General features: G+C 69.5%; 49 protein-coding genes (2 of these 49 running past the window's edge). 20 read left to right on the top strand and 29 right to left on the bottom strand.

The window, feature by feature from the left end:
* Positions 1-111, bottom strand: partial view of an amino acid permease gene (locus ACGFJ2_RS00765; RefSeq protein ID WP_393463365.1) — the 5' end (the start) only. The gene continues 1356 nt to the left of window position 1, outside the view; 111 of the gene's 1467 nt are visible here — the first part of the coding sequence; its start codon is at positions 109-111; the stop codon falls past the left edge of the window.
* Between the two features lie 59 nt (positions 112-170).
* Positions 171-2051 (bottom strand): 1-deoxy-D-xylulose-5-phosphate synthase, encoded by a 1881-nt coding sequence (gene dxs, locus ACGFJ2_RS00760; protein WP_357941487.1) that lies wholly within the window; start codon positions 2049-2051, stop codon positions 171-173.
* Between the two features lie 157 nt (positions 2052-2208).
* On the opposite strand from dxs, the gene ACGFJ2_RS00755 reads away from it, so the two are divergent.
* Together ACGFJ2_RS00755 and ACGFJ2_RS00750 are read left to right on the top strand one after the other, a co-directional pair.
* The gene (locus tag ACGFJ2_RS00755; RefSeq protein WP_357940950.1) at positions 2209-3045 is read left to right on the top strand and encodes a neutral zinc metallopeptidase; all 837 of its coding nucleotides are present in this window, start codon (positions 2209-2211) and stop codon (positions 3043-3045) included.
* 129 nt (positions 3046-3174) lie between these two features.
* Positions 3175-3954: a neutral zinc metallopeptidase gene (locus ACGFJ2_RS00750; RefSeq protein WP_357940948.1), complete on the top strand. Its 780-nt coding sequence runs from the start codon at positions 3175-3177 to the stop codon at positions 3952-3954.
* On the opposite strand, the gene ACGFJ2_RS00745 is transcribed toward ACGFJ2_RS00750, so the two are convergent.
* The 7 genes from ACGFJ2_RS00745 to ACGFJ2_RS00715 form a co-directional block, all read right to left on the bottom strand.
* Positions 3951-5156, bottom strand: a complete 1206-nt coding sequence (locus ACGFJ2_RS00745; protein ID WP_357940946.1) for an ROK family transcriptional regulator — start codon at positions 5154-5156, stop codon at positions 3951-3953. The genes ACGFJ2_RS00750 and ACGFJ2_RS00745 overlap by 4 nt on opposite strands.
* A 35-nt stretch (positions 5157-5191) precedes the next feature.
* A complete protein-coding gene (locus ACGFJ2_RS00740) occupies positions 5192-6454 on the bottom strand; it encodes an ABC transporter permease (RefSeq protein ID WP_357940944.1) in 1263 nt (420 codons plus the stop codon).
* Positions 6451-7203: an ATP-binding cassette domain-containing protein gene (locus tag ACGFJ2_RS00735; RefSeq protein ID WP_357940942.1), complete on the bottom strand. Its 753-nt coding sequence runs from the start codon at positions 7201-7203 to the stop codon at positions 6451-6453. Before ACGFJ2_RS00735 ends, ACGFJ2_RS00740 begins: the two co-directional genes overlap by 4 nt.
* 73 nt (positions 7204-7276) lie before the next feature.
* Complete coding sequence (locus tag ACGFJ2_RS00730) at positions 7277-8392, bottom strand: substrate-binding domain-containing protein (RefSeq protein WP_357642521.1); 1116 nt, start codon at positions 8390-8392, stop codon at positions 7277-7279.
* A gap of 250 nt (positions 8393-8642) precedes the next feature.
* Positions 8643-9758, bottom strand: coding sequence for a hypothetical protein (locus ACGFJ2_RS00725; RefSeq protein WP_393463362.1), 1116 nt, complete (start codon positions 9756-9758; stop codon positions 8643-8645).
* Entirely contained in the window at positions 9755-10273 is a 519-nt protein-coding gene (locus ACGFJ2_RS00720) for a SigE family RNA polymerase sigma factor (protein WP_393463360.1), read from the bottom strand. Before ACGFJ2_RS00720 ends, ACGFJ2_RS00725 begins: the two co-directional genes overlap by 4 nt.
* A 148-nt stretch (positions 10274-10421) precedes the next feature.
* The gene (locus ACGFJ2_RS00715) at positions 10422-13241 is read right to left on the bottom strand and encodes an AAA family ATPase (protein ID WP_393465251.1); all 2820 of its coding nucleotides are present in this window, start codon (positions 13239-13241) and stop codon (positions 10422-10424) included.
* A gap of 341 nt (positions 13242-13582) precedes the next feature.
* On the opposite strand from ACGFJ2_RS00715, the gene ACGFJ2_RS00710 reads away from it, so the two are divergent.
* Positions 13583-15937, top strand: a complete 2355-nt coding sequence (locus tag ACGFJ2_RS00710; protein ID WP_393463358.1) for a hypothetical protein — start codon at positions 13583-13585, stop codon at positions 15935-15937.
* Positions 15938-16085: 148 nt separating this feature from the next.
* Positions 16086-16598: a hypothetical protein gene (locus tag ACGFJ2_RS00705; RefSeq protein WP_357940934.1), complete on the top strand. Its 513-nt coding sequence runs from the start codon at positions 16086-16088 to the stop codon at positions 16596-16598.
* A 102-nt stretch (positions 16599-16700) separates the two neighbouring features.
* Here ACGFJ2_RS00705 and ACGFJ2_RS00700 read toward each other — a convergent pair whose 3' ends face one another.
* A complete protein-coding gene (locus tag ACGFJ2_RS00700; RefSeq protein ID WP_357940932.1) occupies positions 16701-17390 on the bottom strand; it encodes a sulfite exporter TauE/SafE family protein in 690 nt (229 codons plus the stop codon).
* A 136-nt stretch (positions 17391-17526) separates the two neighbouring features.
* Here ACGFJ2_RS00700 and ACGFJ2_RS00695 point away from each other — a divergent pair, with 136 nt between their 5' ends.
* Together ACGFJ2_RS00695 and ACGFJ2_RS00690 are read left to right on the top strand one after the other, a co-directional pair.
* Positions 17527-17862, top strand: a complete 336-nt coding sequence (locus ACGFJ2_RS00695) for a hypothetical protein (RefSeq protein WP_357940930.1) — start codon at positions 17527-17529, stop codon at positions 17860-17862.
* Positions 17828-18157 (top strand): type II toxin-antitoxin system PemK/MazF family toxin, encoded by a 330-nt coding sequence (locus ACGFJ2_RS00690; RefSeq protein ID WP_357940928.1) that lies wholly within the window; start codon positions 17828-17830, stop codon positions 18155-18157. Before ACGFJ2_RS00695 ends, ACGFJ2_RS00690 begins: the two co-directional genes overlap by 35 nt.
* 86 nt (positions 18158-18243) lie before the next feature.
* On the opposite strand, the gene ACGFJ2_RS00685 is transcribed toward ACGFJ2_RS00690, so the two are convergent.
* A complete protein-coding gene (locus tag ACGFJ2_RS00685) occupies positions 18244-18879 on the bottom strand; it encodes a TetR/AcrR family transcriptional regulator C-terminal domain-containing protein (protein ID WP_357940926.1) in 636 nt (211 codons plus the stop codon).
* A gap of 70 nt (positions 18880-18949) precedes the next feature.
* Between ACGFJ2_RS00685 and ACGFJ2_RS00680 the strand changes: the two genes are divergently transcribed.
* Both ACGFJ2_RS00680 and ACGFJ2_RS00675 read left to right on the top strand, forming a co-directional pair.
* A complete protein-coding gene (locus ACGFJ2_RS00680) occupies positions 18950-19873 on the top strand; it encodes an ATP-binding cassette domain-containing protein (protein ID WP_393463355.1) in 924 nt (307 codons plus the stop codon).
* Between the two features lie 78 nt (positions 19874-19951).
* Entirely contained in the window at positions 19952-20788 is an 837-nt protein-coding gene (locus ACGFJ2_RS00675; RefSeq protein ID WP_393463353.1) for an ABC transporter permease, read from the top strand.
* A gap of 401 nt (positions 20789-21189) precedes the next feature.
* Here ACGFJ2_RS00675 and acnA read toward each other — a convergent pair whose 3' ends face one another.
* Both acnA and ACGFJ2_RS00665 read right to left on the bottom strand, forming a co-directional pair.
* Positions 21190-23937: an aconitate hydratase AcnA gene (gene acnA, locus ACGFJ2_RS00670; RefSeq protein WP_393463351.1), complete on the bottom strand. Its 2748-nt coding sequence runs from the start codon at positions 23935-23937 to the stop codon at positions 21190-21192.
* A gap of 146 nt (positions 23938-24083) precedes the next feature.
* A complete protein-coding gene (locus ACGFJ2_RS00665; RefSeq protein ID WP_357940918.1) occupies positions 24084-24812 on the bottom strand; it encodes a metal-dependent hydrolase in 729 nt (242 codons plus the stop codon).
* Between the two features lie 353 nt (positions 24813-25165).
* Between ACGFJ2_RS00665 and ACGFJ2_RS00660 the strand changes: the two genes are divergently transcribed.
* From ACGFJ2_RS00660 to ACGFJ2_RS00640, 5 genes are all read left to right on the top strand, one after another.
* Positions 25166-25897, top strand: coding sequence for a PadR family transcriptional regulator (locus ACGFJ2_RS00660; RefSeq protein WP_357940916.1), 732 nt, complete (start codon positions 25166-25168; stop codon positions 25895-25897).
* 3 nt (positions 25898-25900) lie between these two features.
* Positions 25901-26434, top strand: a complete 534-nt coding sequence (locus ACGFJ2_RS00655) for a DUF1707 domain-containing protein (RefSeq protein WP_357940914.1) — start codon at positions 25901-25903, stop codon at positions 26432-26434.
* A gap of 81 nt (positions 26435-26515) precedes the next feature.
* A complete protein-coding gene (locus ACGFJ2_RS00650; RefSeq protein WP_393463348.1) occupies positions 26516-27400 on the top strand; it encodes an alpha/beta fold hydrolase in 885 nt (294 codons plus the stop codon).
* A 58-nt stretch (positions 27401-27458) separates the two neighbouring features.
* Complete coding sequence (locus tag ACGFJ2_RS00645; RefSeq protein ID WP_393463346.1) at positions 27459-28862, top strand: MFS transporter; 1404 nt, start codon at positions 27459-27461, stop codon at positions 28860-28862.
* Between the two features lie 64 nt (positions 28863-28926).
* Positions 28927-30057: a hypothetical protein gene (locus tag ACGFJ2_RS00640; protein ID WP_393463344.1), complete on the top strand. Its 1131-nt coding sequence runs from the start codon at positions 28927-28929 to the stop codon at positions 30055-30057.
* 213 nt (positions 30058-30270) lie between these two features.
* On the opposite strand, the gene ACGFJ2_RS00635 is transcribed toward ACGFJ2_RS00640, so the two are convergent.
* Genes ACGFJ2_RS00635 through ACGFJ2_RS00625 form a run of 3 tightly spaced genes read right to left on the bottom strand, consistent with a single transcriptional unit; the run spans position 30271 to position 32707 of the window.
* Positions 30271-31188, bottom strand: coding sequence for a TolB family protein (locus ACGFJ2_RS00635; RefSeq protein WP_393463342.1), 918 nt, complete (start codon positions 31186-31188; stop codon positions 30271-30273).
* Positions 31185-31655: a heme-degrading domain-containing protein gene (locus ACGFJ2_RS00630; protein ID WP_393463340.1), complete on the bottom strand. Its 471-nt coding sequence runs from the start codon at positions 31653-31655 to the stop codon at positions 31185-31187. The genes ACGFJ2_RS00635 and ACGFJ2_RS00630 overlap by 4 nt, the downstream gene beginning before the upstream one ends.
* Positions 31656-31672: 17 nt before the next feature.
* Positions 31673-32707: a Gfo/Idh/MocA family protein gene (locus tag ACGFJ2_RS00625; protein WP_393463338.1), complete on the bottom strand. Its 1035-nt coding sequence runs from the start codon at positions 32705-32707 to the stop codon at positions 31673-31675.
* 128 nt (positions 32708-32835) lie between these two features.
* Here ACGFJ2_RS00625 and ACGFJ2_RS00620 point away from each other — a divergent pair, with 128 nt between their 5' ends.
* Complete coding sequence (locus tag ACGFJ2_RS00620; protein ID WP_393463336.1) at positions 32836-34098, top strand: MFS transporter; 1263 nt, start codon at positions 32836-32838, stop codon at positions 34096-34098.
* 45 nt (positions 34099-34143) lie between these two features.
* Here ACGFJ2_RS00620 and ACGFJ2_RS00615 read toward each other — a convergent pair whose 3' ends face one another.
* The 12 genes from ACGFJ2_RS00615 to ACGFJ2_RS00560 all read right to left on the bottom strand — a co-directional run bounded on the left by ACGFJ2_RS00615 (position 34144) and on the right by ACGFJ2_RS00560 (position 52300).
* Positions 34144-35211, bottom strand: coding sequence for a LacI family DNA-binding transcriptional regulator (locus ACGFJ2_RS00615; protein ID WP_393463334.1), 1068 nt, complete (start codon positions 35209-35211; stop codon positions 34144-34146).
* Between the two features lie 139 nt (positions 35212-35350).
* Positions 35351-35782: a hypothetical protein gene (locus ACGFJ2_RS00610; RefSeq protein ID WP_393463332.1), complete on the bottom strand. Its 432-nt coding sequence runs from the start codon at positions 35780-35782 to the stop codon at positions 35351-35353.
* A 91-nt stretch (positions 35783-35873) separates the two neighbouring features.
* Positions 35874-36716: a serine protease gene (locus ACGFJ2_RS00605; protein WP_357940878.1), complete on the bottom strand. Its 843-nt coding sequence runs from the start codon at positions 36714-36716 to the stop codon at positions 35874-35876.
* Between the two features lie 223 nt (positions 36717-36939).
* On the bottom strand, positions 36940-37749 hold the full coding sequence (locus ACGFJ2_RS00600; RefSeq protein ID WP_393463330.1) for a class I SAM-dependent methyltransferase: 810 nt from the start codon (positions 37747-37749) through the stop codon (positions 36940-36942).
* Between the two features lie 19 nt (positions 37750-37768).
* Entirely contained in the window at positions 37769-38212 is a 444-nt protein-coding gene (locus tag ACGFJ2_RS00595; RefSeq protein WP_358438386.1) for an acyl-CoA thioesterase, read from the bottom strand.
* Entirely contained in the window at positions 38209-44028 is a 5820-nt protein-coding gene (locus tag ACGFJ2_RS00590) for an SDR family NAD(P)-dependent oxidoreductase (protein WP_393463328.1), read from the bottom strand. The genes ACGFJ2_RS00595 and ACGFJ2_RS00590 overlap by 4 nt, the downstream gene beginning before the upstream one ends.
* A gap of 8 nt (positions 44029-44036) precedes the next feature.
* The gene (locus tag ACGFJ2_RS00585) at positions 44037-45287 is read right to left on the bottom strand and encodes an NAD(P)/FAD-dependent oxidoreductase (RefSeq protein WP_393463326.1); all 1251 of its coding nucleotides are present in this window, start codon (positions 45285-45287) and stop codon (positions 44037-44039) included.
* 126 nt (positions 45288-45413) lie between these two features.
* Positions 45414-45929, bottom strand: coding sequence for a G/U mismatch-specific DNA glycosylase (gene mug, locus ACGFJ2_RS00580; protein WP_393463324.1), 516 nt, complete (start codon positions 45927-45929; stop codon positions 45414-45416).
* 10 nt (positions 45930-45939) lie between these two features.
* On the bottom strand, positions 45940-47328 hold the full coding sequence (locus tag ACGFJ2_RS00575; RefSeq protein WP_357940866.1) for a sugar porter family MFS transporter: 1389 nt from the start codon (positions 47326-47328) through the stop codon (positions 45940-45942).
* Positions 47329-47396: 68 nt separating this feature from the next.
* Positions 47397-49892, bottom strand: coding sequence for a polynucleotide kinase-phosphatase (locus ACGFJ2_RS00570; protein ID WP_393463322.1), 2496 nt, complete (start codon positions 49890-49892; stop codon positions 47397-47399).
* Positions 49889-51340: a 3' terminal RNA ribose 2'-O-methyltransferase Hen1 gene (locus ACGFJ2_RS00565; RefSeq protein ID WP_393463320.1), complete on the bottom strand. Its 1452-nt coding sequence runs from the start codon at positions 51338-51340 to the stop codon at positions 49889-49891. The genes ACGFJ2_RS00570 and ACGFJ2_RS00565 overlap by 4 nt, the downstream gene beginning before the upstream one ends.
* A gap of 45 nt (positions 51341-51385) precedes the next feature.
* The gene (locus ACGFJ2_RS00560) at positions 51386-52300 is read right to left on the bottom strand and encodes an LLM class F420-dependent oxidoreductase (protein ID WP_393463318.1); all 915 of its coding nucleotides are present in this window, start codon (positions 52298-52300) and stop codon (positions 51386-51388) included.
* A gap of 133 nt (positions 52301-52433) precedes the next feature.
* Here ACGFJ2_RS00560 and ACGFJ2_RS00555 point away from each other — a divergent pair, with 133 nt between their 5' ends.
* From ACGFJ2_RS00555 to ACGFJ2_RS00545, 3 genes are read left to right on the top strand one after another with little or no spacing between them, the layout of a single operon-like run.
* Positions 52434-53552 (top strand): histidine kinase, encoded by a 1119-nt coding sequence (locus ACGFJ2_RS00555; RefSeq protein ID WP_357940858.1) that lies wholly within the window; start codon positions 52434-52436, stop codon positions 53550-53552.
* Positions 53549-54658, top strand: a complete 1110-nt coding sequence (locus ACGFJ2_RS00550) for a sensor histidine kinase (RefSeq protein ID WP_393463316.1) — start codon at positions 53549-53551, stop codon at positions 54656-54658. The genes ACGFJ2_RS00555 and ACGFJ2_RS00550 overlap by 4 nt, the downstream gene beginning before the upstream one ends.
* Positions 54655-55254 (top strand): response regulator transcription factor, encoded by a 600-nt coding sequence (locus ACGFJ2_RS00545; RefSeq protein WP_357940854.1) that lies wholly within the window; start codon positions 54655-54657, stop codon positions 55252-55254. The genes ACGFJ2_RS00550 and ACGFJ2_RS00545 overlap by 4 nt, the downstream gene beginning before the upstream one ends.
* 20 nt (positions 55255-55274) lie before the next feature.
* Here ACGFJ2_RS00545 and ACGFJ2_RS00540 read toward each other — a convergent pair whose 3' ends face one another.
* Entirely contained in the window at positions 55275-55544 is a 270-nt protein-coding gene (locus tag ACGFJ2_RS00540) for a hypothetical protein (RefSeq protein ID WP_357940852.1), read from the bottom strand.
* A 345-nt stretch (positions 55545-55889) separates the two neighbouring features.
* Here ACGFJ2_RS00540 and ACGFJ2_RS00535 point away from each other — a divergent pair, with 345 nt between their 5' ends.
* The 3 genes from ACGFJ2_RS00535 to ACGFJ2_RS00525 form a co-directional block, all read left to right on the top strand.
* Positions 55890-56768, top strand: coding sequence for a helix-turn-helix transcriptional regulator (locus ACGFJ2_RS00535; RefSeq protein WP_358175180.1), 879 nt, complete (start codon positions 55890-55892; stop codon positions 56766-56768).
* Complete coding sequence (locus ACGFJ2_RS00530) at positions 56768-56953, top strand: DUF397 domain-containing protein (protein ID WP_357940848.1); 186 nt, start codon at positions 56768-56770, stop codon at positions 56951-56953. The genes ACGFJ2_RS00535 and ACGFJ2_RS00530 overlap by 1 nt, the downstream gene beginning before the upstream one ends.
* A 187-nt stretch (positions 56954-57140) precedes the next feature.
* Positions 57141-57671, top strand: partial view of a hypothetical protein gene (locus ACGFJ2_RS00525; RefSeq protein ID WP_393463313.1) — the 5' portion only. The gene runs 192 nt beyond the window's last position; 531 of the gene's 723 nt are visible here — the first part of the coding sequence; the start codon lies at positions 57141-57143; its stop codon lies beyond the right edge, outside the window.

Below are 57671 nucleotides of genomic sequence, written 5' to 3'. Positions count from 1 at the left end.
GATGCCGAAGACGGTGAGGTCGACGGCGGTCAGTCGCTTTCGCAGCCGATGCTCGGGGGCTTCGGTGTCGAGGATCGACTGCTCGACGCTCTTGGTGCGAAAGATGTCCACACTCAGCGTCTTCCCAAACCCCCGGTTGATCATCCCTACACGGGCTGTGACCAGGGCGATCAGCGTGGCGCGGACTGGCTCTCGATGGGGCTGCTCCGCTTGGCGATCGCCTCGGTGATCTCGCGCGCCAGGTCCTGGCCGGTCAGCCCGACCTGGCCGAGGATCGCGGCCCGCTTGGCATGGTCGAGGAAGCGCTGCGGGATGCCGTAGCCGCGTACGGGCACATCCACGTCGGCGTCGCGCAGCAGGCGGGACACCGCGTCGCCGACGCCGCCCACGCGGCCGTTGTCCTCGACGACCGCGACCAGCTTGTGGGCGCTCGCGGCGGCCACGAGCGCCTCGTCGAGCGGCTTGACCCAGCGCGGGTCGACCACGGTCGCCGAGATGCCCTGCGCGTCGAGCAGGAGGGCGGCGTCCATGCAGATCCGCGCCATCGGGCCGACGCCCACCAGCAGCACGTCGGGCTCGCCCGCGCGCAGCACGTCCATCGTGCCCAGCTTGCCGACGGCCTCGATCGGCTCGGCGACCGGGCCCTTGGGGAAGCGCAGCACGGTCGGGCCGTCGGAGACCTCCACGGCCTCGCCGAGCAGCTCGGTCAGCCGCTCGCCGTCGCGCGGCACGGCGATCTTCAGGCCGGGGACGACCTGCAGGATCGACAGGTCCCACATGCCGTTGTGGCTGGCGCCGTCGTCGCCGGTGACGCCCGCCCGGTCGAGCACCACGGTGACGGGCAGCCGGTGCAGGGCCACGTCCATGAGCAGCTGGTCGAAGGCCCGGTTGAGGAAGGTCGCGTAGACGGCCACGACCGGGTGCATGCCGCCCAGCGCCAGCCCGGCCGCGCTGGTCAGGGCGTGCTGCTCGGCGATGCCGACGTCGTAGATGCGCTCGGGGTATGCCTCGGCGAAGGCGGCCAGGCCGGTCGGGTGGAGCATCGCGGCGGTGATGGCGACCAGGTCCTCGCGGTCCTTGCCGAGCCTGACCAGCTCCTCGCTGAACACGTTGGTCCAGATGCGGCCCTTGGGCTTCTCCGCGCCGGTGGCCCGGTCGAAGGCGCCGGGCGAGTGGAACTGGTCCTCGTCGTGGTTCTCGGCCGGTGAGTAGCCGCGGCCCTTCTGGGTGAGGGCGTGCACGATGACCGGGCCGCGGAAGTCGCGGGCCTTGCGCAGCGCCGCCTCCATGGCCTGCTCGTCGTGGCCGTCGATCGGCCCGACGTATTTCAGGCCGAGGTCCTCGAACATGACCTGCGGGGCCAGGACGTCCTTGACGCCCTTCTTGATGCCGTGGAGCGCGTCGTAGAGCACGGGAACGTTCCCGATCTTGTCTTTGACGTACTCGAGCATGTCCTCGTAGCGGCGGTTGACCCGCAGCGAGGACAGGTGGGAGGCCAGGCCGCCGATCGTCGGCGAGTAGGAGCGGCCGTTGTCGTTGACGACGATGACCAGCCGCAGGTCCTTGCCCGCCGCGATGTTGTTGAGCGCCTCCCAGGCCATGCCGCCGGTCAGCGCGCCGTCACCGATCACCGCGATGGCCGTGCGGTCGTGCTCGCCGCGCAGCTTGAACGCCTTGGCCAGGCCGTCGGCGTAGGACAGCGCGGTGGAGGCGTGGGAGTTCTCGACGAAGTCGTGCTCGGACTCGGCCTGGCTCGGGTAGCCGGACAGGCCGCCCTCCTGCTTCAGCGCGCCGAAGCCCGCGGCCCGGCCGGTGAGCAATTTATGAACATACGACTGATGCCCGGTGTCCCAGACGATCGGGTCGTTCGGCGAGTCGAAGACGCGGTGCAGGGCGATGGTGAGCTCCACCACACCGAGGTTGGGGCCGAGATGGCCGCCGAAGCGGGCGCAGCAGTCGACGAGCAGGTCACGGATCTCCGCCGCTAGCTGCGGCAGCTCCTCTGCATCCAGGCGTTTGACGTCGTGTGGTCCCTTTACCGAGCCCAGCAACCCGCTCACGGATGCGATCCCCTCTGCTCCTGTGCGCTAACCCGATCGAGTCTAGTTCGTGCCTGCCTTGCTGACTCCATCGAGCTCCATAGAGTCAAATCCACCCACATATGTCCGATCTTGACCTAGTCTTTCCTTCACTATGAACACTCTCCCCATGAAGAAGCTGTCGTCCCTTGTGGCCACAGGCGCGGTTATCGCGCTGGCCGGCGCGGGAACGGCGACAGCCGATGTCAAGCCTGTTTCCGCAGGTCAGCAGGTCGTCCAGCCAGCCGCTCAGCAGGCGGCGCCCCCTCGCGGCAAGGCCGCCGCGACGGCCAGCCCGCTGTACCGGACGGGACGGCTCGCCGGCTCCAACTGTTCGCCCGGCAACCTGCCCAAGGGCAGCACGACGGCTTACAAGCGCTTCCTCTCGACCGTGACGAACTGCCTGAACCGCTCCTGGGCCACCCAGTTCCGCAAGGCCGGCCTCTCCTTCAGCAAGCCGCGGCTGCGCATCATCACCAAGAAGGTCCGCACGCCTTGCGGCCCGTGGAGCGCGGGTGCCGACGGCATCTACTGCTCGACCGACCGCACGATGTACATGCTGATCACCAAGACTCAGCTGCGCCAGCCGTTCGCGCTGGGCATCACCCGGCTGATGGCCCACGAGTACGGCCACCACGTGCAGAACATGTCGGGCATATGGAACTACTACTGGGCCGCCAGGAACGCCAGCGGCAGGTCCGGCCAGCTCGCGCTCTCGCGCCGGTCGGAGCTGCAGGCGGAGTGCTTCTCCTCGGTCTTCATGCGCACGGTCGAGGGCACGCTGCCCGTCGACTCGGGTGAGTGGGACTACACCGTCAACTGGTTCCGTAAGAACGGCGCCAAGGGCTGGCCGCAGAACGACCACGGCCGGGGCCCGTCGCAGGCGTACTGGATGAACCGCGGCTACGGCTCGGCGTCCCCCGGCTCCTGCAACACCTGGGCCGCGTCGGCGCGTACCGTCGCCTAGTTCTTTCTCCCGTAGTTCTTTCTCCCGCTCTGATGCGGCCGCGCCCTACGGCGCGGCCGCATTGCGCTTTCCGGACAAAGCACAGGTCTCGCGAACAGGGCCCGACCTAGTGGTCTAGTATCCGCGATCGTGCGTATACCCCTTATCGCCGCATCTGTCGGCATGGTCGTGGGTTTGGCCCTATCTGGCACGGCCAACGCGGAGACCACGGCCCCGCAGGTCGCGCAGATCGCGCCGCCCGCCGTACTGGCCAAGAACAAGATCTATCGGTCCGGCACCCCGTCGCCGCAGTCGTGCGCGATCCCCGCGATCCGCAAGGGCAGCGCCGCCTCACTCAAGACCTTCCACCGGGCCATGGCCAGGTGCGCCAACACCTTCTGGGCCACCAGGTTCAAGGCCGCCGGGCTGCGTTACAGCCCTCCGAAGATCGCCATCACGACCGGCAGCGGGTCGGTCTGCGGCAAGATCACCAGCAACGGCGCCCAGTACTGCCCGGCGCAGCGGACGATCGCCATCCGGATCATGAAGCGGGACCTGCAGGACCCGTTCCGGATGAACATCGCGCACTCCGTCGCCCACGAGTGGGGCCACCACGTGCAGCAGCTCAGCGGCATGTTGGACGAGCAGAACAGGCTCTACTGGAGAGCCGGAGGCAGCGCGCGCACGATACTCAGCCACCGCCTGGAGATGCAGGCCGAGTGCTTCGCCGGCGTCTTCTACAGCTCCACCCTCGACTCCATCGACCCGGGCATCACCTGGGACGAGTGGACCGACGCCGTGAGCAGGGCCGGGGAGAGCAAGGTCCACGGCAAGCCGGCCAACCTCGCCTACTGGCAGGACCGCGGCTACAGCGGCGGATCGGCCCGGTACTGCAACACCTGGACCGCGCAGAAGAGCCGGGTCTCCTAGGCGTTGGCCCTGGCCAGCACTTCCAGCGGGTCCGCGAGCACGTGGGCGAAGGCCAGTTCGGCCGCGCCCACGAGCGTCGCGTCGTCGGCCAGGGCCGAGGTGCGCAGCCGCAGCTTCTCCCGCTGCGGCGCCATCGCGTGCAGCGTCAGCCTGGTGCGTACCTGAGCGGCCGCGCCGAGATAGATCTCCCGTAGCATCCCGCCGAAGATGACCATCTCCGGGTTGAAGATGTTGACCAGGTTGGCGACGCCCAGGCCGAGCCAGTCGCCGACCTTCTTGAGCGCCTCCTGGGCCACGATGTCGCCCCGGTCGGCGGCGTCGACCACGGCGCGCACCGCGTCCCTGCCGTGCTGCTCGCCGGCCAGCCGGCCGGCGGTCTCCAGCAGGGCCCGCTCCCCCACCTCGGCCTCCAGGCAGCCGTGCGAACCGCAGCCGCAGGCCCGCCCGCCGGGGTTGACGACCATGTGGCCGACCTCGCCGCCGTAGCCGTCGTGACCGCCCAGCAGGTGACCGCCCGCGATGATCCCGCCGCCGATGCCGACGTCTCCGTGCAGGTAGATCAGGTCCCGGACGGCGGCCCCGACGCCGCGGCTGTGCTCGGCCAGCGCGGCCAGGTTGGCGTCGTTGCCCACGCTCACGGGCAGGCCCAGGCCCAGCCTGCGACCAAGTTCCTCACCGAACGGCACCTCCTCGGTGCCGAGGTTCGGGCCGAACCTGATCATGCCGTCGCCCTTGCGCACCCCGCCGGCGACCGCCGCGGCCGCGCCGACGCAGACCGTGTCGGCCCTGGTCTTGCGCCGCATCTGCCGGGCGAAGCCGGCCAGGATCCCGGCCAGCTCCTCCAGCTCGAACGGGCCGCGCAGGCGTACGGCCTCCCTGCGGTCGAGGATCACCCCGCCCAGCCCGACGCGCGCGACGGCCAGCCGGTCCGGGCCCACATCGAAGGCGAACACGTAGACCCGCGCCGACTCGGGACGCACCACGAGCGAGGGGCGGCCCGCGCGGCCGGTCTCGCGCGGCAGCTCCTCGCGTACCAGGCCGGCCGCCGTGAGGTCGGAGGTGAGCGCCATGATCGTGCTGCGGTTGAGGCCCATCTTCGACGTCAGCTCGGCGCGCGAGGTCGGCCCGCCCAGATGGACGTGCCGCAACAGGGCGCCGAGGTTGTGACGCCTGATGTCCTCCTGGGAGGGACCGGCACGCATCGTCTGGGCTTCCTTAAAGGGGTGAGAGTCGCTGATCACCTTAGACCAGCGGCTGCCGCCCGCTTGCGCGCCAGAGCGTCGACACCCGCGGCCAGGAGCAGAACGAACCCCGTGACCAGGTATTTCACACTCGCACCGTACCCCATCAGGCCCATGCCGTTCTCGATCACCGCGACCACGGCGCCGCCGAGTATCGCGTCGAGGACCCGCCCCTTCCCGCCGAACAGGCTGGTGCCGCCGATGACCGCGGCGCCGACCGCGTACAGCAGCACGGAGCTGCCGCCGGTGTTCGGGTCGACCGAGCTGGCCCGGGAGGCGGCGACGATGCCGCCGACGGCGGCCATCGCGGAGCAGATCACGAACGCGCTGATCCTGATCCGGTCGACGCCGATGCCGGCTCTGCGGGAGGCCTCCGCGTTCCCGCCGACCGCGTAGATGTGCCGGCCGAACGCGGTACGGCGGAGCACGAACGTCCACGCGACCAGCAGCACGAGGATCACCGGCACCACGATCGGCACGCCCATGAGCGAGCTGATGGCCGGGTTGCGGGAGCGCTCGAGGTTGAGCACGTAGACGACGACGCCCCCGATGATCGCCAGCGCGCCCACGCGGGCGGCGATCAGCGAGAGCGGGTCGGCCACCAGCCCGCGCTTCGACCGCCGGCCGGCCCTGAGGAGCTGGAGGGCGGCGTAGCCCGCCACGCAGGCCGCGAAGAGCGCCCAGCCCAGCCAGACCGGCAGGTTCTTGTTGGCGATGGCGACGATGACGGGATCCCGGATCGAGATGTTCGTCCCCTCGTCGACCAGCACCAGGACCAGCCCCTGGAAGGCGAGGAAGGCGGCCAGCGTCACCACGAAGGACGGTATGCCCACCTTGGCCACCAGCGTGCCGAGCACGGTGCCGATGACGATGCCGGTGAGTATCGCCGCCCCCACGCAGACGTACCAGGGCAGGCCCATGTTGGTGAGCGTCACCGCGAGCACCGCCGCGCAGACGCCGCTGGCGAAACCGGCCGACAGGTCGATCTCGCCGAGCAGCAGCACGAACACCAGGCCCATCGCGATCACCGTGACCGCGGCGCCCTGGGTGAACAGGTTCGCGATGTTGATCGCCGTGAGGAAGGCGGGACGTGCGATGGCGAAGACGGTGCAGAGCACCAGCAGGCCGAGTACGGCCGGCAGCGCGCCCATGTCGCCGCCGCGTACCCGCTCGATGTAGGCGGTGACGCTGTGCCCGATCGACGGCGACTGCTTCGCGGTGACGATCGCCTCGCCGGGGAGTTCCTTGACCTTGTTCATTGCGCGATCCCCAGGTCTCCGCTCCGGCCGGATGTGATCAGTTCGACGACCTGCGCGTGCGTCACGTCGGCGGTCCTGACCTGCGCGGCCATCCTGCCGAGATAGAGCGCCGCGATCTGGTCGGAGACGGCGAAGACGTCGTTCAGGTTGTGCGAGATGAGGACGACGGCCAGGCCGGTGTCGGCGAGTCGCCGGACCAGCTCCAGCACCTGCGCGGTCTGGGCGACGCCGAGGGCGGCCGTCGGCTCGTCGAGGATGACGACCTTGCTGTTCCACAGGACGGCCTTGGCGATGGCCACCGTCTGGCGCTGACCGCCGGACAGGCTGGACACCTGCTGCCTGATGGACTTCACCGTACGGACGGACAGTCCGTCGAGTGTCTGTGTGGCCAGTTCCTCCATCGACGCCTCGTCGAGCACGAGCCCGCTGCGGCGTTCCCTGCCGAGGAACATGTTCTGGACGATGTCGAGGTTGTCGCAGAGTGCGAGATCCTGGTAGACGATCTCGATACCCAGCTCACCGGCGTCACGCGGGCCGTGCACCTGGACGGGGCGGCCGTCGAAGAGGATGTCGCCCCCGTCGATCGGGTAGATGCCGCCGATGCACTTGACCAGCGTCGACTTGCCCGCGCCGTTGTCGCCGACCAGGGCCGTCACCTCGCCGGGGTTGGCGGCGAAGGTGACGTCATGCAGGACCTGTACCGGGCCGAAGCTCTTGTCTATCCCGCGCACTTCGAGCAGGGGGGTCATGAGGCTCCCTTGGGGAGGGGTACGGCCGCCCTCTTAGGTCGCGGCCGTACCCGGTTCCGCTTTCTTCCTTTTCCTACTGAATTCCGGCCGAGGTGCACTTGGCGGCGAAGTCGCCGGTGCACAGCTCCTCCTTGGTCACGTAACCGTCCGCCACGACATCCTTGACGTTGTCGAGGTAGATCGGCTGCGGGTCGAGCAGCTCGGACGGCACGTCCTGGTTGCTCTGCGGGTCCTTGACGCTGCCGCTCGCCGTGGGCTTCTCACCCTTGGCCAGCGCGACCGCGAGCTTGGCCGCCGCGTCGGCCTCCTTCTTGACGGCCTTGTAGACGGTCATGCACTGGTCGCCGACCAGGATGTTCTGCAGACCCTGGACCGTGGCGTCCTGGCCGGTCACCGGGACCTTGCCGTTGAGGTTGTTCTTCTTCAGCACCGTGATGGCGGCGTTGCCGAGACCGTCGTTGGCGGCCAGCACGCCGGCGATCTTCGGCGCGCTCGTCAGCATCTGCTCGAAGATGGTGCCGGCCTGGGCGTTGTCCCAGTCGGGCACGGACTGGTCGGGGCCCTTGACGTAGTCGCCCGAGTCGTACTTGGGCTTGAGCACGCCGTCGTACCCGGCCTTGAAGAGGGTGGCGTTGTTGTCGGTCGGCGAGCCGTTGAGCTCGGCGATGATCGGCTTACTGGCCTTCTTGTCGGTCAGGCACTTGACCAGGCCCTCGCCCTGCAGGGTGCCGACCTTGGTGTTGTCGAAGCTCACGTAGTAGGCGGCACCGCCACCCAGCGTCAGCCGGTCGTAGTCGATGGTCGCCACGCCCTGGGACTTGGCCTTGTCGATGACCGTCTTGCCGGTGCCGCTGTCGAGGTTGACGATCATCAGCACGGTGGCGCCGTTGGTGATCATCTGGTCGGCGATGGTCTGGAAGGCCGTCTTGTCGTTCTGGGCGTTCTGGATGTCGTAGGCCACCCCGGCGGCCTTGAACGCCTCTTCCAGGTACTTGCGGTCCGCCGTCTCCCAGCGGGCCGAGGACTTGCTGTCGGGCAGGATGACGCCGATCTTGCCGGCCTTCTGCGAGCTCTGCGTGCTCTGCGCGGAAGACGTGGACGAGGTCGGACCGCTGTTGCCCCCGCAGGCGGTGAGACCGAGGGCTAGAACGGCGGCCGCGGCGGTCAGGCTGAGGATCCCCTTGCGCATAGTGCAGGGTCCTTTCTTCCGGAGGGCCCGGATGAATGTTGTTTGCGGCAACGTATTCCGGGACGGCCTGCTTTGGAAGACCTACGAAGGGGGGAGTTTGTTGTTGCGGATAACAATCTAGAAACGCGGCTGACATCGGAGGTTCACCGGGCGCGTGCCTCCGGACAAGCGAAACGCCGCACCGGCCGGGGGGATCCGGCCGACGCGGCGTCTCTTGGGCAGCGTCTCTGCTGCGTCTCCTGTGCGGCGGTCAGCCGCTCGCGGCCCCGGGATAGCTCAGGTTCATGGTCCTGCCCGATTGACGGTCCAGGAGCCGAGCCCGCCCGGTGTTGACGTCGACCGCGTACGAACGCTCGCCTTCCTTGCCCCCGTACAGGAGCGTGACCTCGGATTCGCTCTGCCAGATCGTGGTGCCGGCGACGCCCCCGCGGTCGTCCGGCAGGCCGCTGATGGGCACCTTGCGCAGGAGCTTGCCGGTCTTGGCGTCGAGCAGGGTCAGTGTGCTCTTTTCGAGCATCAGGGGCTCGCCCTTGCCGACCTTCGGGAACTCGACGGCGGCCACCGTACGACCGTCGGGCGCTACTTCGCTGAACATGATGAACACGCCGTTGAAGCGCACCGGCTTGCCGCCCCCCGTGACGGGCATGAGCCACAGGTCGGTCTTGCGATAGCGGACCAGTTCGGCGACGCCGCCCTTGACGCTGACCGGCTCGTACTTGCCGTTGATGTGCGTCGTCCTGCCGGTGCGCACGTCGATCAGCATGCCGGGGTACTTGCTGCCCACGCGCGGGTCGAAGGCGATGTACCGGCCGTCGTCGGAGAGCACGAGCATGGAACCCACGCCGATCCGCTCCTCCTTGATGGTGACCGCCGACGTCGTCTCGGAGCCGCCCACCAGGTCGCGCACCACGTGCGCCTGAGCGTCGCGGCTGTAGTAGGCGAGCAGGCGGCCGTCCCGGCTGATCGCGACGGGCACCCGCTCGCCCTTGGCGGTCTTGGCGAGCGCCTGCGGCACGCGGTAGGTCTTGCCGGCGCGGGTGACCACCCGCCACTCGACCGCGGTGCAGTCGATCTCATGCTCGATGACCTTGCAGGATGTCATGTACGCGCGGCTGATCGCCCCCACCTTGCCCGGGGGCAGGTCGGGCACGGCCTCTTGGCCTTGCCGCGTGGCCGTCTGGGCACCACGCGGCCACGGCACCGCCACCACCACTGCCACCGCCGCAGTCACGCACAGCACCGCCACGGCGGATGCCGTCAGCACGGTCCGCCGCCGGTGCCGGTGGCCCGCGATGGCCACGTCGGCGAGGCTCACCAGCGGAGCCTCCTCGGCGATGTCCCCCAACGCCTCGCGCAGTCTCGTCATCGTGCCACCTCCACGATCTCGGGATCATCCAGCAGATGCAGCAGTTCGGGCGCGACCTCGCGCAGGCGGGCCAGCGCGTGATGGGTCTGGCTCTTGACGGTGCCGACCGCGCAGCCCAGCACCTCGGCCGTCTGCGCCTCGGTCAGGTCCTCCCAGAAACGCAGCACGATCACGGCCCGCTGCCTGCGCCCCAGCTTGGCCAGCGCCTGACGCAACACGATCCGGTCGAGCACGGCTCCGTCGGAGTACGCGCCCCGCTCGGGCGGGTCACCGCTCGGCACCTCGGGACGTAATCTGCGCTTCCAGGAGATGTACTGGTTGACCATGGCCTTGCGCGTGTACGCCTCCGGGTTGCCGTCCTTGACCAGCTTGGACCAGTGGCCCACGACATTGATCAGGACGCTCTGCAGCAGGTCCTCTGCCAGGTGCGGGTCTCCCGTGAGCAGGTACGCGGTCCGCATCAGGGCTTGCTGGCGGGCGAGCACGAACTCACGGAAGCCGTCGTGACGGTCCAATGTGATCTCCTCTCCCCCGTTGCCAACGCGACTTGTGTGACAAAAGGTTGTATCGCCGAGCACGCACAGGGGGCTCCGGTCCTCAGGAGCTCATGCGGTGGCCGGTCTGGGATCGTGACGGGCAAATCAGCGCTGACGGCTCGATCCCTCAAAGCGGCGCGTGTTCCAGCGCCTGCCTCAGGCCGGCCCGATTGCTGACGCCGAGCTTGCGGTACACGCTGGTCAGGTGTACCTCCACGGTCTTGGGGGTGACGAAGAGGCGCTGGGCGATGTCCCGGTTGGAGTGGCCCGCCGCGGCGAGGGCGGCGACCCGCTGCTCGGCGTTCGTCAGTGCCTGCGGCCCCGACAGCAAGCGGCCTCGCCGGGGTCGGGCTCCCGCTGCCAGCAGTTCGTTCCTGGCCGCCTGGGCGAGTCCGGGTGCGCCGCAGGCCACGGCTAGGTCGAGCGCCTCGGTCAGGGGCACGCGGGCGGCGGTGAGCGTGCCCGCCCGGCGTAGCACCGCGCCGAGGTGGTGCAGGCTGTGGGCGTGCTCCAGCTTGGCGGATGATCCGCGTAGAACCTCTACCGACTCCCGCATCAGCTCGCGGCCCTGCTCGCCGCCGGTCAGCAGGCCCAGCACCCGTAGCGCGCGGCCGAGCGCGCGGGGCGCGCCCCATCGGCGCGCCAGTTCGAGCTCTTCCGCAGCGAGCGCCCGCGCCTGCGCGCTACGGCCCCGGGCGTGCAGGCTCTGGGCGGCCCGGGTACGCCACGGCACGCACGCGGGATTGCCGAACCCGTGTACAGCCAGGTTGTGGCCGGCCGCGACGGCCAGCACGGCGGACTCCTCGTACCGTTGCTGAGCCTGTCGCACGGCGGCCAGGGCATCGAGGTAGAAGTACCACGGCCCGACCGGCGGCACGGGATCGGGCGCTCCCACCCACTCCAGCGCCGCCGCCGCCTGGTCGGGCAGCTGCCGCTCCAGCAGGGTGAGAGCCAGGAACGCTCCGGCGAAGGGGCGCCCCGAGTCGATCCCGGCGAGGTCGATCACCCTTACGGCCTCTCGCAGGTCGGCCTCGGCGCCGGGCAGTTGTCCGCGCCATAGCCTGCCCAGGCCGCGATAGGTGAGCACGGCGGCCAGGGCGAAGGTCGATCCGTGTGCGCGACCGTGCTCCAGGGCACGTTCGATGCTGGCCATGGGATCGTCCAGGTCGGCGGATAACAGCACTCCCCACACGCCGTTAAGCGCCGGCCAGCCGATGGCCTGATAGATCAGCACATCGTCGGCGAGGCCGCGCAGCCCTCGCTGGATCGCGGCCGGATCGCCGGCCATGCCGTCGCGCGTGGCGATCACGCAGTCGAGCATGCGTCCGCCGGCGCTGTCATGGGGCGTCAGAGCCCGGAGTTCCTGGAGCTCACGGTCGGCGGCATCGCGGTCGGCTCCGGTGAAGATGTTCTTGATGAGCGTCGTACTGGCCAGCAGCCTGCGGCGTAGCTCCTCATCCTCGTCGGGCACCCATTCCCGGGCCCGCGCCAGCACACTGAGCGCCTCGTCGATCCGGCCCACCAGCGAGCAGGCGAGCGACAGGGCGTAGGCCAGCTCCGCCCGCTGACGGAGCTCGGTGGCCAGCTCCAGCGCGTCGGCCAAGTGAGTGACCGCGGCGCTCTGGTCGACATGGGCGGCCGCCATGCCCGCCGTCGTCAGCACCTCCACCCGCCGGACATCGTTGTCGTCCATAGCGGCCAGGCAGCGCTGGAGGTAGCTCAACGCGGCCTGCGGCGCCCCGCGGGCCCGGGCGTCATCGGCGGCGCGGCGCAGTGTGGCGATGGCGGTACGGTCGCCGCCGGGCGGAATCCTGAGCAGGTGGACCGCGGCCTGCTCGGCCGGGGCACCCGCGGTGGCCAGCAGCCCGGCGGCGCAGCGGTGCCGATCGACGCGTTCGGTCACGCTCAGCCGGTCGTAGACGGCCGCCTGCACCAGGGGATGGACGAACTCCACCCGGCCGTCGTCCACACGGAGGATGTCAGCCGTGACCAGGTCCGCGATGGCGTCCGCAGCTTCGGCCGCCGGCAGACGGGCCAGCTTGGACGCCATGGCGATCGGCGCACCGCCCAGTGTCGCGACCGCCCCCGCGACCGCCGCGTCGGCCTTGGGCAGCCTGTCGAGCCGGAGCGCGATCCGGCGGCCGACCGCGTCCGCGCCCAGGCCCGCCACGCGCGGGGCGTTGGCGTTCGTCGGCGCGAGGTCGCCGGTCCGCACTGTGCACGCCAGTTCGCGCAGCAGCAGCGGGTTGCCGGCCGCGGCCGTCTGACAGGCCACGACGAAGTCGTCCTCGCAGCCGTCCGGCAGCAGCTCGCGCAGGAGTTCCGCGCTGGCGGTCCCGGTCAGCGGCGCGAGCCTGCGCACCTGGCAACCGTCATCGGCGGTGATCAGATCCAGCAGTCTGGTCGCGGCGCCCGTCTCGCCGGGCCGCAACGCCGCCACGACCATCAGTCCCAGCCCGTCCAGGCGCGGCAGCAGATAGGCCAGGAACCGCAGCGACGACTCATCCGCCCAATGCAGATCATCGCAGAGCAACGCCAGTGAGCCGCCTCGGGCCGCGAGCTTGTACAGGCCGTGCAGCACCGCGAAATCGCCCACCGCGCCCTGCCCCGGTCTGGCCGGGCCGAAGACGGCCTCGGCCGCCGCGCCCGCATCCGACAGCAGGGCGGCCCGCTCACCCGCCGGCATGCCCGCCAGCCACGGCTCGAACAGCTGCCGCGCCACCCCGAAGCCGAAATCGCGTTCCAGCTCCGTGCCGCGCGCCGTCAGGACCCGCAATCCCGCCGAAGCGGCGATCTGCCTCGCCTGCGCCAGCACGCTGGTCTTGCCCAGACCAGCCGATCCGCTGATCAGCACGAGCCGGCCCTGCCCGGCTCTGGCCGACCTCGCGGCGTCAGCGAGTGACGCGAGGTGATCCTCACGCTCCCGCAGCCGCACCTGACCCACCATCGCTCTCACCGCCCGCGTCACCATCGCACGGCGACGGCCCCTATGTCTGCGCAATAAAACGCCTCCAGCGGACGGGGAGGGTCCGCCAAACCTTGGGGTCGCGGTTGGGGGTCCGCCCTAAAGCCCTCGGCACCAGGTACGGGCCAGCCTGATCTGGACGCCTGGTCCGCACCCTTGGCCCAGGCAGCGGAAATTCATCTCATAAAAGGGGAAAAATCATGTCCATCGCCCGCCGCCTGGCAGGGCTGAGTCTCGCCGTAACCGCCGCCGGCGACACATCGAGAAGGCGAAGAAGTCAGTTCAGGCGCTCGAAATCGGGGGCGCATCGCCGTTGGCGTTTGATGTCCGCCGGCATGCTCGGGGCCGGCCTGCTCTTATCCGGCGCCCCCGGTAAGGCGGTTGCGCAACCAACGGCGCCTACTCCGGTCACCGCGCCCATCGAGGTCTCCGCCGACCTCACACAGTTGCCCGCGGTAGGGCAGACCGCGACGCTGCGGGTGACGGTGAACAGCAAGGTGGCGCGGGCGGGCGCCGACGTGGCGATCGAGTTGCCACCCAACCTGACCTGGTCGAACGCGCCGCGAGGGCTCTCGACCAGCGACGTGGCGTCCACAGATCCGACGCGTGCGGGCACCGTCCACCGGGCCGCCGCGCACGTGGACCTGGCCGCCGGCGCCACCACATATGAGGGGGCGGTGCGGGCGACGGCCGCGGGCTATGCCGAGATCATGGCGTCCGCTTCGGCGCCAAGTCTCGTCGGCAAGAACGGCGACAGAGACACCGTCGACTTCACGGTGGCCGCGTCCGGTGGCGAGTCACGCGCCGGAGCCGTCACGGACGACGTCGCCGCGGTGCGGGCCGTTGTGGACACCTCCGCGATACCGGCGCCGACCCGGTCGGACAAGCAGGTGGACCCGGCGGTCACGCCTGTGGATCGGGCCGTCACATCGACGGACAGGCCGGTGAACCCAGCCGTCACACCGACGGACAAGCGGGCGGACTCGGCCGTCACACCGACGGACAAGCCGGATCACCCGGGCGTCGCGCCGACGGGCGCCCCAGGGCCGGACCCGAAGCCGGTGATCGCCTGCGTCAAGGGCACCGCGTTGTACAACGCCGCCGGTAGCAATCATTTCTCGCAGTTTCTGCGCGCCGAGGTTCTCGGGTTCGGCACCGTCCTGGCCAGCGGGTACACCGACCGCAGCGGAAACTACAAGCTCTGCTTCGACACCACCGGTGATTCCCCCAACATCGAGATCCGGTTCACCACGGACAACCCGCACTGGGTCGTGGCGCAGGACGGCATCCCCTTCACCTGGACCAGTTGGGGCCAGACGGTGACGAGTGGCACGGTCGACTTCGGGCAGTCGTTCCCGCCGAGCTCGAAGCAAAAGGCCGCGCATGCCTTCGACGAGCTGGCCGACGTGTGGTTCTGGATCCCGGACCCGTGCTGGGACGGCAACGAGAACCCATGCCGGAAGTACAAGGTGAGCATGGGACCGAACGTGAATCGCACCCACTACGACCACGGCACGGACACCATCTGGCTGCAGGCGGACGACCCCGACACCCCGGACGCCGTGGTGCACGAGGTCGGCCACGCTGTGATGGACGACCTGTTCAACGACGCGCCGATGTCGATCGCGAACTGCAACCCGCACTTCCTGTTCGAGGTCTCCTCGGACACCTGCGCCTGGGTCGAGGGCTGGGCGGACTGGTTCCCGTTGGCGGTGTACGGCAAGTCGGACTTCTGGACGAACCCGTTCGATGTCAGCGACCTCGACCTGGTGGAGTACAACAACACCGGTGGCATCACGGTGGAGGCGAACGTCGCCGGAGCGCTGCTCGACCTGGGCGACAGCGCCATCAGCGCGGTGGACTACTGGGACTACGCGCACGAGGGTCCGCACAGCATCTTCAACACAGTGCGGGATTCGTCCTCTACGTTGCAGAACTTCGTGCAGTACTGGGGACAGCGTCCGGACCAGGGCGTTGGCGTCGACCCGCAAGGCAGCGCCTACAACAACGGCATCCAGATCGGGATCGGGTTGTTCCACGATCCCCTGCCGAGGGATACGCCGCGCAAACGGCCGAGGCCGTTGCCGGCGCAGAATTTCCGGTTCGACGCGGTGCCCACCTACTGGAGCGTCGTCGGCGCCCGGCCGCAGTCGGGCAATGACGTGAACGTCAAACTGCTCAATAACCACGGTTCCGCACTCGTGGAGAGCACGATCACGGGGTCGGTCACCGATTTCGTGGCGGTCGACTCGAACAAGCAGCCCGCCGATACCTACCGCACGACGGTCTCCCTCGGTTCGGACAACCTCCCGTACATGATCGAGTTCGGCGGCGGACGCGCCATCTCGGGTGAAACGACGACCGACACGATCACCATGGGCGGCGACAACGTCATCGCGGCGCGAGACCTGGCGGTCCCACCCGGAAGAACGATCAAGGTAACGCTCACACCGTTGAACAACCAGGATCCGGAGATCTTCCTGCTGTCGAGCGCGTCCGGGAACTTCCAGACGCGGGCCCAGGCGGTGGCGTCGTCGACGACCCACGGGCCCGGAGTGCCGGAGGAGTTCACCTTCGCCAACACCGGTTCGACCGACACCTGGTTCGGCTTCGTGCTGACCAACCCCACCGCGGTCGCGGGTGACTACACGCTGACGACCCAGCTGCAACCGAAGTGACACGTGGCGGAGCTGGGGTAGTCCGCCGGCCTTCCCAGGACGGCGAACTACCCCGGCCCATCGTTGGCGCACGCCAACACAGAACAAAGTTCTAGAGATATCCAACGTCCAGCACATCAACCCGCGGAAGCGATCAAAGGAGAAACCCATGTCCATGCGCCGCGCGTTCAGCCTGGCGGCGGCCGGGCTCGCCGCCGGTGCGGCACTCACCGTACCGGCCGGCGCCGCCCACGCCGCCCCCGCCAAGTGGGTCACCGGCACGTTCAAAGCCTGCACCTACGAGGTGCCCATGGTGAGCGCCCAAGGCGACTGTAAGACCATTAACGTCAACACGGTCATCCAACCGGGAGAGGTCCAGGCCTACTTCCTGGACACCCATTCGCGGCCCGTCTACTCCCCCGGGTATTTGGGCACATTCGGCCTCCGCTTAGGCGTCACCGCGGCACAACAGGCCTACGTGCAGGTGGCCATCAAGAAGCTGTACTGGCTGGACACGGGCATCCAGCTCAAGGTCAGCCCGTACCCCGACCTTGTGGGCAACGTCATCGCCATCGAGCCCACCGCGGACTTCAGCGACTTCGCGGTCAACACCTTCTGCGGGAACGCGCCGACCACCAATTGCAGCCGAACCATACTCGACGTCTCACTGAGGGCAACCTAGGCGCCGTACCACCGCTTACAGGCCCTGACCGTTAGCCGGTCAGGGCCTGACGCTCGGCCGATCAGGCACGGACGACATGAAGGCGCGGACGCGGCGGGCGGCTCAGGCGGTCAGGCTCTGACCGATGAGGGCGACGGCCGAAAGGGCGGCGACCACCAGCACCGCGGTCCGTACCTTCCCGCCGTCCAGGTAGCGCCGCAGCGGCCCCGACACCAGGAACCCGAGCACCATCGGCACGATCAGCACGGCCCCCGTGATGGCCGCCCGGCCGGAGAACTCCCCCACGAAGCCCAGGACGGCCAGCGACTGCGCGGCGCCTAGGAAGAAGACCATCGCCAGCGTCGCCCGGATCTGCGGCCCCTTGGCGTGCTGGTACACCAGCGCGATCGGCGGCCCGCCGACGCCGGTCGCGGTGCCGGTGATGCCCGAGAAGAACCCGGCCCCCGCGATAGTCGCATCGTTGCGCGGCACGCTGACCGCCCACGCCGTGAGCCCCACCGCGATGAGCACCATGACCCCCACGAAGACGCCTCGCGTGTAGACGGATATGTAGACCAGGACGACTCCACCTATAGCCGCACCGGGCAGCCGTCCCAGCACCGCGAAAACCACCCCGCGCCAGTCCACCTTCCGCCACTCCGCGGCCAGCGTGAACAGCGGCAACGTGAGGTTGACCACCTGAATGGCGGTGGGCATCAGGGAGTGGTCGAGCATGGTGAGCACCGGCGCGGCCACCAGCCCCAGCCCGAACCCCACGCTGCCCTGGACAACCGCCCCAATGAAGACCGCCAAACCGCCAACAATCAGCACTAATGCCATCTGAGTCACGGAGGAGAGTCAATCATCTTTACTCTGTGTTGCCGTTCAAGCAGTATGCGTTACGACGAGGGTGTAGGTTTCTTCCCGACGCAGACGTAGCCTCCGGAGTATGAACGTGAAACAAAAAGCGACGACGATACGCGTCAGCGTCAAGACCCGGGACAGAATCGCCGCACTTGCCAGAAAGGCGGGTGAACCCATGACCGCGATCATCGACCAGGCCATTCGGGAGTTGGAGAAGAAGCACCGCTGGCAACATGTCGCGGACCAGATGGAACGCACGAGGAAGGAGGACCCGCGAGCCTGGGCCGACTATCTCGCCGAGTCCGAGCTGGTCCAGGGCCCACCGTCAAGCTCCCTCCGCATCGCACCCGAGTGGGAGGGGCTCATCACGTTTCCCGAGGAGAGAGATGAGGGTGATCCAAGGCGAGATCTGGCTCGCTGAGCTGGGCGAGCCCACCGGACGGGAGCAGGGCTACCGTCGCCCCGTGCTCGTCGTGAGCAACGACGGCTTCAACGCCGCAGCCGCAGTAAAGATCATTGTCCCCCTGACAACGACCGAGCGCGGATGGGACAACCACATCCCGGTCAGCCGCGAAGGCACGGGGCTCGACAAACCCAGCTGGGCCATGGTCGAGCACGTGCGAAGCGTGTCTCCCCAGCGATTCACCAGGAGAGTCGGGATCGCTCCCGACGAGGTCGTCCGCGAAGTGACCGACTGGATCGCGGACATCGTCTGACGATTAGTGCCATCCGGCGAAGCGGAATTTCGCCGGGTGGCACCCTCATCGTGCCAGACTCGCCGATCGACCGTCGCCAACCCGCCTCAATCGGCGGCGCTCCCGCTGGACAGTCGCAGCCGCATGCCGTCCAGGATGAGGGCCAGCCCCGCCTCGAACGAGCGGTCGCCCTGCGGGTCGCCCTCCTCCAGCAGGGCCGCCATGATCCGGGGGTAGCGTGCCTGAAACTCCGCCATGTCGGGCCCCGACTCGTCCGTGTCCGGCCGCGTCCGGTCGGCCTGCTCCTCCAGCACGAACCCGGCCACGTAGTTGCTCACCGCGAACAGTCCCCGCGCCGCGTCCGCCACCGTGAAGCCCGCCAGCTCCAGCGCCTCCACCGCCCGCTCCACCATCGCGAACATCTCGGGCGACGACCGCGTCCCGGCCGCCAGCCTGGCGCCGTCGCGGTGGGAGTTGAGTATCGACCGGCTGCCGCGGGCGTAGTCGGCCACCCACTCCCGCCACTGCGACGGGTCCGTGAACACCGGCCGCGTCACGTGCGGTGCCTCCATGGCCACCGCCATCGCGTCGAGCAACTGCTGCTTGTTCTTGAAGTGCCAGTAGAGCGCCGGCGCCTGCACGCCGAGCTCCGCCGCCAGCCGCCGCAAGGTGAGGCCGTCGAGGCCCACCTCGTCGAGCAAGCGGAGCCCCGTCGCCACGATGGTGCCTTTTTCGAGTGCCACGGTTGACAGTTTAACAACGTTCAATGCATCCTTAACAGCGTTAGATTTAACGGCGTTAAGGAGGTTCGTCGTGATCCACGCGGAAGGGCTCCGGAAGAGTTACCGGTCCAAGGACGCGCTGGCGGGCATCGACCTGTCCGTGCCGGCGGGCACGGTCTGCGGGCTCCTCGGGCCCAACGGGGCGGGCAAGACCACCGCCGTACGCATCCTCACCACCCTCCTCCGCCCCGACTCCGGTCACGCGGAGGTGGCGGGGCTGGACGTGGTGCGGGACGCGGCGCGGCTGCGCTTCATGTTCGGGCTCGCCGGGCAGCACGCGGCGGTCGACGAGTTGCTCACCGGGCGGCGCAACCTGGAGATGTTCGGCAGCCTGTACCACCTGCCCAAGGCGGCGGCCCGGCGGCGGGCCGACGAGCTGCTCGAGCGGTTCGACCTGACCGACGCCGCGAACCGGCGGGTCAAGACGTACTCAGGGGGCATGCGCCGCCGCCTCGACGTGGCCGCCAGCCTGATCGTCGCGCCGCCCGTGCTGTTCATGGACGAGCCCACGACCGGTCTCGACCCGCGCAGCCGCCTCGGGCTGTGGGAACTGCTGCGCGACCTGGTCACCGAAGGGACCACGCTGCTGCTCACCACTCAATACCTGGACGAGGCCGACCGTCTCGCCGACCAGATCGTCCTGCTCGACCAGGGGCGGGTCGCCGCCTCCGGCTCACCCGTGGAGCTGAAGCAGCGGATCGGCGGCGACCGGGTGCAGGTCGTCCTCCGCGCCGCCGCCGACGTCCCCCAAGCCCTCGACCTGGTACGGCGCGCGGCCGATGAACGGCAGGTGGAGGTGGTGGACGAGCGGCGGGTGACGGTGGCGGTCGAACAGGGGGCGCAGTCGCTCATCCGCATCGCCGGCGCGCTGGACACGGCCATGATCCCGGTCGAAGACCTGTCCCTCCGTCGCCCCACCCTGGACGAGGTCTTCCTCCACCTGACCACCACCTGACCACCCGACCACAGCCGCTGACCGCCACCCGACCCGCCCTTCCGGCAGGTCCGGCCGATTCCCACGAGGTGACTCCACATGACCCTTGTCCACGTACCCGCTCCACCGACGACGCTCGGCGAGCGCCTCCGCTGGACGATCTCCGACTCCCTGACCATCGCGCGCCGCACCTACTTCAGGCTGATGGCGCAACCAGGGGAAATAGCGGGATACCTGGTGTTCCCCGTTGTCATGACCATCCTGTTTGGCTATGTCTTCGGCAGCGCGATCACCCTCCCCGGTGGGGGCGACTACCGCAGTTACCTGATGCCCGGCATCTTCATGCAGGTCATGGCGATGACCGCGGCCGCCGCGGCCACGGCGGTCGGCGAGGACATGGAACGCGGCATCATCGACCGGTTCCGCGCCCAGCCGATCGCCCGCGGCGCCGTGCTCATCGGCCGCAGCGTCGCCGACCTGTCCATGCACCTGCTGTCGCTGGCCTCGATGGTGGTGGCGGCGATGCTGCTGGCGGGGTGGCGGGCGCACGGCACCTTCGGGCAGACGGCGGCGGCGTTCGGCCTGCTGGCCCTGTTCGGCTTCGCGATGATCTGGGTGGGCACGTACATCGGGCTGTTCGTCAAGAGTGGCGCCCAGGCGGACGCGGCGACGTTCGGGTGGCTGTTCCCGATGACGTTCCTGGCCAACACGTTCGTCCCGACGGAGGGGCTGCCCGCCTGGATCAAGCCGCTCGCCGACTGGAACCCGATGAGCGCCGTGGTCGCCGCCGCCCGCCTGCTCTTCGGCAACCCGACGTCGCACTCCACCGCCTGGCCGCTCCAGCACCCGATCGCGGCGAGCCTGCTGTGGTCCGGGGCGCTCATCGTCGTCTTCATGCCGTTGGCCGTCCGCGCCTACCGCCGTATATCCCGCTGATCCGCCGGGTGACGTACGCCGAAGCAGGCGGCCAAGAACGCGCACGTCACGGCGCCCAGCCCCGTGAACCGCAGGAGCGTGTCCCTGGACGGGGCCCGGCCATGGACGGCGGGTGGGGCTCACCGTGCCTGCCGTAAAAGGGAAGTGCCCGTAAAGCGGGTACGGAGGAGGGCGCCCCTGAACGGGGTCCGGCCACGGACGGCGGGTGGCTCGAAAGCAGATGTCTGCGGGAAGGCAGCAAAGCGCCGCCCGGCGGTGTGGTGCCGGGCGGCTCTTCGTGGTCGGGTGGTTCACCCCCGATGTGGGCGCGTGAGGTCGCGCCCGCCCGGCCGCGGGAAGTGCGGCGCGGGATCCCGGCGGCCTCCGCTCAGCTGGTGGCCGAGGCGGCGGCGCCGGAGAACTTAGGAGGACTTGGCGAGGAGGGAGCGCAGCACGTACTGCATGATGCCCCCGTGCCGGTAGTAGTCGGCCTCGCCGGGCGTGTCGATGCGGACCACCGCGTCGAACTCCACCTCGCCCGCCTTGACGTGCACGGTCGCCGGGATGCCGCCCTTGTTGAGCTCCTCCACCCCGGTGATGTCGAACGTCTCCTCGCCGGTCAGCCCCAGCGAGGCGGCCGAGACGCCCTCCGGGTACTGCAGCGGCAGCACGCCCATCCCGATCAGGTTGGAGCGGTGGATGCGCTCGTACGACTCCGCGATCACGGCGCGGACGCCCAGGAGCGCCGTGCCCTTGGCCGCCCAGTCGCGCGACGAGCCCGAGCCGTACTCCTTGCCCGCGAGCACCACCAGCGGCGTCCCGGCCGAGGCGTAGTTGACCGAGGCGTCGTAGATGAACGACACCGGCCCCTCGTCCTGGGTGAAGTCGCGGGTGTAGCCGCCCTCGGTGCCGGGCGCGATCTGGTTGCGCAGGCGGATGTTGGCGAACGTACCCCGGATCATGACCTCGTGGTTGCCGCGCCGCGAGCCGTAGGAGTTGAAGTCCTTGACCGCGACCTCGTGCGACTGCAGGTATTGGGCGGCGGGCGTGCCGACCTTGATGGAGCCGGCCGGCGAGATGTGGTCGGTGGTGACCGAGTCGCCGACCTTCACCAGCACGCGGGCGCCGGAAATGTCGGTAACGGGGTCAGGAGTCGAGGGCATGCCCTCGAAGTAGGGAGCCTTGCGCACGTACGTGGAGGAAGGGTCCCACTCGAAGGTGTTGCCCGTGGGGATCGGCAGCGACGTCCAGTGCTCGTCGCCCTTGAACACGTCGGCGTAGTCCCGCTCGAACATGTCGCGCCCGATCGAAGAGTTGACCACGGCCGCGATCTCCTCGGGCGACGGCCAGATGTCGCGCAGGAACACCGGCGTGCCGTCGGCGCCGACGCCCAGCGGCTCGGTGTCGAGGTCGAGGTCCATGGTCCCGGCCAGCGCGTACGCCACCACGAGCGGCGGCGAGGCCAGGTAGTTCATCTTGACGTCGGGGTTGATCCGGCCCTCGAAGTTGCGGTTGCCCGACAGCACGGCGGTGACGGCGAGGTCGTTGGCCTGGATCGCGTCGGAGATCTCCGGGAGCAGCGGCCCGGAGTTGCCGATGCAGGTGGTGCAGCCGTAGCCGACGAGGTTGAAGCCGATCTTGTCGAGGTACGGCTGGAGCCCCGAACGCTCGAAGTAGCCGGTGACGACCTGCGAGCCGGGAGCCAGAGAGGTCTTGACCCACGGCTTGCGGGTCAGGCCCTTCTCGACGGCGTTGCGGGCCAGCAGGGCCGCGCCGAGCATGACGTACGGGTTGGAGGTGTTGGTGCACGAGGTGATCGCGGCGATGGAGACGATGCCGTGGTCGATCTCGAACGAGGTGCCGTCCTCGAGCGTCACCGAGACCGTCTTGTGCGGGCGGCTGCCGTTGGCGCGGGCGTTGGAGGCGGGCGCGTCGGAGGCGGGGAAGCTCTCTTCCACGGCCTCGTCGATGCCGTCGCCGTCGAAGTCGGTGACGTAGTTGCGCACGTCGCGGCGCCAGGTGTCCTTGGCGGCCGACAGGGCGATGCGGTCCTGCGGGCGCTTCGGGCCGGCGATGGACGGGACGACGGTGCCGAGGTCGAGCTCGATGTACTCGGAGAAGACCGGCTCGGCCGCCGACGGGTCGAGCCAGAGGCCCTGGGCCTTGGCGTAGGCCTCGACGAGCGCGATCTGCTCCTCGGAGCGGCCGGTCAGGCGCAGGTAGTCGACCGTCTGGCCGTCGATCGGGAAGATCGCGCAGGTGGAGCCGAACTCGGGGCTCATGTTGCCGATCGTGGCCCGGTCGGCCAGCGGCACGGACGAGACGCCGTCGCCGTAGAACTCGACGAACTTGCCGACCACTCCGTGCTTGCGCAGGATCTCGGTCACCGTCAGCACCAGGTCGGTGGCCGTGGCGCCGGCGGGCAGCTTGCCGTTGAGCTTGAAGCCGACCACGCGCGGGATCAGCATGGAGATCGGCTGGCCGAGCATCGCGGCCTCGGCCTCGATGCCGCCGACGCCCCAGCCGAGGACGCCGATGCCGTTCTCCATCGTGGTGTGCGAGTCGGTGCCCACGCAGGTGTCGGGGTAGGCCTTGCCGTCGCGGATCATGACCACGCGGGCCAGGTGCTCGATGTTGACCTGGTGGACGATCCCGGTGCCGGGCGGGACGACCTTGAACTCGTCGAAGGCCGTCTGGCCCCAGCGCAGGAACTGGTAGCGCTCGTGGTTGCGCTCGTATTCGCGCTCGACGTTGCGCTGGAAGGCGTCGGGGTGACCGAAGTAGTCGACGATGACCGAGTGGTCGATGACCATCTCGGCGGGGGCCAGCGGGTTGATCCGGGCCGGGTCGCCGCCCAGGTCGCGTACGGCCTCACGCATGGTGGCCAGGTCGACCACGCACGGCACGCCGGTGAAGTCCTGCATGATGACGCGGGCCGGGGTGAACTGGATCTCCACGCTCGGCGCCGCCTTGGGATCCCAGCCGCCCAGCGCGCGGATGTGGTCGGCGGTGATGTTCGCGCCGTCCTCGGTGCGGAGGAGGTTCTCCAGCAGGATCTTCAGGCTGAACGGGAGGCGGGCTGCGCCTTCGACGGCGTCCAGCCGGAAAATCTCGTAAGACGCGTCGCCTACGCGTAGCGTGTCACGGCTGCCGAAGCTGTTCGCGGACACGATGATTCGCCTCCTCCATAGACATTTGCTCAGTTGAATCCTGCCGCACCCCGGGAGCAGTAAGAACGTTAGGTGAGCCTAACCCGCGGGGCCGCGCGGCGGATGTCTTGATGTCAAGATATCTCTAAAAGTATCTCGACATCAAGTTAAACCGGCGCCAGCCGCCAGAACAGCAGGCCGATGATGGCGATGGACAGCACGGGAGCCAGGATCTTCTGCTCGAACGTCTTCCCGGTCTTGATCCCGATCTTCCACGGCAGCACGAACCGGACCGACACCGGCCACAGCACCGGACAGCCCCGCTCGGTCATGCAGTCGCCGACGACGTGCACGAGGCAGCCGATGGCCACGGCCATGCCCAGCCACGCGTAGCCGACCCCCTGCGACAGGAAGACGGCGTAGAGCCCGGCGGTCAGGCCGACGTTGATCATCGCCGAACCGAGCTTGTTGCCCGGGATGCCGATGCCGATCGCGCGCAGCGCCAGGCCGATGAGCAGCACGACCATGATGTCGCGGCCGATCGGATAGGTGTTGGCCAGCCAGTGCGCCGCGAACCCGAGCACCACCGCGAACGCCAGCGAATGCGTCGCCCCCCGGTGTCCGCCGCTCAGCCAGTTGACGGCCTTGCTCAGCACCCAGGTGACCGGCCCGAACGTCTGCGCGATCGTCGCGCTCGGATGGTCGAGGTCGGGCAGCATGGCCGCCCCGGCGCAGATGATGGCGCCGGCGATGAACTCGGCCGGGGTGAGGGCGTTCGCCATGATCCCGGTCTCGATGAACCTGGACGAGTCGGTCAGCATCGGGAGCGCGGCGAGCCCGGGTGCGAGTCCTAGCCAAGCGATGGCCCCGGTCATCGCATGCGAATGCCCCATCATGATCGAAACTGTACGGCAAAGCCGTTCTTTACGCGCGGAGACCCGCCTGGGGCGCCATCACCCTCACCACGGCGCTACGGACTTTGCCGACCGCAGACCAACGCCGGTCGTACCGGAAATGTCCGGAAACGCAGACGAGGTCGTCTCCGCGGCGACAGCACCCCCCAGCCCTGCCGACGCGGAACGACCTCGTCTGCTCTGAACAACGACACCCTCCCGTCTCCTGTTCCCGTAATCCGCAACTTTTTCGTGATCTGTCTCACTCTGCCCACCCGCTTGCGAACGACATATTGGCGATATATCTTTGAAGCATCGAGAACATTCACAAGCATTCACAAGAAGGAGCGTTTGACATGACTTCCGCACAAGCAGCAGGTCGGCCGTGGCCCGAGCCCCGCGAGTTCAAGCGTGCCGCCCGTGAAGCGCTCAAGGCCGTGGCCGAGGCGTGGGAACAGGGCGGGCACCACCACCATCACCACCACCGCGGCGGCGGCGGTCCGCACGAGGAGCGGCAACGCGGCCGGCGTGGATTCCCGCCCGAGTTCGGGCGCGGCCCCTGGGGATGGGGTCCCGGCGGACCGGGCCCGTTCGGGCATCGGGGCGGCTGGGGAGGCCGGGGTGGCCGGAAGGCCAAGCGGGGCGACGTACGCGCCGCGATCCTGGCGCTCCTGTCCGAGGAGCCGCGCAACGGCTACCAGATCATCCAGGAGATCGCCGAGCGCAGCGAAGGCGGCTGGAAGCCCAGCCCCGGCGCCGTCTACCCGGCGCTCCAGCAGCTCACCGACGAGGGGCTGGTCGTCGCCGAGGAGAACGAGGGCCGCAAGACCTTCCGCCTCACCGAGACCGGGCTCGCCTACATCGAGGCGCACGCCGACGAGATCCGCGCCCCGTGGGACGAGATGCGGCCCGACATCGACGACAACACCGCGGACCTGTGGGACATCGCGCGCCAGTCGGCATTCGCGATGATGCAGGTTTTGCAGACCGGGAGCGACGCACAAATCCGCGAAGCGCGTAAGACTCTTGTAGAGACCCGGCGCAAGCTCTACCAGATTCTGGCCGACGGCGACCCGGGTGAGGAGTAACGCATGACCGGCGCCACCCTGGAAGGCCGGTACGGGGAGAGCGAGGAACCAGCCATGGACCCCAACGATCTCCGCATCGGCGACGCCGAGCGCGAACAGACGATGGCCGACCTGCGCGAGCACTTCGCGCAGGGCCGCCTCGACCGCGAGGAGCTGGACCAGCGCCTCGATCGGACACTCGGCGCACGCACCGCGCGAGACCTCGCGCAGATCACCGCTGACCTTCCGGGACAGCGGCGGCAGTACGACTACCGCGACCCGCATGGCCTGCCTCCCCAGGCGTTCGACAAGGACGCCTGGCGGGCGGCGATGAAGGCGCACCGGCACCAGATGCAGTCGATGCGTCACGAGCGGCGCGACATGCGACATGGCTGGGGACGGCGGCACCATGGGCCGGGGCCGTTCCTGCCGATCCTGTTCGTGTTGCTGATGGTGGGGCTCGTGTTCGGGGGGTTCGGCATCGCGAAGGTGCTGTTCTTCGTGTTCATCGGAGCCATGGTCTTCAAGATGATCCACCGGCACTCCCACCGCCGCTGACCCCATCATCCCCTTTTAAAGGCATATATAGGTCCGATCGCCGCCGTCACCCGACGGGCGGCGGTCGGCACAATTCGCGGCATGTTCCAACATCCGAACGGCCGCCACCACGAGATCCGCGGCCACCGCCTCTGGGTGGAGCAGGACGGCGCGGGCCCACCGGTCGTCCTGCTGGCCGGGCTCGGCCCGGCCGGTTCGCACGTGGTCTTCCACCCGCACTTCGACGCGCTGGCCGCCGACCATCGGGTGATCTACGTCGACCTCCACGGCCGCGGCCGATCCGACCTCCCGGCCGACCTGGGCGAGATCACTTTCGCGAACGACGTGGCCGACGTCACGGCCCTGCTCGGCGAGCTCGGCCCCGCGCACCTGTACGGCTTCTCCTACGGCGGCCTGATCGCCCAGGCCGTCGCCCTGGATCACCCGCACCTCGTCACGACCCTCACTCTGGCCAATTCCCTGCACAGCCCGGAGATGTGGCAGCTCAACCACGCCAACATCAACCGCGAACTCGCCACCCAGCTCCCGGAGACCTGGGAGCGCATCCAGGCGCTGCGGCGCTCCGGCCTGCGGTCCACGTCCGCGCCCATGCGCGCGGAGTTCGCCGCGGCGGCACCGCTGATCAGGTTCTACGATCCCGCCAACGCCGCTCTCCTGGCCACCGAACCGGGCGCCCGCAACGAGGAGCTTTATCCGCTCTTCTGCGGTGACGACGTCGATTTCATGATCGGTGGTCAGGTGGCGGCGATTCCGGACTTCCGGCCGCGACTCAAGGAGCTCGCCGTCCCGCTGATGGTGCTGGCCGGGCGGTACGACCGGGCGTTGTATCCGGCGGCGCAGCTGGACTTCCAGCGGTTCGCCCCGCGGGCGCGCTTCGAGATGCTGGAGCGCAGCGGCTCCTTCGGCCACGTCGAAGAGCCTGAGACCGTGCTGGGCCTGCTGCGCGAGTTCTGGCGGTCCGCATGAGGGCGCGGGTTCCGGCGGTCGGCTTGAGGGCGCGGATCCGTGAGTTCTGGCGGTCCGCATGACGAAGCGGTCCGGCTCCGCGACCACTGACCGGTCGCGTGACGAGTCGCCTCTGGGGCGCGCGACGCGCCGGACGGCAGATCGTGACTTCGGCCTGCTCTGGGCCGGGCAGTCGTTGTCGCTGTTCGGAGACCAGTTCATGACGCTGGCGCTGCCGCTGCTGGCCGTGACCGTCCTGGGCGCTTCCCCGGCGCAGGCCGCGTTGCTGCCGTTCGCGCTGTTCGTCCCCTTCCTCCCGCTCGGCCTGCCGGCCGGGGCCATCGTGGACCGGCTGCCCCGCCGTACCGTCATGCTGGTCTGCGACAGCGTGCAGGTGCTGGCGTTCGGCGCGATCTGGGTGCTGGCCGTTCTGGGCGGGCTGACGTTTCCGGTGCTGTTCGCGCTGATCCTGGTGAGCGGGTGCGCGGTGGTGTTCTTCCAGGTCGCGTACACCTCCTACCTGCCCAGCCTGTACGGCGAGGCGGAGGCGCTACATCGCGGCAACACGCGGCTGGCCCTGTCGGAGTCGGCGGCCAAGGCGCTGGGCCCGATGGCGGCCGGGCCGGTCATCGCGGCGCTCGGCCTGGTCGGGGCCATCGCCGCCAACATGGTCAGCTTCGCGGCGTCACTCACCTCGCTGGCGCTGATCCGCCACCGCGAGAAGGTCGCCACTGAGCTGAGCACCACCGCGCCGGGGACCGCACCTGGATCGGGCACCACGACCCCAGGCCACGGACGTGAGCCCGGCTGGATGCGGCGCGACATCGCCGAGGGGCTGCGGTTCGCGCTCCGGCACCCGATCCTCCGGCCCGTCCTGGCGTGCGGCACGGTCTATGTCCTGGCACTGTCCATGGTCGAGACGAGCCTGGTGCTCTACTGCCGCAACGTCCTCGGCCTGTCCCCCGCCTGGATCGGCGTGGTGATCGGCGCCGCCGCGGCGGGCTACCCGATCGGGAACCTGCTGTCGACCCGGCTGATCCGCCGTCTCGGCTCGCCGCGCACCCTCGTACTGGCCGCGTCGGTGTCCGTGCTGGGCATCGTCGCCATGCCCGCGCTCGGTTCCCTGGGCGGGGCACCCGGCGCGATCGGGCTGGTCGCGGGGAGCATCGTGCACTGCGTCGGCGAGGGCGCCTTCAGCCCCACGTCGATCACGATGCGCCAGGTGCTCACCCCGGCATCCCTGTTGGGCCGGGTCGGTTCGGTGCAGCGATTCCTCCTCTGGGGCGCCATCGCGCTGGGCAGTCTGCTGGCCGCGGCGGCGACCGCGCTGGGCGGGCTCGCCGCTGCGGTGTGGATCGGCGCGCTGGGCACCATACTGTGCCTGCCCGCCCTGCTCCAGCGCGGCATCCGCGCGGCGATGACATCGGCTCCGGCCTCTGACGTTCAACAAGACGCCACAAAAGAGTCAAACAACAGTCAGTAAAGTTCCTGTGTGTCGCTTTATGGTGTGGATCAGCACTGATCCACGGAAAGGTACGCGGAAGAACATGCGGGTCGCTCAACTACTGCTCGCGACGTTGACAGCGTCGGCCCTGTTCGCCCTCCCCGCCCAGGCGGCCGACCGGCCGTCACGACTGCCGGCGGAGGTGAACGGCGGGGCCTGGCCGTCGGGCCACGTCCAGGGGATCGCGATCGACCAGAAGAAGGGGTTCATGTACTTCTCCTTCACCAACCTCCTGGTCAAGACCGACCTCGCCGGCAAGCCGGTCGGCTCCGTCACCGGCTTCACCGGCCACCTGGGCGACCTCGACTTCAACAGCCGCGACGGCCGCGTGTACGGCTCCCTGGAGTACAAGGCCGCCAAGTCCTTCTACATCGCCATCTTCGACGTGGACCGCATCACCAGCCTCGACATGAACGCCGAGACCTCCGACGTGGTCACGGCCGTCTACCTCAAGGACGTGGTGGACGACTACAGCGCCGACATGAACGGCGACGGCGTCTTCGACGGCGACACGGCCAAGACCCCGGACCACCGCTACGGCTGCAGCGGCATCGACGGCGTCGCCTTCGGCCCCGCGTTCGGCAAGCGCGGCGGCGGCGACAAGCTGACCGTCGCGTACGGCATCTACGCCAACGCCGACCGCCAGGACAACGACTACCAGGTCATCCTGCAGTACGACATCAAGCAGTGGCGCCAGTACGAACGCCCCCTCACCCAGACCGCCCCGCACACCTCGGGCCCCGACAAGTCCGACGACAAGTACTTCGTCCGCACCGGCAACACCACCTACGGCGTGCAGAACCTGGAGTACGACGGCCACACCGGCAACTGGTTCATGGCGGCGTACAAGGGCATCAAGCCGCAGTTCCCGAACTACTCCTTCTTCATGATCGACGGCGCCAAGCCCGCCGTGATCAAGCCCATCGAAGGCCAGCCCCAGCCCGAGCGCGGCAAGACGCTCTCTCTGGTCGAGCGGGGCCTCCATGACCCGGCGACCGGCATCTGGGGCTGGGAATTCGGCGGCCAGTACGGCCTGGCCTCACTGGACGACGGCCGCTACTACGTCGCCCAGCAGGGCACGGTCGTGGAGGACGGGGTGACCAAGCAGACCGGCCTCGCCCAGCTCCACCGCTGGACCGGCAAGGCACCGGCGCCCTTCGAGCGGGTCCAGTAGCGGTCACCAGGCTGGACCGTGTCCTGACAGTGGTCCAGCGGATGCGCGGGTGGCGATCATCCCGGTGATCGCCACCCGCGGCGGTCAGGCATCGCCTCCGGCCGGCGTGGTGAAGTACGGGTGCTGCCGCAGGAACGCCGGCGACGCGGCGCTGCTAGCCGCTGTCGCCGAGGATCCACGGCAGCGGGTTGATCGCGGTGCGGCGCACCAGGGTCATGGGAGTCTCCTCGCAGGCTGGTCGAAGGGATAGTCCACGTACGCGAACGCCGATCCGTCCGGCGCCCAGCTGGGCACGTTGATCGTGCCCTGCCCGCCGTCGAGCGCGACCAGCGTGGTGGGCTCCTGCCAGGCGTCGACGGACACCAGCCGCAGCGCGACCGGCAGGTCGGCGGGGTGCCCGGTGGTGCCCGGCGGGTAGCTGAGGTAGACCGCGACATCGCCGGTCGGAGCGACATGCGGGAACCAGTTCACGCGCTCGTCGAAGGTCAGCTGCGCCAACTCGGTCCCGTCCGGCCGTACGCGGGCGAGTTGGGCGTGTCCGGGCGTGGTGGAAAACTGTTCGGTGTTGAACACGATCCACTCGCCGTCCGGCGTCCACTCGCATCCGTCCGCCGGGCCCGGGTCGGTCGTGACGGCGACGTCTCCCCGCCCGTCGACGCCGACGGTGTGGATGGTCGCCGACGCCCACCAGTTGTCCCCTTCCGGGGTCAAACGGACGTAGCCGAGCCGTTGCCCGTCGGGGCTGACGCCGTGCAGGAAATGCATCCCGCCGTCATCGGCGGTGACGCGACGCGCCGTACCTCCGGTGAGGGGGACCTGCCAGATGTGCCAGTCGTTCGCCGACGCGAACACGGTCGCCCCGTCGGGGGCGAGGACGTGGTCGTTGTTGACGTCCGGCAGCCCTTCCGCGGGGATCTCCCGGGGCGGCTCGGAACCGTCGACGGGCAGGAGCCAGAGTTTCCCGTCGCCGTTGATCAGCAGTCGGCCGTCGGGCGTCCAGTTCGGCGCCTCATAGAGGCGATCGCGCGACTCGGACACCGTACGCACGGCTCCGGTGCGGCGATCCCAGACGCGGATCCGGGCGCGCTGCCCGGGCCGCAACCGCCGTTGCGGCACTTTCTGCTCACTCACTTACCGTCTCCTTCGGCCAGGTAAGCGCGAATGCCTTCGACAATGAGGTCATGATCCTCCTGCGAGGACAGCCCGGAGGCGGTCGCCGCCGCGACCACCCCGGCTCCTCGTACCCGGATGGGGAAGGATCCGCCGGTCACCGCGTACTCGGCGCCCAGCCATCCGGCCGCGACCGGATTCACCCCCATGGCGGACAGGCGGGCGTCCACCAGCGCGCTGCTGGCCTCCATCCGCAGGACGACGGCGGACTTGCGGGCGATCCAGGTGTCCTGATCGGGGGTGATGCCCGGCAGGGCGGCGCGGAAGAGGATCAGGCCGGGCCGGCGGATGTCGATACCCACCTTGTGGCCGGCTTCCTGCGCGATCGCGGTGATGCGGGTGCCGAGTCGCCAGGCGTGCGCGTGGTCGAACGCGTCGAAGACCAGCTCCTGCTCCTGACGTTCCAGCGTGGTGACGAGATCGGTCATGACGGCTCTCCTTCGAGTCAGGAGGCGGCGAGCTGGGCTCGCGCCTGGTCGATGGTGTCGAGGATCGAGACGGTCTCGTCCAGCGTGTGCACGGGCGATTCGGTACGGCCTTCGCCGACGAACCGGGCCAGTGCCGTGGCCTCCCACGAGAGCCCGGCGAAGAGCTTCAGGTCCGTCGGGTCGCTCCAGGTGAGCACGGGGGCGAACGGGTTGCTGTCCGCGAGCGTGAAGGAGGTGGGGGTGTAGAAGCTGCCGTCGACGCTGATCGTCGCTTCTGATCCGGCGATCACGGCGGTCATCGGAGTTCTCGCAAGGATCGAGGAGTACAAGGTGGACTGCGCGTCGCCCGCATGGGTGAGCACGAGCGTCGAGTAGGCGTCCACGCCCGTCTTCGTCATACCGCCCACAGCGACGACCCGGGTCGGGGCGCCGAGCACCATCGAGGAGAGCTGCACCGGGTAGATGCCCAGATCCAGCAGCGCGCCGCCGCCGAGCTCGGGCCGGTAAAGGCGATGCCGCGGATCCGCGGTGATCGCCTGCCCGTGATCGGCGAGTACGACACGAACCTCCCCGAGTACGCCATCGGCGAGCAGCTTGCGGATGACCGACGTCTGGGGCAGGTAGCGGCTCCACATCGCCTCCATCACCAGCACCCCCGCGGCACGTGCCGCGTCCGCCAGCGTCCGCGCCTCGGCCGCGCTCACCGTGATCGGCTTCTCGATCAGTACGTGCTTGCCCGCGGCGATCGCCGCCAGCCCGATCGAAAGGTGCTCGCTCTGCGGCGTCGCGATGTAGACGACATCCACCTCCGGATGCGTCACCAGCTGCTCCGTGGAGCCGAGCGCGACCTCGATGCCGTGTTCGGCGGCGAACGCAGCCGCCCGATCGGCCGAGCGGGACGAGACCGCTACGACGCGCTGCGCGGTGTGGGCGCGCAGCGCCTTGGCGAACTCACCCGCGATCCATCCCGGTCCTACGATGCCCCACCGCAGCGACGGCTCCCCCGTGCCTGGCAGGTAGAGGTCGGGGTCGGGGAGATGAGAAGGCAGCATGTTCACTCCATGTCATCGACGTTCTAGAAAACTGACTTGGCACGAGCTAAAGTTACGCGCAGGTTAGCACGAGCCAAATTGTGTTGGCCGAGTTTCTGGCGTTCGGCTACGAACTAAAGGAGGCGTCGATGTCGACAGAACTGCCGGCGCGCTCGCACACACCCCCCCTCCCCACCCAGCCAGTCCGCAACTGGTACCTCGCCGCCCTCGGGGTAGCGCAGTTCGGAATCTTCGTGGCGATCCTGTCGCCAGTGATCGTCAGCATGCAGCTCAAGGCGCAGGAGCTGAATCCGGACAATCCCGCGTCCATCATCGGCACCGTGCTGCCCATCGGCGCGCTCGGAGCCCTGGTCGGGAACCCACTCTTCGGAGCACTGAGCGATGCGACGAAGACGAGGTGGGGGCGTCGCCGGCCCTGGCTCCTCGGCGGCGTCGTGGCGCTGCTGGCCGGCCTCGCCTGGGTCTCCGTGAGCACGAACGTGCTCACGCTGACCATCGCCTGGCTGGTCTGCCAGCTCGCGTCGAACGCGGCATCCGCGGCGCTGGTCGCGAGCTTCGCCGACAACGTCCCCGAAGCACAGCGCGGCCGCGCGTCCAGCGTCCTCGCTCTCGCGCAGAACGTGTCGATCCTCGCCGGCAGCTACGGCGCCGTCCTGCTCGTGAAGAACCTGCCCATCCTGTTCGTCGCGCCCGGCGTCATCGGCGTTGCCTGCATCGTCGTCTACGTCCTCGTCACTCCCGATCGCCTCCCGGACACACCAGTCCAGCCGTTCTCCTTCGCCCGGATCCTCGGCACCTTCTGGACGAACCCCATCAAGTACCCCGACTTCGGCCTGGCCTGGTGGTCGCGGTTCTGCATGGTCCTCGGGGCCTTCGTCTTCACCACCTATCGGCTGCTTTACATGCAGAGGCACCTGGGCCTCAGCGCGGCCGACGCGGTCGTGGCGGTCGCCAACGGCGTGCTCCTCTACACGATCACCCTGTTCATCGGCACCAGCGTCGCCGGCTGGCTGTCCGACAAGCTCCGTCGCCGAAAGATCTTCGTCGCCGGCTCTTCACTCGTGTTCGGCATCGGGCTGGTCATCCTCGCCTTCGCCGACAGCGTGGCCGTGTTCTACCTCGCCGAGATCATCATGGGACTCGCGTTCGGCATCTACGCGGCCGTCGACACGGCCCTGGTCATCGATGTCCTGCCGGACCCCGACAAGCCGGGCAAGGACCTCGGCGTCATGAACATCGCCAACTCCCTGCCACAGTCCCTCGCCCCCGCGCTCGGGCTCCTGCTGCTGGGCATGGGCGGTGGTGACAACTACCCGGCGCTGCTCTGGGGCGCGGGCATCATCACCGCCATCGGCGCCGCGCTCATCATCCCCATACGCGGCGTCCGCTGACCCCAGCCCATCGCCGCAGTCGGGTCGTGGCGTGCCACCCGCACATCACGACCCGGTTTGGGCGGGCCCTGTCCGGGCGGGGCCTGTCGACTCACGAACCACAAGCTCCGTCCGCGTCGCACTCACTCGGCGCGGCTTGTCACCGCACTCGAGCCGCTCCAGCACCGACGTCAAGGTCGCCTCGACGGTGGCCTCGACATCCTGCCGAACCGACGTCAGCCGGTGGTACGACAGCGACGCCAGGTAGCTGTCGTCGAACCCGACCACGGAGATCTCGTCGGGCACCCGCACGTTCGCCTGCGCGAACACCGCCAGCACACCCACCGCGCACTGATCGCCACAGCACACCACAGCGGTCGGACGCCGGTCGCGCCCCAGGATCTCGCGCGCCGCGCTCGCGCCGTTCTCCTCGGAGAAGCCGCTGGAGAGCACCTCGATCCGGTCCTCCAGCCCGAACGCGGCCATCGCCCCGCGGTAGGCATCGGCACGATCCCGGCCTACGTTCCCCCCGAGCCCGCCGATGTAGACGATGTCACGATGCCCGAGCCCGACGAGGTGCTCGATCGCGAGACGAAGTCCCTCGACCTCGTCCACATGAACGTTGTCGACGTCGGACTTATGCGCCCATTCCCCGAGCCACACCACGGGCAGGAGTTCGCAAGCCTCCGCCAGAGCGCTCGACGCCGGATCCGGATTGAACGCGACCAGCGCCTCCACCCGTTGCTCCATCAGCTCAGCGACGACGACATCCGTCGACCGCTCAACTGTCCTCGGCCCCAGCGCCAACCCGAACCCCTCTTCGGCCGCCCGGACGAACAACCGCTCCACGAAGCGCACCTGAAACGGATGGCGAATCTCGAACACCGCTCCGATCAGGCGCGTGCGATTCTGACGAAGCAGCCGCGCCGAGGCATTCGGCCGATACCCGAGCTCACTCGCCGCGGCGAGGATCCGCTCCTTCGACTCCGCACTCGGGCCGGGAACATCCCGCATCACCAGCGAGACCAGCTGACGCGACACACCCACATGGTCAGCGATGTCCTGCATCGTCGGCAGCCGGCCGGAACCCTTGTATTTCCGCGGCGTCCGCGCACCATCCACGCCGGTCGTCATGCGTACCAGTCTCGCACGTGCTAAACGGGTCACGTGTCGCAAGCGAACCGGCCGGCGCGGCCTGTCTTTCATGACACTGTCAATCAGAGTGATGACGGGGTCAGCGATAGTGGCGATGGGCCGCGCTATTGCCTTGCGATCATCCGGCGATGGCGTGCTCGAGCCGGCGCTGGAGGGCGCGCGTGGCCAGGAAGAGGAGCACGGCCCAGACCGCGCAATAGCCGCCGAAGACCGCGCCGCCACGATCGGTGAGCAGCGCGCCGCCCAGCATGCCCACCGCCCCTGCCGTCGCCATGGCGGTGCACAACCACAGCAGGACGAGCAGGACCACACGCGGCCAGCACCTGTCGAAACGCACCTGGGCGGCCAGCAGGAACACGATGATCAGCAGCCCGCTCCCGGCGTTGGCCCACTGAGCCGACGCCACCTCGCCCGGCCCGTAGCCCTGATAGCTCTCGGGCGAGACGTGCGGGCCGCCCGTGACCCCCAGCCGCCCCTCCAAGGCGAAGAAGACCTTCGACACCACGTAAAGCCCGGTCCAGCCCATGGCCGCGTAACCCATCGTCCTCATGGGCGATGACTGTGCCAGCGACGAGAGCCGTCCGGGCTCCCCCGCTCGGGGGAGCCCGCCCCCCATAGAGGGGGATCACCGTCCTAGTGGGTCACGCCTCTATGGTGCGAGTGATCCAGGAGCGGTAGTGGGTCACGTCCGTCCAGACGCCGACCCCCGGCCCGCCATCGGGGTTGGTGGAGCAGCCGGCGCCGCCGCCCATCCGCTCGTCCACGTCGTCACCGTCGCGCGAGGTGGCTCCGATCAGCTCCCATCGGCCGGCGATCTTGCGGATCTGCGGGCCGCCGGAGTCACCGTGGCAGGCGCTGGCCGCGCGCCCGGCGCTGTCGCTGGTGCACAGCTCGGTGCCGCTGTTGAGGTCGACGCAACGGTTGTCGGATACGCGTACGGTGTCGAGTTCCTGCAGCTTCTCGGAACCGTTCTCGCATCTCGCCATGCTCTCGCAGGTCATGCCCCAGCCGATGACTCGGCTCGGGTCGCCCACTCGGCCGGGGCTGTCGGCGATGCGGATGGGCGCGAGGTTCACTCGCCGGTCCAGCTGGATCAGCTCCAGGTCGCCCTTGCGCTCCCCGCTCGAGTCGCGGCCGCTCCAGTCGGGATGGGTGACGATCCGCTTCACGCGGGCGACGACTCCGCCCTTGTCCCGGTCGAGGGAGCCGATGCGTACCCGGGTCTCGCCGGGTTTCATGAGTCCCTTGCAGTGGGCGGCGGTGACGACCCAGTCGGCGGCGATGAGGGCACCGCCGCAGTGGTGGTTGGGCACTTCGCTCAGCCGGAAGGACGCCATGAACGAGTAGGGCTCCGTCGCGTCCCTACCTCCGATGATGGCGGCGTGGTTCACGCCCGCAGCGGCCGTGGCGGTGGTGATCAGTGCGAGCCCTAGAGCCATGAGGGTGGCCAGCGCCATTGATCGCCTGCTGATTGCCTTGAACACAAGTCTCCTATCAGTTGGGGCGGCTGAGGAGACACTTTGAACGCTGCGAACTCAACGTGATGGCAGCCGCACCGGCCCGTGATCTGAGGGGGAATGGTGCTGCGTGGCTGGTCAGAGGCACCCGCCACAGGCCAAGGGTACCTACGGGCGCAAATGGTCGGCACCGAACGTGATCACACGATCACGAAACGATCACCCAGCGACCATCGCGCGACCATGCTGGTCAGCGGTCCGCGATGAACAGGAAGTTCCGGGGGAAGCCCATGACGTCCCGGGGCAGCGGCGGATCCCACGGCCACCGGCCGTACGAGGCGCCCTCCTCCCCGGGGGTCTTCAGCTCCGTGACCCGCCAGCCGCACCCCGACAGGAACTCCTCCGGCTCGTCCGTGCCGAACAGCCACGGGCAGCCGTCCTCCGTCAGCCTGCGCAACCCTTCCGCCGAGAACTCACTGATCATCGACTGGTGGCTGAGCAGATCCCCGGCGAGCACGCTCCCCGGAGCCGTGATCTCCGCGACAAGCTCCACCAGCCGGCGAGCGTCAGGCTCCGGCATGTAGAACAGCAGCCCCTCCACCACCCACAGAGTCGGCGCAGCCGGATCCCAGCCGGCCTCCCGAAGCGCCTGCGGCCAGGCGCCGGTCAGGTCGGCGCCGACGGCCCGGCGGGCGCAGCGGTGCTGGGCGCCGAGTTCGGCGAGCCGTTTGTCCTTCTCCTCCAGCAGGTCGGCCTGGTCGATCTCGTACAGCACGGTCTCCGGAGGCCAGGCCAGCCGTACGGAGCGCGTGTCCAGGCCGGCCGCCAGCAGTACGACCTGTCCGAGGCCGGAGCGCTCGGAGATCACGTCGTCCAGATAGCGGGTCCGGATGGCGATGAACTCGCCGACGCCCGGGTTGTCGTAGCGGGCGAAGAGGGTCGCGCCCTCCTCTCCGGCGAGTTCCTCGGCCAGGTGGTCGGTGAAGATCGCGTCTTCGCGTCCCGACTCCTTCGCCCTGGCGGCCGCGGTCCAGCGGGCGGTGGCGGAAACAGCGTGCATGGTCATTCCCTTCGAAGGATCAGCGGCGCGGGCTGCGTACCTGTTCGAGCAGGCGCCGCATCTGCTCCGGGATCCGGGCCGGAACCAGGTGGCCGTTCTCGTCGGGACGTACGCAGGCGATCCGCTGCTCCCCGGTGGCGACCAGTTCCTCGCCTCCGTCCGGGAGCTGACGCCAGTACTCGTAGGTCATCACCGACTGGGTCTGGCCCAGCTCTCCCTGCCGCATTCTGATGATCACCTCGTCGAAGACCGCCAGTTCCCGCAGGTAGTCGCAGTGGCAGCTCACGGTCAGCAGGCGCACCCCATCGGCGAACCCGGCCACCACGTCGGGCACGAAGTCCCGCAGGAACATCTCCCGGGCCCGGCCCTGCCAGCGGATGTAGTTGACGTAGTTGACGTTGCCGAGCAGGTCGGTGTCCTCGATGCCCACGACGTGCCGGTACTCGTACGCGTCCCCGGTCATCGGAGCTCACCCGCCTTGCCGGCGTTCGGGTCGGTCGCGGCCAGGATCGCGAGGACGACGGGGGCCGACACACCACGCAGCCTGGTGGACATCGTCAGGATCCGGTCATCGCCGGCGACCAGCCCCACCCAGCCGCCTTCCCGCGCCGAGTCGAACGTCACCGCGGCGTCCACCGGCCGGCCCGCCTTCACCAGGCACTCGGCGGCCGTCCAGATCCGCGTGGCCGCGGTGTCGAGGTCCTCCCCGGTCTCGTCCGCGACGGCCTCGGCCAGCGCGAGCCGGTCGGCGCCGAGCAGCGTCGACCAGGTCTGCCTGCTCCGGGGCGTGACCGTCTCCAGATCGCACCCCGGAGTGGTCGTCGCCATGGTGACGCCCGCCGAGTGCGCGATCGACACGGTCTCTCCGCCCAGTACCTCCGGCTTGCCGTCCGGGCGCCAGACGACCTCGGCCTCGGCACCGAACAGCCGCTGGATGGCCAGCCGGCTGGCCTGCCGCCGTTCCAGTCCGTCGCCGTCGGTGTCGAACAGGACGCGGCCGGCCAGGTTCTGCTCGATGAGGACGTGCTCCAGGTACGAGCCGAGCAACATGGGGACCCACTCGCGGGGCACCTCGTACTTGCTGACCAGCTGCGTCCGGAAGCCCTGCCAGGTCTCGATGACGTCGCCGTCGCGGTCGGTGACCTCGATGTCCCAGCACTTGTCGTCGAAGCGGTGCCGGATGTAGACGTCGGTCGGTTGCGCGCCGGTCGACGGGCCCGGCACGATGCGCTCCACTCCTGCGGGGATGGCCAGTACGGTCGGCCCGCAGGTCTGCATCGGCTGCATGTAGGCGTCCCGAGCGGCCGGGTCGCCGAGCAGCAGCCGGTCGGGGAGATACCGCCCGAACCAGGAGGAGCCGGTGCCTGCCAAGAGTCGGCCGGTGACGTGCTGGGCGCCGGTGCGGTGGACGCTCTCGACGAGCTTGAAGCGCGGGCCGTGGAAGAGCATCGGCCCGTAGAGGTCCGTCGCGGGGTCGAAGGCCAGCGGCGGCAGCGCCACGTCGCCGGGCCGTGCAAGCCCGAGGGTCCCAGGCTTGACGCCAGTGTGCCCGAGCGTTTCCGCCTTGGCGCCGGAGTAGTCGCAGACCGCCCGGAAGTGGTCGATCTGGAATTTGGTCGTACTCGTACGAACCGCCGTGACGACCCGGCCCGGCCCGGTACGCAGCGCCGCCACCCGTACCGTCACCGGGGCGTCCTCGGTCACGACGATGGCCCGGAGGAATTCGACGTCCTCCAGGACCGGCACGGTGTCCGTGCCGAGCAGACCGGCCGCGGCCTGAGCCATGATCTCCATGCCCACCGTGCCCGGCACGACCGCCCCTTCCCCGCCGCCGAAGACGTGCTCGGCGAGGTAGGGATCGCTGGCCCAGCCGACCTCGGAGTCGGCCACCAGCTCGATGCCGGGGTAGTAGACGCGCGGCTGCTCCAGGAAGCGCAGCAGTGGTAGATCGTCACCCCTCTCAGAGCCGGCGCTGAAGGTCACCGTCGGCATTTCGCCGAACCGGCCGGTGACCACGGTGACGACGGGCGCGCCGGGGTCGGCGATCAGCTCTCGGAGCATGGCCACCCCCTGGTCGGGCGTGATGGTGGTGACGCCCACGCGGGCGAGGTTCTCCACCGAGCCGAGCCGCTCCCCCATCCCGACGCCCGACCACAGGGACCACTCCACGGCCCGGCAACGGCAGTGCGGCAGCTCGCGCGCCAGCCGTTCGACGAGGTCGCTCTGCCACTCGTTGGCTATGGCGTAGTGGGCCTCACCCCGCAGCCCGGCCCGCCCGGTGATGCTGCCGAACGTGACGAGCAGCTTCAAAGCGCCGGTGCCGACGGCGGCGAGCACCGCTTCGAGCCCCGCGACCTTGGGGTCGATCGTGGCGGCGTAGTCGGCGTCGGTGAGCTCCCCGAGCAGCTTGGGCACATTGCCACCGGCTCCGTGCAGGACGCCGGTGACCTTGCCGAGGTGTCGTTCGATCGCAGCGACCGCTTCGGCCACCTGCGCCGCGTCGGTGACGTCGGCGCGCACGTAGCGGGCGGTCACTCCGGTCGCCGCCATCCGCTCCAGGTTGGCGGCGAGTTCGCTGTCTTCTTCCGGATCGGATCGGCCGAGCAGGGCCAGCCGGGTGCCGGTCTCCTTGGCCAGGCTCAGCGCGCATTCGGCGGTGATGCCCTTGCCGCCGCCGGTGACGAGCAGCACGTCGTCGGGGCCGAGCGGCAGCTCGGTGCCGGCGAGCTCCACCGGCGTCAGGACGGGCTCTGTACCGATGCCGTCGGCGTCGTAGAAGACCTCCTTGAAGCGGTCGGTCGCGCTGACCTCCGCGGTGATCCACGCGGGCGCCTCGGCCGCGTCGAGCGGGAGGGTCACGACGGTGGTGGCGACCCAGGGCGCCTCCAGGTGCAGGCTCTTGGCGAAGCCGGCCCCGCCGGGCTCCTCCTGGACGATCGCGCAGCGGGTCACCTCCTTGCCCGCGAGCACCGTCTCGGCGGCGGCGCGCAGCACCGCCAGCCGTTCGGCACGCGGGCCCGAGGGGAGGATGACCAGGACGCCGGTGCCGGTGGCCGCCGCTTCGAGCGCGGTCCGGACGGCGTCGGCGGCGGGATGCTCACCGATGACCTGCCAGGTGCCCTGGGTGCGCGGCGCCGTACGCCCCGACGGGGTGCTGTCGCGTCTCCCGACGGCGAAGCTGTGCACCCAGGGCGCGATGCCGGGCGGCACGATGCGGGCCGCCGCCGTCTCGGCGTCCTCGGCCGGGGCCGCGCCCGTCGCGACCAGCTGCTCCAGCGTCTCGGCGACCTGGCCCAGGGTCGCGGTGGCGTACCCGGTGGGCGCGGCGGGCTCGGACAGCCCGAGCCGGCGCATGGCCTCGCCGACGAGCTCGCCCACCACGATCGAGCTGAGGTGCAGGTCGTCCAGGAACTTGCTGTCCGCCTGCACCGACTCCAGCGGGAACTCGGCGTGCTCGGCGACCAGCCGGCGCAGCAGGAGAAGCGGATCACCTCCGGCGGGCTCATCCGAGTCCGAAGACGCCACGGAGGCGGACGCGGCGGCGCTGACCAGCAGGGCGGAGTCGATCTCCGGGACGACCTCGCACAAGTTGGTGATGAAGGTCGGGGTGGCGGCCGGGTCGAAGGCGCGGGTGAAGCGGTCCTCGAACAGCTCCCCGACCTTCACTCCGGCGCCGACGGCGAACGCCGCGCCCAGCGTCTGCAGGATGCCGGCCAGGGAGTCGTCGTCCGTACGCGTGGCGACGGCGGGAACGTCGACGATGTCGCGGGCCAGCTGGGTCAGTACGAGCCCGGGTCCCACCTCGATGAGCAGGTCCGCGTCCTTGGCCGCCACCGTGAGCGCCTCGATGAAGCGGACCGGCGCGGTGATCTGCTCGCGCAGCAGTTCGAGGGGCTCGCCGACGACCGGCGCTCCGGTCACGGTCGAGATGACGTGCCGGCCGACGGGCTCCGGCCGCTCTTCGGCCAGCCGGCCCGCGAAGACGTCGGCGGCCGGAGCGACCAGCCGCGAGTGGAAGGCGTGCGAGACGGGGAGCCTGACCGCCGGCAGGCCCTGGCGGGTGGCCCGCTCGACGACCCGGGTCACCGCCTCGGCGGGGCCCGACACCACGGTCTGGCGCGGGGAGTTCAGGCCGGCGACGACCACAGGATCGTCGCCGAGCAGCGCGGCCACGGTGTCGTGGTCCGCGGTGACGCTGGCCATCGCGCCGCCGCTCTCCGACAGTTCGCTCATCGCCCGTCCCCGGGCGGCGGCGATCCGCAGCGCCGCGGCCTCGTCGAACGAGCCGGCCCAGTGCAGCGCGACGAGTTCGCCGAGGCTGTGCCCGATCGCGGTCCCGGCTTCGACGCCCAGCTCGGACAGCACCCGCAGCCCGGCCACCGAGGCGGTCACGATGCGCGGCTGGGCGACGGCCGTCTCGACCTGGTCGCCGCCGGTGGGCAGGGCCGCCATCTCGTACAGTTCGTCGACCGAGTCGAAGCGGCGGCGCAGCGCGCCCCCGTCGGCGCGGGTGCCGGAGCCCTGGCCGGGGAACATCAGCACGATGCGCGGCAGCTCGCCGAGCGTGCCGAGGAAGACCCCGGCCGCGCTGTCGAGGTGCCGTTCCGAGCCCTGCCCGGCCAGCTCGGCGACCTGCCGCAGGCGCTCGGCGAGCGCGGCGGGCGTGCCGGCGACCACCGCGGCGCGGCTCGGCCTGCGGCCGATCTTCCTGGCCAGGTACGCGGCGAGGTCGGGCAGCTCGGACCGGGACAGGCCGACCGCGATCTCGGCTAGGCGCTCCGCCTCCTGTCGCAGGTCGGCCGGCGAGTCGGCGTCCAGGCAGAACAGCTCCACGTCCTGAGGGGAGTTCATGAGCGTCCGGGTCCGCCCGTCCAGGCGGGACCGGCGCCGGCGCGCAGACTCGATCACCACGTGCGTGTTGATGCCGCCGAAGCCCATGGCGCTGACGCCCGCGCGCAGCGGCGCGTCCTGCGGCCACGGCTCGGCCTTGCGGAGGGTGCGCAGGGCCGGGGAGTCGCCGGAGAGGATCTTGTGGGGCCGTTCGCAGCCGGTGGTCGGCGGCAGCACCGCGCTGTTGACCGCCATGACCGCCTTGATCAGGCCGGCCATCCCGGCGGCCGCCTTCGTGTGGCCGATGTTCGCCTTGATCGAGCCGATGACGGCGGGCCGCGCGGTCGGCGCGGCCGCCCTTCGCGCCTCGGAGATCGTCTCCAGCTCCGCGGCGTCGCCGACGGCGGTGCCGGTGCCGTGCCCTTCGAAGTACGGCACCTCCTCGATGCCGAACCCGGCCCGCTCGTAGGCGCGGTCGAGGCAGAGCCGCTGGCCGTCGGACTCCGGCCGGGTGATCCCGCCCGCGCCGTCGGAGGAGACGCCCCAGCCGGCGATGAGGGCGTGGACGCGGTGGCCCCTGGCGACGGCGTCCTCCTCGCGCATCAGCACGACCATGCCGGAGCCTTCGCCAGGCCAGAAACCGGCGGACCGCTGGTCGTACACGCGCATCTCGTCGACGGCGAGCGCGCCGGCCCTGGAGAAGCCGATCAGCTCGTTCGGGTCGATGCTGATGTCCACCCCGCCGGCCACCGCGACGTCGAGGTCGCCGGAGACCAGCGCGTTGCAGGAGGTGGTGAGCGCCAGCAGCGACGAGGCGCAGGCTCCGTCGACGGCGTAGCCGCCGCCGTTGAGGTCGAAGTGGTTGCAGATGCGTCCGGCGATCGTGTTGGACAGGCCGCCGGCCAGGTAGTCGCCGTCGGGCACCGGGAACGGCGCCTTGTAGTCGTGCTCCATCCGGCCGAGCAGCTCGGTGAGCTGCTCGGTGTCCAGCTTGCCCTCCAGGGCGTTGGCGACGATGCGGCGTACGTACGGCCAGCGCAGCCTGATCCCGGCCGCGCGCTGGCCCTCGCCGGTGAGCGAGTTGCCGATGACCACGCCGGTGGTCTCGTGCGGCGCGCCCTTGCCGTCGGGGAACCCGGCGTCGGCGAGCGCCTCGGCGGCCACCTCCAGGGCGAGCCAGTGCACCATGTCGGTGTTGCGGAAGGTCGTTCCGGCCACCTTGAAGCGCAGGCGGTCGAACTCCCAGTCGCGTAACAGCGCCGCCTCGGTCGTGTAGAAGTGGTCGGGCGCCGTACGGTCCGCGGACCAGTAGTCGGACAGCCGGATGCGTTCCGGGGGCAGCCGCCGGAACGACCTGCGGCCCGCCAGCGCGTTGTCCCACAGCTCACCGGCGGTGGCGGCGTCGGGAAAACGGCATGCCATTCCTACTACGGCGATACGAGAAGTCACGGCTGTCCTCAAATCGAATTCGTTTTGCCGTTGCGGAGGCGGTGGAATGCGTTGACCCGCGCCGCGCGCAGCAGCGAGCCCGGTGACGCGAACTGCTTGACATCGATGAGCCGGGAGGCGAAGTCGTAATAATGCCTGGCCGCGCCGGCGTCGCGGGCCGCCGCGGAAAGCAGCAGCCGCTCGAAGACATTGAACGGCCGCACGGCCGAATAGTCCTCCATCAGCTTGTGATGGCTGTCCAGCGCCGCGCGGTGCGTTTTGCCGTACTCCGCCAGGCCCGGCAGCACGTCGCCCTGGCTCGCCACGGCGCCCCCGACCGCGTCCACCAGCCACTGCGCGGACTGGAACGCCCAGCCGCACCCGACTCCCCACAGCGGGTCGGTGGCCAGGGCCGCGTCGCCGACCAGGGCGAGGCCCGGTCCGTACGGCTTGCGGTAGACGTTGGGCAGGTCGAGCGTGCCGACGATCTTGGAGACGCGTTCGGCCTCGTCGATGCGGGGCGCGTCGGGCAGGGCGCGGACGAACCGTTCGAAGCTGCCTTCGAGGTCGGCGCGGAAGGCGGAGCTGTGCTGTTCCTTGCTGGGCGAGCAGGAGATCACGGTGACGCCGTCGTCGTTGGGGAAGGCGAAGGCGGTGTCCGGGTCGAGGAACCACACCCGGCTCGGCGCGTCGTCCGGCAGGCCACGGTACTGGGCGAAGAAGCCCAGCCGGTTGTTGGCGCTGAGCCTGACGGGCAGCCCGCTGAGGGCGCCCACGGTCGAGTTGCGCCCGTCCGCGCCCACGACCAGCCGCGCCGTCAGCCGGGTCTCGACGCCGTTGGCGGTGACGCGGACTCCGGTGAAGCGGCCGTCCTCCTCCAGGAGCCCGTTGACGTTCTGGCCGAGCCGGAGGTCGACTCCCGGTGTCTCGGCGGCGAGCCGTCTGAGCAAGGGGTCCAGGGTCTGGCGCCGGATGTTGAGTCCGTGCGGAAGCGGCTCCGCGCCGGGCGCGGGGCGCGGCTCGATCCAGCCCCAGGGGGTCCACAGGTGGGTGACGTGCCGGTGCGCCCCGGCCTCTTCGAGCAGTGGCAGCAGGCCCAGCGTCTTGATGACCGGCAGGCAACTCGGTTGCAGCGTATGGGTGCACAACACCTTGTACGCGTCCATGCCGGAATGCTTTTCCAAGAGCGCGACGCGAGCTCCCAGATTCGCGAACAGTATCGCGCCGGCGCACCCGGAAATGCTTGCGCCGACTATGACGACGTCATAGTCATCTGTCATGCGATATTTCCCTACGAGGCTACGGCGAAGCCCACTCCCGCCTACCTGGAAGTGGTTGAACCGTAAACGGGGATTGCGTTGATCATTAAAGAGTTACCCGATAGTAGGGAGCGAGCTCTGAGATCGTCAAGAGTTGCGCGAAGGCCACCCGATGTGCTCGCGCAGCAGCCGCAATTCGGCGGCGATGCCGGCCAGGGTCCAGTGGGCGTTGAGGCCGCTCGGGTTCGGCAGCGCCCACACCGGCACGCCGCCCACCGGCTCGGGCTGGAGACCGATCCGCGCCTTCGGCCGGGCGAAAGCCGTCCGGTACGCCGAGATCCCCAGCACGGCCAGCGCCCGGGGCCGCACCGACGCCACCAGCCCGGCCAGCCGGGCTCCGCCCTCGGTCAGCTCCTCACGGGTCAGCTCCGACGCCTTGGCGCTGGGCCGGGCGACCACGTTCGTGATGCCCAGCCCGTACGACGGCAGGAGGTGCTGCTCGGCCGGGGCGAGCAGCCGGGGCGTGAACCCGGACAGATGCAGCGCGGGCCAGAACCGGTTGCCGGGGCGGGCGAAGTGATGACCGGTGGCCTCCGACATCAGCCCGGGATTGATCCCGCAGAACAACACCTCGACCGAGGGACCGAGCACGTCGTCAATCACGCACCGGACGCTAACCCATCTCCTCCAGCTTGCGCCCCTTGGTCTCCTTGACGAACTTGGCGACGAACAGGAACGACAGCACGGCGAAGAAGGAGTACATGGCGTACGTGAGAGGCAGGTTCCACTTCCCCAGGGCCGGGAACGTCACCGTGATCGCCCAGTTCGCGATCCACTGCGCCGAGGCGGCCACGCCCAGGGCGGCGGCCCGGATGCGGTTGGGGAACATCTCCCCCAGGAGCACCCACACCACGACACCCCACGACAGCGCGAAGAACAGGACGAACACATTGGCCGCGACCAGCGCGATGGGTCCCTGCGGGGCGGGCAGGCTGAGCCCGCGGGCGTAGGAGAACGCCCACGCGGCCGTGCCCAGCGCGATGGCCATGCCGGCCGAGCCGATGAGCAGCAGCGGCTTGCGCCCGATCTTGTCGACCAGCGAGATCGCGATGAACGTACCGATGATGTTGATGACCGAGCTGGAGAAGCTGATCAGCAGCGAGTTGGCCTGGGTGATGCCCACCGACTGCCAGAGCACCGACGAGTAGTAGAAGATCACGTTGATGCCGACGAACTGCTGGAAGACCGACAGGGCGATGCCGATCCAGACGATCGGCAGCAGCCCGAGGGCGGGCCCGCGCAGCTCCTTGATCGTGGTCCTTTCCTCGGTCCTGAGGACCTGGTGGATCTCCGCCACCCGGGCGTCCAGATCTACGTGCTCGCCCTCGACCTCGGCCAGCACCATGCGGGCCTGCCTGATCCGGCCGACCGCGATCAGGTACCGGGGCGACTCAGGGATGGTCGAGGCGAACAGCAGGTAAAGCAGGGCGGGCACGACGCACGCGCCCAGCATCCACTGCCAGGCCTGCAGGCCCCACAGCGGGTTGTTGACGTCACCCTTCGCCAGCCGGACGAAGGCGTAGTTGACCAGCTGCGAGCACGCGATGCCCAGCACGATCGCGAGCTGCTGGAACGAACCGAGCCGGCCCCGGTAGGCAGGCGGCGACACCTCGGCGATGTAGGCCGGGCCGAGCACCGAGGCCATCCCGATCGCGATACCCGCCAGGATCCGCCAGAAGGCCAGGTCCCACAGGGCGAACGGCAGCATCTGCCCGATCGAGCTGGCGGAGAAGAGGATGGCCGCCACCTGCATGGTCCTGGTACGTCCCCACCAGTCGGCCAGCCGGCCCGCGATCCAGGCGCCGATGGCGGAGCCGAGCAGCGCGATGGCCACCACGATCCCGATCTCCACCGGGCCGACGTGGAAGTACTTCTGGATGCCGACGACAGCGCCGTTGATCACGGCGCTGTCGTAGCCGAACAGGAACCCGCCGATGGCCGCCGCCGCCGTGATGAAGACGACGTGGCCGAGGTTCTCCTGGTGGCCGGACTGAGTAGCCATGCGGGCCTCCTCCCCGAAATGGGGATTTACCCGTAGTCACTCCACGTACGGCCATGATTACTCAAAAACTAGAGCCGAGGGTCCACCGGCTCGGATTCCAGGGCGAGTACCCCGAAAACCGGCTCGTGGACCCGCCAGCCCGCGTCGCCGTCGGCCAGGCGCGACAGGGCCTCCAGGCCGAGCGCGTACTCGCGCAGCGCCATGGACCGCTTCTTGCCGAGGAAGCGCCTGCGCAGGACGTCGAGCGACTCGGTGTAGTCGGGGCCGTAGATGATCCGCAGGTATTCGCGGCCGCGTACCTTCACTCCGGGCTGGACCCGCCCTGCCACGTACTGAGCGGGTTTGACCACCATGCCCTCGCCGCCCGCCGCCGTGAGCGACGACCACCACTCGACCGCCTCGGCCCGCGCCCGCGGCGAGTCGAGGGAGACGAACAGGTGCCTGGTGTGGGTGATCAGCGGCGAGTCCAGCAGGGCGAGTTTCGCCAGGTGCCAGGCGTGCGGCTCCAGCGCCGTGGCCCGGCCTTCGCAGGCCAGGATCTGGAACGGCGCCACCCGTACCCCCTCCAGGCCGTCGACCGGCCAGCAATAACGCGCATAGGCGTCGCGGAACAGGGCAGCGTTGTCGGTGCGGCGTCGAGTGCGGGCGAGCAGCCCGCCCACATCCAGCCCGCGCCCGGCGGCCGCCTCCAGAGCCGACATGGCCTCGGGCAGCGCCGCCCGCGCCGACGCGCCGACGGAGGCGTACTGGCTCCTGATCAGCTCGCCCGCCTTGGCCGACCAGGGCAGCAGCTCGCAGTCGAGCGCCACCCAGTCGGAGCCGAGCTCGGCCCAGAGCGGCTCGCACGCCTCGCGCAGCCGGTCCACCAGCGGCGCCATGTCGTCGAAGAACGGACGACCGGTACGCGTGTAGACGGCGCCCGCCGAACCGTCGGTCACGCCGAAACGGGCCGCGGCCACCTCGGGGGTCCTGGCGAGCACGGCGACGGCCCGCGAGCCCATGTGCTTCTCCTCGCACACGACCTCGCTCACCCCGGCGGCGGCGAACTCCTCGAACGCCTCGTGCGGGTGCTCCAGGTAGCCGTCGAGCGCGGAGGTCTCGGGCGGGGCCATGGTCGGCGGGAGGTAGACCAGCCAGCGCGGGTCCACGGCGAACCTGCTCATGATCTCCAGGGCGGCGGCCGCGTTCTCCTCCATCACCTTCACACGGGTGCCGAACCGGGTCTCGATGTGCCTGGTGCCCTGGACGTCGCCGATGTCGAGCATGCCCGGGTCGCGGGCGGGCCCGCCGCCGAGCGGCTTGACCGATTCGTACCAGACCTTCTCGGCGGGGACGGAGACCAGCTCGCGTTCCGGGTAGCGCAGCGCGGTCATCGTGCCGCCGAAGACGCAGCCGGTGTCGAGGCAGATCGTGTTGTTGACCCACTCGGCCTTGATCGTGGGCGTGTGGCCGTAGACGACCATGGCCCGGCCGCGGTACTCCTCGGCCCAGGGGTAGCGGACCGGCAGGCCGTACTCGTCGGTCTCGCCCGTCGTGTCGCCATATAGGGCGAAGGAGCGGACGCGGCCCGACGCGCGGCCGTGGTAGGCCTCCTTGAGCCCGGCGTGCGCGACGACGAGCCGGCCGCCGTCGAGCCGGTAGTGGCTGATCAGGCCCTCCATGAAGGTACGGGCCCGCTCGACGAACTCCGGCGGCTCGGCGGCGAGCTGGTCGAGCGACTCCTGGAGGCCGTGCGCGACCTTGACCTTGCGGCCGTTCAGCGCGCGCACCAGCTTCGCCTCGTGGTTGCCCGCGACGCAGATCGCGGTGCCGGCCGCGACCATGCCCATGACCAGGCGGAGCACACCCGGCGTGTCGGGGCCACGGTCGACCAGGTCGCCGACGAACACCGCCGTACGACCGGCCGGGTGCTGAGCGGTCACCGCCTTGCCCTCGACGCGCTCGATCTGCCAGCCCAGGCTTTCCAGCAGCGTCTCCAGCTCCGAACGGCAGCCGTGGATGTCGCCGATGACGTCGAACGGGCCGGTCAGCTCGCGCTTGTCGCTCCACGCCTTCTCGTACGACAGCTCCGCGTTCTCGATGGCCTCCAGGCCGCGCAGCACGTGCACCTTCCTGAAGCCGTCGCGGGAGATCTTGCCCAGCGAGCGGCGCAGGTCCTTGCGCTGGCGGATCACCACGCCGGGCCCGAAGTCGCGGTTCGGGCGGCCGGCGTTGCGCTCGATCGCCACCTCCTCGGGGGTGTCCAGCACGATCGCCTCGGCCAGCACGTCGTGCTTCTTGGCCAGCTCGATGAGGCTGCGACGGGCCGGGTACTGGACGTTCGTGGCGTCGACGACGGTGAACAGCCCCCTGGCCAGGCGTACGCCGACAATGTGGTGCAGCAGGTCGAAGGCGGCGGGGGTGGCCGACTGGTCGTTCTCGTCGTCGGCGACCAGGCCGCGGCAGAAGTCGGACGAGATGACCTGCGTCGGCTTGAAGTGCTTGGCGGCGAATGTCGACTTCCCGCTGCCCGACACACCGACGAGCACCACGAGGGACAGCTCGGGAACGCTGATCGGGCTCATCGGGTGAACACTCCCATCTGGGTGGGCGGCCCGACCTCGGGGTCGTCGTCGCCAACGGGCTTGTAGGTGACCTGGTATCCGTACTGCTCGGCCACCCGCTCGGCCCACGCGGCGAACTCGGCGCGGGTCCACTCGAAACGGTGGTCGCGGTGGCGCAGTCCGGTCAGGAACTCGTAGCGGGGGTTGTACTCGATGTTCGGGGTGGTGACGAGCACGTGCTGGGGCCGGGCGTGGCCGAACACGACGCGTTCGAGCGCCGCCAGGCGCGGCGGGTCGACGTGCTCGACCACTTCCATGAGCACAGCGGCGTCATAGCCGCTCAGCCGCTTGTCGGTGTAGGTGAGCGCGCCCTGGAACAGCGTCAGCCTGGCCCGCTTGCCGTCGGGCATCCGGTCCAGCTTGAGCTTGCGCGCGGCGATGGTGAGCGCCATGGCCGAGACGTCCATCCCGGCGACCCTGGCGAACCTGGGCCTGGCCAGCAGCGCGCCGACCAACTCGCCCTGCCCGCAGCCGAGGTCGAGCACGCTGGTCGCGCCGAGCTCCTCCAGGGTCTCCAGTACGGCCTCGCGCCGCCTGACGTTCAGCGCCTTCGGCTTGACCTCCGGCACGTCGCCCTGGGCCGCGGCCTCGACGGCCGCCGCCTCGTCGGCCGCGGTCTCCCCCGCCGCCGCGTCCTCGTCGACCGCGGGCTCCAGCTGCTCCTCGGTCTCATCGCCCAGCTCGGCCAGCCTGGCCAGCGCCGTCCGGGCCAGCGCCCAGCGGCGGCCCAGGTAGCGGCGCATGATCAGGCCGCGCTCCGGGTGCCCGTACAGCCAGCCCTCACCGGCCCTGACCAGCTTGTCGACCTCGTCGGGCGCGATCCAGTAGTGCTTGCCGTCGTCGAGCACGGGCAGCAGTACGTACAGGTGATTGAGCGCGTCGGCCAGCCGGACGGTCCCGCTGAGCGTCAGCCGGACGTAACGCGAGTCGCCCCACTCGGGAAAACCCTCGTCCAGGGGTACGGCCTTCGCCTCGACGGCCCAGCCGAGCGGCTCGAACAGCCGGACCGCCAGCTCGGGCCCGCCGCGGCAGGGCAGCGCGGGCAGCCGGATCTCCAGCGGCATCGGCCGGCCCGGCAGCTCCGGCCTGGCCTTGCAGCGCCCGGCCCGCGCGGTGCGGAAGACGTCGCCCAGGGCCACGGCCAGCAGCGAGGAGGCGGCGTAGGGCCGGTCGTTGACGTACTGGGACAGGCTGAAGTCGGGCGAGTTCTTGCCGCGTGACCGGACCAGCGCGATCGGGTCGACCTCGAGCAGCAGCGCGGCCGTGCAGCGCCCCTCGCCCGACTCCGGATAGAAGACCGTGGCCGTGCCGAACGACCGGTCGAACTCCTGCACCCGATCAGGATGCTTGTGCAGGAGAAAGCCCAGGTCGGTGGCGGGTGTGGCGGTGGTCGTAATGGTCAGCAGCACGGGGCAAGTGTGCCGCAGTCCAACAAAGGGGCGCTAACGGTTATGTCAGACGTGTGGCAGTACCTCGGCCGCGATCAGCTCCAGGTGCTCTAGGTCGGACAGGTCCATGACCTGGAGGTAGACCCGCTCGGCACCGAGCTCGCCCAGCCGGCCGATCTTGTCGATCACCTCGGCCGGGGTTCCCGCGAGTCCGCCCGTGCGCAGCCCGGCCAGATCCTGCCCGATGGCGGCCGCGCGCCGTTCGATCTCGGCCTGGTCGCGGCCGACGCAGACGGTCTGCGCCGCCGACAGGAGCACGGTACGGCCGGTCTCCGCGCTCGCCTCCCGCACCCGGGCATATGCCTCGCTCGTCTCGGACAGCGTCCTGAACGGCACGTTGTACTCGTCGGCGAAGGCGGCCGCCAGCCGGGGCGTGCGCTTGGCGCCGACCCCGCCGATGATGACCGGCGGGTGCGGGCGCTGGATCGGCTTGGGCAGCGCCGGGGAGTCGACGAGCCGGTAGTAGCTGCCCTCGAAGGAGTAGCCCTTCTCCGCCGTCCACAGCCCCAGGATGATCTCCAGCTGCTCCTCGAACCGGCCGAACCGCTCCCCCACCGGCGGGAACGGGATGCCGTACGAGCGGTGTTCCTCCTCGAACCAGCCGGTGCCGAAGCCCAGCTCGACCCGGCCGCCGCTCATCTGGTCCACCTGCGCGACGCTGATGGCCAGCGGCCCCGGCAGCCGGAACGTGGCCGGGCTCACCAGTGTGCCGAGCCTGATCGTGGAGGTCTCCCTGGCCAGCGCGGCCAGCGTGAGCCAGGCGTCGGTCGACCCGGGCCCCGGCTCCCCTTCCCCGATGCGCATGTAATGGTCAGACCGGAAGAACGCGTCGAAACCCAGCCGTTCCGTGGCCTGGGCGACGGTGAGCAGGTCGTCGTAGGTGGCACCCTGCTGGGGCTCAGTGAAGATCCGCAACTTCATAAGCCTCATTATCCGCTTACGTACCACCACACAATGGACGACACCCGGAGAATGCCCCTGCCCCACCCCACCGCCCCCGCGACGGCCATAGGATTTTCTGAGCAACGTGGCTTTTGTCGGCGAGAGGGGTGAGATGGCGACCCGTCCGGAGACGGCGAAGAAGATCCTCCTCTACTGGATGGACGCCACGTTCGCCGTGATGGGCTTCATGCTCTCGATGCTGGTCCTCACCTCGGCCGGCGAGGGGCGGATCTCCGTAGCGCACGCGGTGGCCATCGAGGTGTGCGCCCTGGCCGCGCTGGCGTTCCTCCCCCTGATCCTGCGCGACGCCTACGACGACCGGCCACGTCCCACCGCGAAGCTGGTCGCGTGCGGGCTGTTCTCCGCGAGCGCGGTGGCGCTCGCGCCGTCCTCCGGCGCCACCGGGTCGTGGGAGATGGCCGGGTGCTTCTTTCTCTCGGCCCTCGCCCTCTACGTCCCGCTGTGGGCGACGGTCTGCGTGGGCGCCGCGCTGGTCGCGCTGACCACCTTCTATGTGTCGGCGGTCGGCGACCAGCCGTGGCTGACCCTTCTGCTCTCCCTCACGGTGTCCGCCGTGCTGCTCCCCGGCACCATGAAGCTCTGGCGCTGGCTGTGGTGGACGCTCAGGGAGGCGTACGACAGCCGGGAGGCCAAGGCCACCCTGGCCGTGTCGAACGAGCGGCTGCGCTTCGCCCGCGACCTGCACGACCTGCTCGGCCACAGCCTGTCCGTCCTCACGCTGAAGAGCGAACTGGCCGCCAAACTGGCCACCATCGACGCGGGCAAGGCGGCGGCCGAGATGGCCGACGTACGCCGCCTGGCCGCCGAATCGCTCGCCGAGGTGCAGGTGGCCGTGGACGGCTACCGGGTGCTCGACCTGGACGAGGAGCTCGCCGGGGTGCGCGCCGCGCTGGAGGCAGCGGGCGCGCGGTGCGTCATCGAGGCCAGGACCGACGACCTGTCCCCCGCCGCCCGTACGCTGCTCGCCTGGGCGGTGCGCGAGGGAGGCACCAACGTGCTCAAGCACAGTACGGCCACGCGCTGCGCGATCGTCATCGACGGTGGCGTGCTGGAGATGCGCAACGACGGCGTGCGCGGGCCCGCCACCAGCGGCCCGGACGGGAGCGGGCTCCGTGGCCTGGCCGAGCGCATGTCGGCCGCGGGCGGCTCGTTCACGACGGCCGCCACACCCTCGGGCGAGTTCCTTTTGCGGGCGGCGGTGTCCGCATGAGGGCGGTGAGCGGCCGGCTTCGGCGGGCGAGCCGGCTCGACAAGGTGCGCTGGCTGATCGTCTACACCGCCGATATCGCCAACCTGCTCGCCCTGCTCGGGCTCTACCAGCTGTACGTCCAGTGGAGTGCGGGCATTCCCGCGGCCCTGGTGATAACGGCGGCCGTCCTGCTCCTCGTCCTGCTCGGGCTGGCCACCCGGTCGTTCAGGATCGCCGTCAGGGGCGGCCCGCGGCCGACCGTGATCCTGGTGGTCGCCGGGGTCGTCACGCTGCCCCTGGCCGTCTTAGCGCTGGTCTGGGCGATCCCGGTGTTTCTGGGAATGCTCGCCCCGTTCGTCCGCAGGCGCACCATCATCGTGCTGGCCGCCGGGTCGATCGTGGTCCTCAACGCGTACGTCACGCTCGCCGCCGGGTTCCAGATCGAGGTCCTCCTCGTCCAGACCATCCTCACCGCCCTCATCACCGGCGGCGTCCGGGTGAACCTGTGGCTGTGGCGCGTGGCCAGGGACGCCCACGAGGGCCAGGAGGCCAGGGCCAGGCTCGCGGTGTCGGAGGAACGCCTGCGCTTCGCCCGCGACCTGAACGACCTGCTCGGCCAGAGCCTCGCCGACATCTCGGCCAGGGCCGGGGCCGCCTCCCAGACGCTGCGCGAGGATCCCTCGGCGGCGGCGGGCGAGATGTTCGAGGTACGCGACCTGGCCAGGCAGACGCTGCGCGAGGTGCGGTCCACCGTGCAGAGCTATCGGGCCGTGGACCTCGACGAGGTCCTGGCCAGCGTGCGGGCGGTGCTGGAGGCGGCGGACGTACGCTGCGTCGTCCGGACGGACACGGGCTCGCTGACCGCCGAGACCCGCACGCTGCTGGCCACCGTGGTCCGCGAAGGCGCCACCAACATCCTCAAGCACAGCAAAGCCGGACATTGCACGATAACGATCGAGGACGGGGTGCTGGAGATGTCCAACGACGGGGTCGACGGGCCGGTGAGCGACCACGCGCCGGACGGGCTCGGCGGCCTGTCGCAGCGGCTCAGCGCCGCGGGCGGCACGCTGTCGGCGGCGCCTACGGACGACGGCGCCTACCTGCTCAGGGCGGCGGTTCCGGCATGACGACGCGCGTACTGCTGGCCGACGACGAGCACCTGATCCGCGGCGCTCTGGCGGCCCTGCTCGACCTGGAGGCGGGCATCGAGGTGATCGCCCAGGTCGGCCGGGGCGACGAGGTGCTGGCCGCCGTCGTCGAACACCGCCCCGACGTGGCCGTACTCGACATCGAGATGCCCGGCATGGACGGGCTGAGCGCGGCGGAGCAGATCAGCTCCATGTGCAAGATCGTCATCCTGACCAGCCTGGGTCGGCCCGGCTACCTGCGCAGGGCGATGGCGGCGGGGGTGAGCGGCTTCCTCGGCAAGGACGCCTCGGCAGAGGAACTGGCCATGGCGATCCGCAAGGTGCAGTCGGGCGGCCGCTACCTGGACGCCGAACTCGCGGCGGCGGCCATGGCCGCGGGCGACAGCCCCCTCACCGAACGGGAACGGGACGCCCTGCGCCTGGCCGACGACGGGGCCACGATCGCGCGGATCGCGGCTGAGCTGCACCTGACTGAGGGCACTGTGCGCAACTACCTGTCCAGCGCGATGACCAAGCTGAACGCCCAGAACCGTCTCGAAGCCATCCGTACGGCTCAGCGGATGGGGTGGCTCTGACAGCGAGGGCGTTTCCCCCGTCAACCCGACGCCTCATCTTTGGCTGGGCTGTCAACCGCCGAAAGGGACGCCCGAATCCTGTTGTTATAGCCGGTTCTATGCATATCAAGCAGCATTCCCTCGGGATCACCAAGTAACAGACCGAGCAGGAACATCAGACGCTCGAACGGGGTCCGATCATCTCCCCTGCCGAGTAGTGCGCATGCCACTATTCCCAGAACGACCATCAGCGCCACGCCTACGACCAGCAGCGCGATCGGCAGGGCACCGCCGAAGAAGACAGCGGTCACCGCGGCTCCACCGCCGATCGTGCTGTAGAGCGTCCTTCCACGAGGTCTGCGAGGGACCGGGCAGTCGTTCACGGCAGGTGTTTCGCCACCATTAGCTGCCATTCGACCCTGCCTGATCTCAGTCCGCCCTGAGGTGGGAGGCGGGACGGTCGGCCTATCGGGATTCCGCGCGAGTCATCCCACCTCCTAAGCCCAGAGTGAGCTACGCTAACTCTGCATGCAAGGTTGCATGCAGAGATGCTTTCCTTACGTCTGGGAGAAGGTCAACGATGACCGGGCACACGCTGGGCTTCCGCGAGTCCGCGGAGCGGCAACTTGCCTAGATCGCCGTCGATCCAGCGCCGGATGCTGGCCGCCGAACTCCGCAGGATGCGCGAAAGTGCTTTTCTGACCGGCGAAGACCTCAAGGCGCGTTTGGGATGGTCCACCTCCAAGGTGAGCCGGATCGAGAACGCGCGTATCGGAATTTCGGCGGAGGATCTCGACATCCTGCTCAACCTGTACCAGGCCACCGCCGCTGATCGTCAGCGACTGGTGACCTTGCTTGATCATTCCCCCGCGCATCCATGGTGGCGCGCCTCCTCGACGCCGCCCAATGATTTTCATCAGTACCTGGATTTCGAAGCCGTCGCCGACCTGATCGAGGAATGGGAAATACGGGTTGTACCGGGATTATTCCAGGTTGCGGACTACGCGCGATGCCTCTTGAACGCTTGGAAAAGAATCGAGAGCACCCTGACGCCGCGCGAGCTCGAGGAGCGCGTAACCCTCCGCATGCGCCGCCAGGATCGCGTGACCTCCGATCACCCGCTTCAGCTCAATACCATTATCGATGAGTCCGTATTGCTGCGGCGCATCGGTGACGCCACTGTGATGCACGCCCAGCTGGTTAGATTGCTCGAAATATCTGAACTTCCCAACGTAACTCTCCGCGTTTTGCCGCTGGACGCCGACCGCGAGATCATGGACGGCTCCTTCCTTCTTATCAAGCTTTCTCCGGGTGAAGAGGTCGAGCAGCGGCTGCTCTACATGGACAACGTAGGCTCCGGGACGATCAGCACAGATGAGACACATATCTATCAATTTCAACGTGCCTTCGAGAATCTGGCAGATCACGCCCTGACGCCCGAGCTCACTCGCGACCTGATCGCGCGCCACGATCGACAGCGATGGAGACCTGCAATGGCGCAGGAAAATCACCATTCACCACGGGAGTCCACATAATGGAAAAAGACCTGCTGACGGCCGCCTGGCAGCGATCAAGCCGGTGCAGCAACAATGGCTCTTGCGTCGAAGTCGCCCGGCTGCGGGGCGGCCGTGTCGCGATACGCGACAGCAAGAATCCGCACGTGCACCCTGTCATCGTGCCGGATGCCGTTTATGAAGAGTTCATCAGGTCGATCAAGTAACCAGGCCGGCCTGACCCACCCGCTACGCGCCGCGACCGGGAGACCGGGCCCGAGAGGCGCTGCGGCCGAGAAGCCGGGAGGATTTCGTTCTCTCGGCCTCTCACCTGCAAGTGCTCCAAACTCGGCCTTCAGCCGAGCGATGGCATATCTTCGGGTCCGTAGTGGAACAGAGCGCAGGAGGCAGGCTATGCGGCGGTGCGTCCAAGAGCTCGGCAGCGACGAGGTCGCGGACGATGCCCTGCTGGACTACTACCTGATCTTGGCTGAGGCGGACGGCGGAGACCCTGGAGCACCGCCCCTGGGGATCCTGGTCGAGGAGTTCGTGCTCTGCGACGACTACACCGCGGCTGCCATCGACAGTGCCGAGTGGTCGGCGGCGGCCGGTGCCTGGCGGAGTTCGCCCGCGTCGAGCCGCGACATCCGTACCGACGCCCACCTGCGGGCGCGGGTGACCGCGGTGAGCCGTCACGACGCGGGCCGGGCCTACCAGGCGGGCGGCGGGGGCGAGCTGCCGCAGGAGGCCGAGATCCGCGCCCTGTTCCGCGAACGCCAGCCGTTACCGGCCGCCGCCCCGCTCGACCTGGGCACGACCGGGTCACGCCACTACCGCATCCTGTTCGCCGGGGAACCGCGCGACTTGGGGAGCATTCGCTCCGCCCTGAGGCTGGAGCCGGTCGAAGACCCCGCGGATCCCCTGGCCCGCGTGGTCGGCACGGCG

This window comes from Nonomuraea sp. NPDC049028, from assembly GCF_043197735.1.
Classification (GTDB): Bacteria; Actinomycetota; Actinomycetes; order Streptosporangiales; family Streptosporangiaceae; genus Nonomuraea.
The sequence above is the reverse complement of the archived record's forward strand: the minus strand, read 5'-3'. Positions and strand labels throughout refer to the sequence as shown.

Bases quoted from the DNA above. Each gene is read 5' to 3' on its own strand.
- ACGFJ2_RS00755 (WP_357940950.1), top strand. From the start codon at position 2,209: ATGAAGAAGCTGTCGTCCCTTGTGGCCACAGGCGCGGTTATCGCGCTG.
- ACGFJ2_RS00745 (WP_357940946.1), bottom strand. From the start codon at position 5,156: ATGCGTGCCGGTCCCTCCCAGGAGGACATCAGGCGTCACAACCTCGGC.
- ACGFJ2_RS00740 (WP_357940944.1), bottom strand. From the start codon at position 6,454: ATGAACAAGGTCAAGGAACTCCCCGGCGAGGCGATCGTCACCGCGAAG.
- ACGFJ2_RS00735 (WP_357940942.1), bottom strand. From the start codon at position 7,203: ATGACCCCCCTGCTCGAAGTGCGCGGGATAGACAAGAGCTTCGGCCCG.
- ACGFJ2_RS00730 (WP_357642521.1), bottom strand. From the start codon at position 8,392: ATGCGCAAGGGGATCCTCAGCCTGACCGCCGCGGCCGCCGTTCTAGCC.
- ACGFJ2_RS00725 (WP_393463362.1), bottom strand. From the start codon at position 9,758: ATGACGAGACTGCGCGAGGCGTTGGGGGACATCGCCGAGGAGGCTCCG.
- ACGFJ2_RS00715 (WP_393465251.1), bottom strand. From the start codon at position 13,241: ATGGTGGGTCAGGTGCGGCTGCGGGAGCGTGAGGATCACCTCGCGTCA.
- ACGFJ2_RS00710 (WP_393463358.1), top strand. From the start codon at position 13,583: ATGTCCGCCGGCATGCTCGGGGCCGGCCTGCTCTTATCCGGCGCCCCC.
- ACGFJ2_RS00705 (WP_357940934.1), top strand. From the start codon at position 16,086: ATGTCCATGCGCCGCGCGTTCAGCCTGGCGGCGGCCGGGCTCGCCGCC.
- ACGFJ2_RS00695 (WP_357940930.1), top strand. From the start codon at position 17,527: ATGAACGTGAAACAAAAAGCGACGACGATACGCGTCAGCGTCAAGACC.
- ACGFJ2_RS00690 (WP_357940928.1), top strand. From the start codon at position 17,828: ATGAGGGTGATCCAAGGCGAGATCTGGCTCGCTGAGCTGGGCGAGCCC.
- ACGFJ2_RS00675 (WP_393463353.1), top strand. From the start codon at position 19,952: ATGACCCTTGTCCACGTACCCGCTCCACCGACGACGCTCGGCGAGCGC.
- ACGFJ2_RS00665 (WP_357940918.1), bottom strand. From the start codon at position 24,812: ATGATGGGGCATTCGCATGCGATGACCGGGGCCATCGCTTGGCTAGGA.
- ACGFJ2_RS00660 (WP_357940916.1), top strand. From the start codon at position 25,166: ATGACTTCCGCACAAGCAGCAGGTCGGCCGTGGCCCGAGCCCCGCGAG.
- ACGFJ2_RS00655 (WP_357940914.1), top strand. From the start codon at position 25,901: ATGACCGGCGCCACCCTGGAAGGCCGGTACGGGGAGAGCGAGGAACCA.
- ACGFJ2_RS00650 (WP_393463348.1), top strand. From the start codon at position 26,516: ATGTTCCAACATCCGAACGGCCGCCACCACGAGATCCGCGGCCACCGC.
- ACGFJ2_RS00645 (WP_393463346.1), top strand. From the start codon at position 27,459: ATGACGAAGCGGTCCGGCTCCGCGACCACTGACCGGTCGCGTGACGAG.
- ACGFJ2_RS00640 (WP_393463344.1), top strand. From the start codon at position 28,927: ATGCGGGTCGCTCAACTACTGCTCGCGACGTTGACAGCGTCGGCCCTG.
- ACGFJ2_RS00630 (WP_393463340.1), bottom strand. From the start codon at position 31,655: ATGACCGATCTCGTCACCACGCTGGAACGTCAGGAGCAGGAGCTGGTC.
- ACGFJ2_RS00625 (WP_393463338.1), bottom strand. From the start codon at position 32,707: ATGCTGCCTTCTCATCTCCCCGACCCCGACCTCTACCTGCCAGGCACG.
- ACGFJ2_RS00620 (WP_393463336.1), top strand. From the start codon at position 32,836: ATGTCGACAGAACTGCCGGCGCGCTCGCACACACCCCCCCTCCCCACC.
- ACGFJ2_RS00615 (WP_393463334.1), bottom strand. From the start codon at position 35,211: ATGACGACCGGCGTGGATGGTGCGCGGACGCCGCGGAAATACAAGGGT.
- ACGFJ2_RS00610 (WP_393463332.1), bottom strand. From the start codon at position 35,782: ATGAGGACGATGGGTTACGCGGCCATGGGCTGGACCGGGCTTTACGTG.
- ACGFJ2_RS00600 (WP_393463330.1), bottom strand. From the start codon at position 37,749: ATGCACGCTGTTTCCGCCACCGCCCGCTGGACCGCGGCCGCCAGGGCG.
- ACGFJ2_RS00595 (WP_358438386.1), bottom strand. From the start codon at position 38,212: ATGACCGGGGACGCGTACGAGTACCGGCACGTCGTGGGCATCGAGGAC.
- ACGFJ2_RS00585 (WP_393463326.1), bottom strand. From the start codon at position 45,287: ATGACAGATGACTATGACGTCGTCATAGTCGGCGCAAGCATTTCCGGG.
- ACGFJ2_RS00575 (WP_357940866.1), bottom strand. From the start codon at position 47,328: ATGGCTACTCAGTCCGGCCACCAGGAGAACCTCGGCCACGTCGTCTTC.
- ACGFJ2_RS00570 (WP_393463322.1), bottom strand. From the start codon at position 49,892: ATGAGCCCGATCAGCGTTCCCGAGCTGTCCCTCGTGGTGCTCGTCGGT.
- ACGFJ2_RS00560 (WP_393463318.1), bottom strand. From the start codon at position 52,300: ATGAAGTTGCGGATCTTCACTGAGCCCCAGCAGGGTGCCACCTACGAC.
- ACGFJ2_RS00555 (WP_357940858.1), top strand. From the start codon at position 52,434: ATGGCGACCCGTCCGGAGACGGCGAAGAAGATCCTCCTCTACTGGATG.
- ACGFJ2_RS00550 (WP_393463316.1), top strand. From the start codon at position 53,549: ATGAGGGCGGTGAGCGGCCGGCTTCGGCGGGCGAGCCGGCTCGACAAG.
- ACGFJ2_RS00545 (WP_357940854.1), top strand. From the start codon at position 54,655: ATGACGACGCGCGTACTGCTGGCCGACGACGAGCACCTGATCCGCGGC.
- ACGFJ2_RS00535 (WP_358175180.1), top strand. From the start codon at position 55,890: ATGCTGGCCGCCGAACTCCGCAGGATGCGCGAAAGTGCTTTTCTGACC.
- ACGFJ2_RS00530 (WP_357940848.1), top strand. From the start codon at position 56,768: ATGGAAAAAGACCTGCTGACGGCCGCCTGGCAGCGATCAAGCCGGTGC.